Genomic DNA, 56,831 nt, shown 5'->3' on the forward strand with positions numbered 1-56,831 from the left:
CGATCGCCATCACCGGCAGGTCGGGGAAGTGCGGCTTCCAGTCCGCCCGGCGCTCGACCAGGATGCGGTGCTCAGGCATGCGCCACCCCTGGCGTCTTGCGTGGGCCGACGATCACCGCCGCCTGCAACCCCGCGCGTCCATAGCGCGCCATGCGCTCGAAGTCTGCGCGGGCGATCGGCATGTTGACCGAATCCAGCGCGCGCTCGCCCTGCTCGGTATCCACGAACGGGTCGTGCACGTAGACAAAACGCTCGTCGAACCCGGTGACCGTAACCCAGTGCGGGAAGCGCTCGGCGTACAGCCGCACGCTGCTGATCAACACCACCGGCACCCCGCCCTCGGCAGAGCGTGCCGCCAGCTGGGCCACGTTCACCGGACCATGCACCACGGGGACCCCGAGCTGCTCCAGCTCCTCGATCATCTCTTCCTGCACCAGCTGCATGACCTCCTTTTTCTCCACGCTGCGCACCGAATCGGCAAACGCCACGCCGCGATCGCGCACCAGCAGTTCCACCTCGAACCCGCGATGGGCGGCCGCCAGCGCCAGCCCGTAGGGACCGCAACCGCCGTGGCCGGAGGTCATGAATATGGTGGTGGCGTCACGCCACAGGCGCAGCTCCAGGCGCCGGTCCAGCTTCAGGTCCGGGTCGATGGCGCGCATCGCCATCATCAGCGCGGCCGGGCCGCAGGTGAACTCCAGCGTCTGCGCGTAGTACGGTGCGCGCACCAGCGCCGGATCGGGACCGGGCGCCAGCGACTTCTGCAGCCGCAGCGCATCCATGTGGTCCTCGTAGTAATCATCGATGGTGCCGAAATCGCGATACCCCAGCCCACGGAACAATGCCTGACTGGCCGCGTTGTCACGCCGCACCTCCAGGCGCAGATCGGTCCGGCCGTGCTCCCGCGCCACATCCTCCGCCGCCTCCACCAGGCGCCGCCCGAGCCCTTGCCCGCGTGCCCGCTCGCTGACCGCGATCGAGTACAGCCGCGCCAGCGACGTACCCCGGCTGAACAGCAGCATCACGTAGCCGAGCAGCCCCTCACCGCCGGGCCCCTCCGCCACCAGCGTGGCCGCATGCCCGCGCGTGAGGAGGTAGCGAAACTGCCGCCGCGAGATGCGATCGACCTCGAACGCCGCCTGTTCCAGCGCCACCAGCGCCTCCAGATCCTCGAGCGTGGCGGGACGGATCGGGGGCGATTCGACTGCGGGCGCGGCCCGTTGCTTGACGTGCTGGCTCACGCTCCTCTCCCGGCGGCTGCCCGATCTCCATCGTAGCGCAACCACCGCGTGCGAATAGCGCGTTGCAACGGGAATGCTTGCCGAGGTCGCGGCCGCTACAAACCCAGCGCGCCGGTCAGCTCGTCCAGGCCCCGGATGGTAGCGGTGGGTTCCCCGCCCCAGGGATCGAACAGCCCCTGCCCCGCCCGGTCGAGCCAGGCCGTGCGCATACCCGCGGCCTGCGCGCCGATCACGTCAAACGGGTTGCCCGAGATCAGCCAGGCAGCCATCGGCAATACATTCGCCCGCTGGAGGAAATGCCGGTACACCCGTGGATCGGGCTTGAAACAGCCGATCTCGTCCACGCTGACGACATCCTCGAAGCGATCGTCCAGACCGGCGTGGCGCAGCAGCTCGTCCACCGTCTCGGCCCTGCCGTTGCTGAATGCGAACAGGCGGTGGCCGTCCGCGCGCAGGCGATCCAGGGCCGGAGCCGCATCGGTAAAGGCGGGGAGCTGGCGATAGCGCAGCAACAACGCCACCTCCTGCTCAGGGTCGAGCTCGATATCCAACGCCTGGCAGCAATAGCGCAGCGCCTGCTCGGTACAGGTATCGAAGTCCGCATACGCCCCCATCAGCCCACGCCGGAAGGTGTATTCGAGCTGCTTCTCGCGCCAGGCACGCGCCAGCACAGGTGCCCGCTCGCCGATCCAGCCTTCGAGCGTCGCCACAATCCCCTGCGTATCGATCAGCGTCCCGTACACATCGAACGCCAGTGTCTGTCGCATCATCACCTCCCAGGAGCGGGAACCACCTGCTTCATGCCGGCCACAATGGCGCCCTCTCGCACTACCATGCCAGTATGAGCAGACACCTTGCTCCGGCCATCGCCCACAGCGATGTCACGAGGATGATGACATGAAGATCAAAGACCTCATCGACGAAGCCGAGTCCCTACCCGTGGAGGACCGCGCCCTGGTAGTCGATTCTCTCCTGCGCAGCCTGAACCCGCCCGATGCGGATGTAGACCGAAAATGGGCGGAAGTCTCCCGAAAACGCCTGGAAGAGATCCGGTCGGGCACGGTCGCGGCCATTCCGGGCGAGCAGGTCTTCGAGAAGATACGGCACCGGTTTCAACGACGCTGTTCTGATTCTCGCCATCATGCACCTGCATCGTGATCCGGACTATTGGAAGACCCGCGCACCGGGCGCGCAATCCCGGTCTTCCGGGCACGGCAGCCATGCGACCCACAGAGGATCTGGACATGCGTTGCCGACACGGCAGACTGGACACGTTGACCCACCATTCGAAGCACTGGAGTCGTCGATGACCATGCAGGAGACCATTAGCCGGAAACTGGAGGAACGCTTTGCGCCCGAGCATCTGGAGGTGGTGAACGAGAGCCACATGCACAACGTGCCGCCGGGTTCGGAGTCGCACTTCAAGGTGACCGTGGTATCCGAGGCCTTTCGCGATCAGAAACTGATCGCGCGGCATCGTCTGGTGAACCAGGCCCTGGCCGACGAGCTGGCCGGGGGCATCCACGCCCTGGCGCTGCACACCCTGGACCCGGACCAGTGGTTCGAGCGCGCCGGAAAGGTCGCGGATTCCCCGCCCTGCATGGGCGGCGACGGCGGCGCGAAGGCCTGAGGTCTTGTCGGTCACTGCCACCCCCACGGCCCACTCGGCCGTGGACGCCATTCTGCGCGCGCGGCTGGAATCCCCCGGGCTGATGGACCTGCTCGGCCAGATCGAGGCGAGCCTGAACGCGGCGGCCTCGCACCCGCCGCTCGCGGGTGTCTCCGAGCACCTGGGCCCGGACCGCCATATCGTACTCTGGCTCATCGACGGCTTTGCCGCCCGTTACCGCCGCCACACGCCGCTGTTGGGCGCGGACCACGTGACCGATCTGGAGACTGTGTTTCCCAGCACTACGGCCACCGCGATCACCAGCATCCTGACCGGCCGCCACCCCGCACGGCATGGCCTGCTCGGCTGGCATACCCGCCTGGCGGCCGCCGAACGCACCCTTACGGTACTGATGGGCCAGGAGCGCGGCGCCGACGACCACCCGGCCACGCTCGGCTACCGCGAGCTGACCGGCCGCGTGCAGCCCGACCGCCTGGGCGACCGGCTTGACTGCGGCATGACCTTCATCGGCCCGGAATGGATCGGCGGCACGCCCTACAACCGCATGATGAGCCGCGGCGCCGACTTCATTGGCTTCGAGGACCTCTCCGAGCTGCCGGCGCGGGTGGCCGCGCACGTGAACGCGACGCCAGGCCCCCACTTCACCTACGTCTACTGGTCGGAGCTGGACCATCTGGGCCACGAGTACGGCCCGGACAGCCCGGAGGTGGAGCGCCACCTGAAACAGCTGGACCTGGCCTACACCGCCACCTGCGCGCAGATCCAGCGCCCCGAGAGCGTGTTCCTGACCACCGCCGACCACGGCATGCGCACGGTCGAACGCCGCCTGGACCTCCGCGAGCATCCGGCGGTACAGGCCTGCCTGCGCCACCGTCTGACCGGCGAGCCACGCGCCGCCCTCGCCCACATCCGAACCGGACAGCACGCTGACTTCCTGCAGGCACTGGAGCGGGCGTTCGGTGACGATGTCCTGGCCATCCCGCAGGCCGAGTGGCTGGGCCACGGGACCCTCGGCCCCGAGCCGCAACACCCGGAACTGCGCGCGCGGGCCGGCGACTACCTGCTGCTGCCGGTCGAGGACGCCTACCTGGTGGACCCGCCGGCCGACGACGAAGGGCCGTTCTTCGTTGGCGCCCACGGCGGCCTGTCCCCGGAGGAACGGCATATTCCCCTGTTTCTTCGGAATATCGGCCAGTCGCGGTAAACTGCCGGGTTCTGTGTCAGTCAAACCGACTGGCGCTGGCTAAACAAGACTGTCCCGAGACCCCATGAACGACACCACCGACCAGACCTACAACAACGCCGCCCAGCACCTGATCGAGCTGGCCAACCGCCTGGCGGATGACGGCCAGGCCGACGAGACCGGTGATGTTGCCGACGGCCTGCTGGCCGGTGCGATCCACTTCTGGCTGTACAGCCGCCAACCCTGCGGCGACCCGTTGTGCGAGGACTGCGCCCCGTTCGCGGATGCTGAAAGCCGGCTGGCCATGCTGCACGAGCTGATCGACGAGCTGGCGCGCGACAGCGACTACTTCCACTCCACCACCGACAGCACCGTCGGCCACGCCTGACCCGCCAGCTCGGGGCCCCAGCCGATGCCGGTCACGCCCTTTCGTCCCGCGACCGACACCTGGTTTCGCGAGGCCTTCGAGCAGGCCACTCCCATCCAGTCCCGCGGCTGGCCCGCGATCCGCGCCAGCCACCACTGTCTGCTGATCGCTCCGACCGGTAGCGGCAAGACCCTTGCCGCGTTCCTGAGTGCAATCGACCGCCTGACCGGCGAGCCGGCCCCGGAACCCCGCACCGGCTACTCGGTACTCTACATCTCGCCACTGAAGGCACTGGCCACCGACATCGAGCGCAACCTGCGCGCCCCGCTGACCGGCATCACCCGGACCGCCGCGCGCCTGGGCGACGAGTCGGCCCGCGAACCCGTGGTGCACATCCGCACCGGCGACACCCCGCAGGCCGAGCGCCGTGCCCAGGCGCGCGAACCCGGCGACATCCTGGTGACCACGCCGGAGTCGCTCTACCTGCTGCTGGGCTCGAAGGCCGCGGAGAACCTCGAATCCGTCCATACGGTAATCATCGACGAGGTGCACGCCCTGGCCGGGAACAAGCGCGGCGCACACCTGGCCCTGTCGCTGGAACGCCTGGCCGAGCGCTGCGGCCACGACCCGCAACGCATCGGGCTCTCCGCGACCGTGCATCCGATGGAGGTCGCGCGAGGCTTCCTCGGCGGCAACCGCGAGGTGGAGGTGATCGACGCCGCCGAGGCCCCACGCCTGGATCTCGAGATCCTCGCCCCGGAGGAGCCGCCAGCGGCACACGCACCTCCCACCCTCGAAGCGTCCGAAGGCGCGGAAACCATCCCGTCCGGCTCCATCCTCGGCGCGGTCTACGGCCAGGGCACCGGACCACTCCCGGGCGGGGGCGGCGACCGCGCCGCGCGCCTGGAGCCGCGCCTGCTGGCGGCGATCCTGGAACACCGCTCGACCATCGTGTTCGTCAACAGCCGCGGGCTTTGCGAACGCCTGGTCCAGCGCATCAACGACGCCTGGCGCGAACAGCATCCCGAGGACGCCAAAAAGCCCGAAGACCTGGTCGCCGCTCACCACGGCAGCGTCTCCCACGAGCGCCGCGCGGAGATCGAGGGGCGACTGAAGACCGGACGCCTGCGCGGCATCGTCGCCACCAGCTCGCTGGAACTGGGCATCGACATGGGTGCGGTGGACCTGGTGATCATGGTCGAGTCGCCCGGCTCGGTTGCCCGCGGCCTGCAACGCGCCGGACGCGCCGGGCACGGGGTCGGCCAGGTCTCGCGCTCGCTGCTGCTGCCGCGCTTTCGCGGCGACCTGCTGGAATGCGCGGTGATTGGCGAGCGCATGCAGGTCGGCGCGCTGGAACCAATCCATGCCCCGCACAACCCGCTGGACGTGCTCGCCCAGCAGCTCGTCGCGATGGTCTGCGAACGCCCGCGCACGGTGGACGAGCTGCACGCGCTGATACGCCGCGCCGCACCCTGGCGCGAGCTGTCGCGCCCGCTGCTGGAGGCGACCCTGGACATGCTCTCCGGCCACTACCCCAGCACCGACTTCGCCGACCTGCGCCCGTGGCTCGCCTGGGACCGCGCGCGCGACGAGCTGACCCCGCGCCGGGGCGCGGCGCTGGCCGCGCGCCTGAACGCCGGCACCATCCCCGACCGCGGCCTGTACGGCGTGCATGTCGGCGAGGGCGGCCCGCGCATCGGCGAGCTGGACGAGGAGATGGTGTTCGAGCTGAAGACCGGCGAGAACGTGACCCTGGGCGCCAGCACCTGGCACGTGGAGGCGATCACCCGCGACCGCGTGCTGGTCTCCCCCGCCCCCGGCGAGGTCGGCAAGCTGCCCTTCTGGCATGGCGACGGCCCCGGCCGCCCAATCGAACTCGGGCGCGCAATCGGCGCCGCCACCGAACGCCTCGCGCGCATGGACCGCGCCGAACGCGCGACCTGGCTCAAGGAGCATGCCCCGCTGTCGGAGGCGGCGGTCGAGACCCTCGGCGACTACATCGACGAACAGCGCGAGGCCACCGGGCAGCTCCCGTCGGACAAGCGCATCGTGGTCGAGCGCTTCCGCGACGAGGTCGGCGACTGGCGCGTGTGCATCCTGACCCCGTTCGGCGCCCGCGTGCACGCCCCCTGGGCGCTGGCCCTGCAGGGGGCGCTGACCAGCACCTCCGGCTTCGAGGTGCAGGTGATGTACACCGACGACGGCATCGTGCTGCGCCTGGCGGACAGCGAGGACCTGCCCGAGCTGGACAGCCTGTTCCCCGACCCGGAGGAACTGGAGGAGACGGTCACCCGCGAGCTGGGACACTCCACCCTGTTCGCCAGCGCCTTCCGCGAGAATGCGGCCCGCGCCCTGCTTCTGGTGCGCAACCGCCCGGGCCAGCGCACGCCGCTGTGGGCCCAGCGCCTGAAGTCGCAGCAGCTGCTCGCGTCGGTGCGCGAGTACGCGAGCTTCCCGGTGGTGCTGGAGACCTACCGCCAGGTGCTGGCCGACGTGTTCGATCTGGACGCCCTCCGGGAGATCCTGCGCGGGGTGCAGGAGCGCCACATCCGCGTGCACGAGGTGGAAACGCCACGGGCCTCGCCGTTCGCGCGCAGCCTGGTATTCGCCTACGTCGCCGCCTACATCTACGAGCAGGACGCGCCGATGGCCGAGCGCAAGGCGCAGGCGCTCACACTCGATCGCGGGATGCTGGCCGAGCTGCTGGGCCAGGCCGAGCTGCGCGAGCTGATTGACCCCGATGCCCTGGCCGAGCTGGAGGCCGAGCTGGCGCACACCACCGAGGCGACACAGGTCCGCGACGCCGACGAGCTGCATGACCTGCTGCGCCGGGGGGGCGACCTGACGCGGGAGGAGATCGAAGCCGCAGCGGACGAAAACCCCGCACCCTGGCTACAGACCCTGGCCGACGGGCTGCGTGCGGTCGAGGTCCGAATCGCCGGCGAGCCGCGCTGGATCGCGGCCGAGGACGCTGCCCTCTTTCGCGACGCGCTCGGGGTCGTGCCACCACCCGGCCTGCCCGCCGGTTTCCTCGAGCCGCCGCAACGCCCGCTGGAACAGCTGCTGCGCCGCTACGCCCGCACCCATGGGCCATTCCGCGTCGAGGAGCTGGGCGTTCGCTACGGCCTCGCGCCCGGCGCGCTGCTTCCGGCGCTGGAGGCGCTAGAGAGTGCCGGCGTGCTGCTGCGCGGCGAGATCCGCCCGCAGGGCCAGGGCGAGGACTGGTGCGAGCTGGACATCCTGCGCCGGCTGAAGCGCCGCACCCTGGCCCGCCTGCGCGACGAGGCGGCGGCGGTGGACGCCCGCGCGCTGGGCCGCTTCCTGCCCGCCTGGCAGGGCCTGAGCGAGCCCGGGTCAGGCATCGGCACCCTGCGCGAAGTGCTCACGCAGCTCGAAGGCGTCGCCCTGCCCTGGTCGGCCTGGACCACCCATGTGCTGCCGATGCGGGTGCGCGACTTCTCGCTGGACGCGCTGGACCGCATCACCGCGTCCGGCGAGTTCGTCTGGGTGGGCAGTGGCGCGCTGGGCCAGAGTGACGGGCGCATCCGCTTCCTGCGCCGCGAACAGGCGATGGTGCTGCTGGAGCCGGACACACCCGAGGCGGAGACACCGGCCCGCGACGACCCACTGGCCGAAGCCATCCTGGAGACGCTGGACCGGCGCGGCGCCTGCTTCTACATGGAGCTGGAACGCGCAGCGCGCGAGGCGCAGCCCGCCGCCCGCCAGGACATGATCGAGGCCGCGATCTGGGATCGGGTCTGGGCCGGGCAGATCACCAACGACACCTTTGCCCCGCTGCGCAGCCTGGGCCAGCGTAAGCCCAGCTCGCGCGGCCGGCGGCGCCCGGGCCAGGGCCTGGCCGGCGGGCGCTGGTCCCGGGTGGCCGACCTGATCGATCCCGGCGTGTCGCTGACGGAACGCGCTCGCGAACAGGCCGAGAACCTGCTGGCACGCTACGGCGTGGTCAGCCGCGAGATGGCGCGCGCCGAGGGGCTGCCGGGCGGCTTCGGCCGCGTGTACCCCGTCTACCGTGCGATGGAGGACGCCGGCAAGCTGCGCCGCGGCCACTTCGTCGAGGGCCTGACCGGCGCCCAGTTCGCGCGCGCCGGCGCGGTGGACCGCCTGCGCGCGCTGGAACGCACGGCCGACGCCACCCCCGAGCCGCAGTGGCTGGCCAGCGTCGACCCGGCCAATCCCTGGGGCCAGCTCCTGCCCTGGCCGCAGCCGCCGGAGGCCGCCGAGGGCCGCCTGCGCCGCGTGGCCGGGGCCCTGGTCGCGCTGGCCGGCGGTCAGCCGCTGCTCTATCTCGCCGCCTCCGGCCGCCAGCTGTTCGTCTGGGAAGCGTTCCCCGGCATCGACACCGCGGAGGAACACGCCACCCTGGTGACCGACGCCATCCGCCAGCTCACCGGCAGCGGCAGCCGCTGGCTGCCCAAACGCCGCGGCATCACCATCGAGAGCATCAACGGCGAACCCGCCCGCCAGTCCCCGTTTACGGAGGCCCTGCGCGCTGGCGGTGCCATGGGCGAGGTCCGCGGTCTGCGTCTGGAACCGCCCGCCGGTCGCCGCTGAGACGCCGCACCGGGAAAGAGCCAGGAAAGGCTCTTCACCACAGAGGGCACGGGAGGAGACGGAGAAATGCGCAGGGCTGTCAGGGGGTACCGCCGCTCTTGCGCACCGGCCCGGCAGCGCCCCCTTGTCATCCCGGAAACTGCGCAGCGGTTATCCGGGAGCTCCGCGGTGTGATCCGGCCGAACGTGGAGGGCAGGATTTACGTCGGAGATCCCGGCTCTTCGCTGCGCTGCGGCCGGGATGACCTCCGGTTTTCCGAGTTCGGGACAGGGTGAGCGAAAACCGGACCTGGTGCCCCGCCTTCACCCGATCTCGCCGCGTCTTCCGCGAGGGCAAGACCCCTTTACGATGCGCTTAGGCCGTTCCGGAAACCACTCCGCGCATTTCTCCGTGCCCTCTGTGGTGCAACCAAAAGGCGTGGCGCCGGAAAAAACGTCAGGCGGCGAGGGCCTGCCCGAGCGCGGCGAGGAAGGCGTCGTTTTCGTCGGGGCGGCCGACCGTGACGCGCAGGCAGTCCACCAGCAGCGGATGCGCGCGGCCGACGTCCTTGATCAGGATCCCGGCGTCGCGCAGGGCCGCGAAGGTCGCATGCCCCGCCCCGGCGCGTACCCGGAACAGGATGAAGTTCGCCTGGCTGGGAAAGACCTGCTCGACCCCCGTCGCCCCGGTCAGACGCTCGCTCAGGCGGTCGCGTTCCTCGATGATCCCGCGCGCCTGCGTGTCCAGCGCCTCGCGGTGCTCCAGGGCGAAGGCCACCGAGCGCTGGGTCAGGGTATTGATGTTGTACGGCAGGCGCAGGCGATCCAGCGCATCGATCCAGGCCGGCGTGCCTGCCAGATAGCCAAGCCGTGCACCGGCCAGCCCCAGCTTGGAGACCGTGCGCATCACCATCAGGCCGTCATCCTCGCCGACGCATTTGAGGAAGCTGTGCGCGGCGAACGGGGCGTAGGCCTCGTCGACCACCGTGACCCCGGGGTTCTCGTCGACGATGGCCTGTACGGTCGCGGCATCGTCCAGCGTCCCGGTGGGATTGTTCGGGTAGGCGAGGAACACCAGCGCCGGGTTGTGCTCGGCCATCGCCGCGCGCATCGCGTCGAGGTCCAGGGTGAAGTCCGCGTTCAGGGGGGCACCGATGAACGGCACCCCCAGCGCTCGGGCCAGCACGCCATACATCACGAAGGTCGGCTCCGGCGCCAGCACCGGACGCCCGGAACCCGCCACCGCCGTGATCAGGATCTGGATGAGTTCGTCGGAGCCATTGCCGAACATCAATCCGGCGGCCTCGGGCACACCGTGGGCGGCGCGCACCTGTGCGGCCAGCCCCAGTGCCTGGGCGTCGGGATAGCGATTCAGCTGCGGATCACGCAGGGCCGCCAGCCAGGCGTCTTCCAGCTCCCCCGGCCAGGGATGCGGGTTTTCCATCGCGTCCAGCTTGATCAGGCCGGTCGCGTCGGCCACCTGGTAGGCCGGCTGCGCCAGCACCTCCGGGCGCATCAGGGCGTCCGGGGTCCGGGTCGCACGGGCGGTCATCGACTGCGCAGTTCGGCGGAGCGCGCGTGGGCGATCAGGCCCTCGCCGTGGGCCAGCGCCGCGGCGGTCTCGCCCAGCTTGGCCGCACCTTCGGCCGAGCAGTGGATGATGCTCGAACGCTTCTGGAAGTCGTACACGCCCAGCGGCGAGGAGAAGCGCGCGGTGCGCGAGGTCGGCAGTACGTGGTTGGGGCCGGCGCAGTAGTCGCCCAGGGCTTCGGAGGTATAGCGGCCCATGAAGATCGCGCCGGCGTGGCGCAGCCCGGCATCCAGCATCGCCTGCGGGTCGGCCACCGACAGCTCCAGGTGCTCCGGGGCGATGCGGTTGGCGACCGCGACGGCCTCGGCCGAGTCGCGCACCTTCACCAGCGCGCCGCGCTTGTCGAGGCTGGTGCGGATGATCTCGGCGCGCGGCATTTCTTCGAGCAGACGGTCCATGGCCTCGGCCACGCGATCCAGGAACGCGTCGTCCCAGGACAGCAGGATGGACTGGGCCTGCTCGTCGTGCTCGGCCTGGGAGAACAGGTCGGCCGCGATCCAGTCGGGGTCGGTCTCGCCGTCGCAGACCACCAGGATCTCGGACGGACCGGCGATCATGTCGATGCCGACCGTGCCGAACACCTCACGCTTGGCCGCGGCCACGAAGATGTTGCCGGGGCCAACGATCTTGTCCACCGCCGGGATCGTCTGGGTGCCATAGGCCAGCGCGGCCACGGCCTGGGCGCCCCCCACGGTAAACACGCGATCCACGCCGGCCACGGCGGCCGCGGCCAGCACCAGATCGTTCAGCTCACCGCCCGGGGCGGGCACGACCATGACCAGCAACTCGACGCCGGCGACCTTGGCCGGGATGGCGTTCATCAGCACGGAGGACGGATAGGCCGCCTTGCCCCCGGGGACGTACAGGCCCACCGAGTCCAGCGCGGTCACGCGCTGGCCGAGAACGGTGCCGTCCTCGTCGGTGAAATCCCAGTCCCGCATGAGCTGGTGCTCGGCATAGCGACGGATGCGTGCGCTGGCCATCTCCAGGGCCTTGCGCTGCTCCGCCGGGATCGACTCCAGGGCGGCCTGCAAGCGGTCGTGGGGGATCTCAAGATCGGAGACTGCGGCACGGTCGAGCCGGTCGAACTTGGCGGTGTAGCGCAACACCGCGGCATCGCCCTCGGTGCGCACCGCGCCGAGGATCTCGTCCACCGCGTCCCGCACGCCGGTGTCGGCAACGGATTCCCAGGACAGCAGGTTCTCCAGGGCCTGATCGAAATCGGGCTGCTGGGTATCGAGTCGGGCAATGGATGGCATGTCGGGCTCCTCGTTCAGGCGGGTACGGCAGCCTTGCGGCGCGCGCGCACGGCATCGGCCAGCAGGCGCAGGGTGGCCTCGCTGTCGTCCCAGCCCATGCAGGCATCGGTGATGCTCTGGCCATATTGCAGCGGCTTGCCGGGCAGGATGTCCTGGCGACCACCGGTCAGGTGGCTCTCCAGCATCACGCCCATAATGCGCCGATCGCCGCCGGCAATCTGTTCGCCCAGCACACGCGCGACCTCGATCTGCTGCTTCGGGTCCTTGCGGCTGTTGGCGTGACTGCAGTCCACCATCACCGACTCCGGCAGCTCGGCCATGCGCAGTTCCTTGCAGGCCTCTTCGATGCTCGCGGCGTCGTAGTTCGGCTGCTTCCCGCCGCGCAGGATGATGTGGCAGTCGTCGTTGCCGGTGGTGGAGAAGATTGCCGAGCGGCCCGACTTGGTCACCGACAGGAAGTGATGCGGGCGCGAGGCAGAACGGATCGCGTCGATCGCCACGCGCAGGCTGCCATCGGTGGAATTCTTGAAGCCCACCGGGCAGGACAGACCGGAGGCCAGCTCGCGGTGCACCTGGCTTTCGGTGGTGCGCGCACCAATCGCGCCCCAGGCGACCAGGTCCGCGATGTACTGCGGGCTGATCAGGTCGAGGTATTCGGTGGCCGCCGGCATGCCCTTCACCGCCAGATCGCGCAGCAGTCCGCGCGCCACACGCAGGCCCTTGTTGATATGGAAGCTGCCATCCAGATCGGGGTCATTGATCAGACCCTTCCAGCCAACCGTGGTACGCGGCTTCTCGAAGTACACCCGCATCACGATATGCAGCGCGTCGGAGAGTTCTTCGCGCAGGGTCTTCAGGTGATCGGCATAGTCCAGCGCGGCGTCCACGTCGTGGATCGAGCAGGGGCCGACGATCACCTGCAGGCGGTCATCCTCGCCGCGCAGGATGCGATGGCAGGCCTGGCGGGCCTCGAACACGGTGTTGGCCGCCGCATCGGTGATCGGCAGTTCATCGCGTACGGTGTCCGGAGCGGACACCTCCTGGATTTCGCGGATTCGCAGGTCGTCGGTATCGGCGGTCATGGTGTTCTCGATTACGTCGTCGCGGGGGTGACGGCCTCCCGCAGGCCCTCGATGAGATTTTGAATGGTTCTATGTCGCATCTTCATGGCTGCCTGGTTCACGATCAACCGGGAACTAATGGGGGTAATCAGTTCCAGCGGTTCCAGGCCGTTGGCCTTGAGGGTGTTGCCGGTATCCACCAGGTCGACGATGTAGTCGGCCAGGCCCACCAGCGGTGCCAGTTCCATCGAGCCGTAGAGCTTGATGATATCGACCTGGCGGCCCTGCTGGGCAAAGTAGTTCTGCGTGATGTTCACAAACTTGGTGGCGATGCGCAGGCGTTGCTGCGGGTCCGGTTGCTGGCCCGGGCGCCCCGCCAGCATCAGACGACACTCGGCGATATGCAGATCCAGCGGTTCGTACAGCCCGGCCGCGCCGTGCTCCATCAGCACGTCCTTGCCGGCCACGCCGATGGACGCCGCGCCGTGCTGCACGTAGGTGGGCACGTCGGTCGCGCGCACCACCACGATCTTCACGTCCTCGCGGTTGGTGTCGAGGATCAGCTTGCGCGTCTCGTCCGGATCCTCCAGCAGCTCGATCCCGGCGCTGGAAAGCAGCGGCAGGGTGTCCTTGAGGATGCGGCCCTTGGACAGGGCGATGGTCAGGGCGTTGGGATCCATCATGGGTCAGGCGTTCGTCCGGTTCCGTGTGAGTCGCAGCTTCAGACCGGCTCGCGACGAATGGTCGCGCCGATCTGGCTCAGTTTTTCCTCGATGCATTCGTAGCCGCGATCGATGTGGTAGATGCGGTCCACCTCGGTCTCGCCCTCGGCCACCAGGCCGGCGATGATCAGGCTCGCCGAGGCACGCAGGTCAGTCGCCATCACCGGCGCACCGACCAGTTTTTCCACGCCCTCGACGATCGCGGTATTGCCCTCGATGGTAATGTGCGCGCCCATGCGCTGCAGCTCCAGCGCATGCATGAAGCGATTCTCGAACACCGTCTCGACTACCGATCCGGTGCCCTCGGCCACGGTGTTCAGCACCATCATCTGCGCCTGCATGTCGGTCGGGAAGGCCGGGAACGGCGCGGTGCGCAGGTTCACCGCCTTCGGACGGCGGCCCTCCATATCCAGCTCGATCCAGTCCGGCCCGGTCTCGATGCGAGCGCCGGCCTCGACCAGCTTGGCCAGCACCGCGTCCAGCAGCTCCGGGCGGGTATTGCGGCAGCGCACGCGCCCACGGGTGACCGCGGCGGCGACCAGGAAGGTGCCGGTCTCGATACGGTCCGGCATCACGTCGTATTCGCAGCCGTGCAGGCGCTCCACGCCCTGCACCCGAATGGTGTCGGTGCCGGCACCCTGGATCTTCGCGCCCATCGCGGTCAGGCAGTCCGCCAGATCGATGACCTCTGGCTCGCGCGCGGCGTTCTCGATCAGGGTCTCGCCCTCGGCCAGGGTGGCGGCCATCAACAGGTTCTCGGTACCGGTTACCGTCACCTGGTCGAAGACCACGCGCGCGCCCTTAAGGCGGTCCGCGCGAGCGTGGATGTAGCCGCCTTCGACCTCGATCTCGGCCCCCAGGGCCTCAAGGCCCCGCAGGTGCAGGTTCACCGGGCGCGAACCGATGGCGCAGCCGCCCGGCAGGGAGACCTCGGCCTCGCCGAAGCGGGCCAGCAGCGGCCCCAGCACCAGGATGGAGGCGCGCATGGTCTTTACCAGATCGTACGGGGCGACGCACTGGGTCAGCGTGGTCGGGTCGACCTCGATGCGCATGCGCTCGTTAACCGTAAGGCTGACGCCCATGCGGCCGAGCAGCTCCATGGTGGTGGTCACGTCCTGCAGATGCGGGACGTTGCCAATGGTCATCGGCCCGTCCGCCAGCAAGGTGGCGGACAGGATCGGCAACACGGCGTTCTTGGCCCCGGAGATCCAGACCTGACCCTCGAGTCGGCGACCTCCGGTAATGATCAGTTTGTCCATGGGATGCCCGGATTGACCGCCGAACCGACCGTGGTTCGGCGAAACGCGCCATGATAACGAATCCGCGCCGGGCTCGCCCGTTCGCCCGCCGCCGGCACGACTCAGGCGACGGAACGGGCGGCGGAGTCGGTGATAATCGACTCCAGGTCGTACAACTCCAGTAACGGGCGCAACCCCTCGGGGAGGGGCTCGAAGACCAGGGTGCGGCCCTGCTCGCGGGCGCGACGCCAGAGGATGACCAGGAACGCCACGCCGGCGCTGTCGATACGACCCGCCTGCGTCAGGTCCACCCGAGCGTGTTCCGGGAGATGCGCCGTCAGCCCGCGGGCCCGTGCCTCCAGCCCGGCCACCGTCGCGAAGGTCAGTGGCCCGCTGACGACCAGACCGCCTTCATCCGCCCGGATCTGTGCATCGCTCACCGGTCCCCGGCCCCGTTGTCGGGGGTCACGTCGCCTACGGCATCCTCGATCAGCGCCTCGTCGCCATCTTCCAGGCGTTCGATCAGCGCCTCCAGGCCGTCGCGGTTGATCTCCTCGTTGAAGCGGGTACGAAAGTTGCCGACGAAGCTGAGCCCCTCGGCCTCGACGTCGAAGACCTTCCATTCGCCGTTCACCGGACGCAGACGGTAGTTGACCTGGATGTTCGACTGGCCGGAGCCCATCACCACCTCGGTGGCGACCACGGCCATGCGCTCGTCCTGGCGCGAGCGCCGCTCGATGACGCGCACGTCCTTGTCCAGATGATCGGCCAGTTGCACCCCGTAGGCCTGCAGCAGCGTGTTCTTGAAGGCCTTGGCGAAGCGGTTTTGCTGCTCGCTGCTGGCATCGCGCCAGTGACGTGCCAGGACCAGACGGGCCATCCCGTTGATATCCACGCCGGGCAGGATCTCCTCCTCGATCACGCCGATCACGAAGTCAGGATCTTCCTGCGCACGCGCCTCGTTTGCCCGCAGCTTCTCGTAGACCGCGTCGATCGACTGCTTGATGAGCTCGGCGGGGTTTTCTTCGGCCTGGGCGGGAGCCGCCAGGATCAGGACCAGCAGCGCCAGCGGCAGGATCAGGATTCGTTCATGCAACCATTTCATGTCTCTTGCTCCCGGTTTGGGTAGATCAGTCACTACCCATGTTGGTCATGAAGCGACCGATGAGGTTCTCCAGCACCAGTGCCGACTGGGTGAACATCAGCTCGTCGCCTTCCTGCAGGGTGTCGTAGTCACCACCCGGCTCCAGCGCGATGTACTGTTCACCGAGCAGCCCCGCGGTGTGGATGGCGGCCTGGGTGTCCATCGGCAGGTAGTCGTGCTCCGAGCGGATCGCCAGGGTCACCTCGGCGCGAAAGCGTTCCGGATCGTAACGGATATCCGCCACTCGCCCGATGCGCACACCCGACACCGTGACCGGGGCACGCGTCTTGAGACCCCCGATGTTGTCGAAGTATCCGCTCACCGTATAGGTGTCACGGTCGTGGTAGTCGGTCACGTTGCTCACCTGCACCGCCAGGTAGAACAGCGCCCCGATACCCAGGAGCACGAAGACACCGACCGCCAGTTCGAAGAAACGTACCTTCATTATTGCCACCTGTCCTGGGTAAACACTGTTTGGTCAGCCCGCGCCGAACATCAGCCCGGTCAGGATGAAATCGAGGCCCAGCACCGCGAGCGACGACACCACCACCGTCTGGGTCGTGGCGCGCGAGATGCCCTCGGACGTCGGCTGCGCATTGAAGCCCTGGAACACCGCGATCCAGGTCACCACGAAGCCGAACACGATGCTCTTGATCACGCCGGAGAGCACATCCTCGTTCCAGTCGGTCACCGACTGCATCTGCGAGAAATAGGCGCCGCTGTCCACGCCGAGCAGCCCCACCCCGACGAGGTAGCCGCCCATCACGCCCACGGCGCTGAAGATCGCGGCCAGCAGCGGCATGGAGAGAAACCCGGCCACAAAGCGTGGCGCGAAGATCCGGCGATAGGGGTTCACCGCCATCATCTCCATCGCCGAGAGCTGTTCGGTCGTCTTCATCAGCCCCAGTTCCGCGGTCAGCGCGGAGCCGGCGCGCCCGGCGAACAGCAGCGCGGTGACCACCGGCCCCAGTTCGCGTACCAGCGACAGCGCAACCACCCCGCCCAGGGCCTCGGCCGCGCCGAAGTTCACCAGCGTGATGTAGCCCTGGTACGCCAGCACCATGCCGACAAACAGCCCGGACACGACGATGATCAGCAGCGAGCGCACGCCCACCGAATACACCTGAACAAGTGTCAGGCCGAAGCGGCGAAAGACGATATCCAGGCTCGCCAGCATCCGGATCAGGAAGATGAACGCCCGACCGAACACCGTCAGGGCATTGATCGTGGTCCGACCCAGCGCGGCAATCGAATCAGTCATCGCGGCGCTCCCCCTGCCCCAGCAGGTCATCGCGGTAGGACGCGCCCGGGTAATGAAACGGCACCGGCCCGTCCGGGCGACCTTGCAGGAACTGCGCGCTCCAGTCGGAGGCGCGCGCCTCCAGTCCGTCCGGCGGCCCGGCATCCACTACCCGGCCATCGGCGATCAGCACCACTTGATCGGAGATCGCCATCGCTTCGGTCACGTCATGCGAGACCAGCACGCTGGTGAGCCCCAGGCTTTGATTGGTCCGGCGGATCAGACTGACGATCTGGCCCATGGTGATCGGATCGAGCCCGGTGAACGGCTCGTCGTACAGGATCAGGTCCGGGTCCAGCGCAATGGCCCGCGCCAGCGCGACGCGCCGCGCCATGCCACCGGACAGGGTGGCCGGGTCCAGGTCGCGCGCCGCGCGCAGGCCCACCGCCTCCAGCTTCAGCAGCACCAGCGCGTGCAGCACGTCCTCCGGCAGATCCGTGTGCTCGCGCAGCGGGAAGGCGACGTTCTCGAATACCGAGAGATCCGTCAGCAGCGCGCCACTCTGGAACAGCATGCCCATGCGCTTGCGCAGCGCGTACAGCCGCCGGGTGGAGAGCCTCGCCACCTCCTGGCCATCCACCCAGATGCGGCCCTTGTCCGGACGCAACTGACCGCCGACCAGGCGCAGCAGCGTGGTCTTGCCACTGCCGCTGGGGCCCATCACGGTCGTCACCTGCCCGCGCGGGATGCGCATCGACAGGTCATCGAAAATCATTTTGCGCCCGCGCCGGAAGCACAGGTTCTCGATCACGATATGCGGACTGTCTTCCACTGCCGGGTCAGCCACGCGCGCTCCTCGCCCTTAAGGAAACACGGATTAATGTACACGCTCGCGCTCGAGTCGCTTTTGCGTGCGAACAAGGCGCGGTGACCGCCGTGCAGTCATTCTGCACAAGGGAGCCGCAACGCCGTGCGCACGCCCGTTTTTGATGACAACGGGCGGCCGAGCCCCTTCGGGGTTGGCACCCCAGGTTCCCCGATCCTGCGTTGCGGCCCGAATCGGTCAAAAACGGGCCGGTAGAACCACTACCGGCTGCGCGCCGCGCCTGGGCTCGGAAAACCTGGGGTACCAACGCGAGGGTGTACATCAATCAGTGTTTCCTTAGGCCCACAGAACCCCGAAGTCTGGGCGCAGGCCGGGAGACCGTCAAACGGGCGGGTGCGGTGCTCATCCCAATCCCAGCAATGCGGCGATAGTGCGGAAATCCGACAGCCGCTCCGGACGCGCGCGCAGGAACACCGGGATCTCGCCGCTGCCACCGGCCTGCCCGAGGGCCTCCACCAGCGCGCGCCAGCCCGGCGCATCCAGCCCTGCCTCGGGGTTGACCTGCCAGGCCCCGCCCCCGGCGGCCGACGCTGACCTCGACACCGGGGCGGGGTAAAAGCACGCCGCCTCGGCGCGCGCGATCACCCGCTCCTCGCCGGCGCCGTACACCATCAGGCGCCCCAGTCCGGCCGCCTCCAGTGCCGCGCGGATCGCCTGCACCTGCGCCGGCCCCATCGGCCCCGGCGCCACCGCCTGCAGGCCGTCGCCGACAGCCTCGGCCAGCGCGCGCGCCCGCGTCGCACCCGTCTCGAGGCCCAGCTCCACCGGCCAGTCCAGTGTCAGCCGCAGCGCGGGGGGCACGGCCTCGGCCCAGTCACCAAAGGCCGGCGCCCCGGACTCGGTCCACACCGGGGCGGGCAGCAACAAACGGCTGTGGTAATGGGTGTAGTACTCCAGCTGCCAGTCCTGCGGCAGGTCCTCGGGGAAGAAGTCGTCCCACCAGTCCTCGCCCGGAGCCGCAACCCCGGCCGCCTGCAATACCAGTGCCTCGTAATCCTGCGACATGCCCCAACCTCCACGGCGTAACCGCATCTTTGCGCGGATTGCTTGTATCACCTGCGAGCGCGCGGCACAGTTGGCGCCATGCGTTTCGACCTGTTCCACGAGCTCTCGGTACCGGACTTCCTGCAGACCTCCGAAGCGGAGGTGCTGGAGAACACCCTGCGCCTGTGGGAGCGCGCCGATCGTCTCGGCTTCGGCACCGCCTGGCTGGTGGAGCACCACCTGATGCCGGAATTTTCCCACTCCACCGCGCCGGACCTGGTGCTGGCCGCGGCCAGCCAGCGCACCAAACGCCTGCGCCTGGGGCTGGGCGTGGTCCCCCTGCCCTACCACCACCCCCTGCGGGTGGCGCAACGCGTCGGCATGCTCGACCAGCTCTCCGGCGGACGCCTGGATCTGGGCATCGGACGCGGTTTCTCGCCGCGCGAATATGCCACATTCGGGGCCGAGATGAGCGAGTCCCGCGCGCGGGTCGATGCCGGGCTGGATGCGCTGCGCCAGGCCTTCGCCACCGGCCGCATCACCCAGGACGGGCCGTTCCATCACCTGGACGACGTGCCCGTGATGCCGCGCCCGGTGCAGGCCCCGCACCCGCCGATCTGGACCGCCGCGGTCAGCCCGGAGTCCTTCACCTGGGCGGCGGAGCAGGGCATCGGCGCGCTGGCCGGGCCATTCAAGCCCTGGCAGATGATCCGCGAGGACATCCGCCTGTACCACGAGGCCTGGGACGCGACACGCACGGACGTCGCCCACCCGCCCCGGGTCGGCATGACCCTGGGGGTTCTGTGCCTGCCGGACGGCAAGCGCGCGCGGCGCGACGCCAAGCCGGCCTTCGAGTGGTTCTATCGCCACATGTTCCAGCAGACCCTGCCGGTGCTGGAACGCCTGATCGAGGGCTACGACTATTACCGCTCGCTCGGCCGCTTCCGCCATCTGGTCAAGGCCGGGATCAACCTGAAGGTCCTCGACATGCTGGGCATGACGCTCGTCGGCACCCCCGCCGAGTGTCGTGAACGCATCGAGGGCCTGCGCGAAGCCGGGGTCGACCAGGTCCTGCTCGCCTTCGGCGCCGGGGCCGTTCCGCATGCGCTGGCCGAGGAGTCCATGGACTGCTTCGCGGAAGAGGTCATGCCCGCGTTTGCCGACCCCGCCCCGGCCACCGTCGCCCGCACCGCGACCTGAGCGAAACACGGATGCACGTCGCCGTGACCGGCGCCGCCGGGCGCCTGGGGCAAGTCCTGCTGCCCGCCCTGGCACGCGCGCCGACGATTGAACACATCCTCGCTCTGGACCGGGCCGCGCCGGCGCTGCCTCCCCCCGAAAACGGCACCGTTATCGAGGCCCGGGTACTCGACCTGGCGCAGCTCCAGCCGGACGACCTGGCCGGGGTGGACACCCTGGTGCACCTGGCCTTTCAGTTGATGGGCGGTCACGGGGGACGCCGCCGGCATGACCGAACCTGGGTCCGCCAGCAGAATGTCGCCCTGAGCCAGCGGGTGTTCCACGCGGCGGTGACCGCCGGTGTACGCCACATCGTGTTTCTGTCCAGCGCGGCGGTCTACGGCCCCTGGCCGGACAGCCCGCAGCCGCTCCGCGAGGACCATCCCACCCGGCCGCGCTTCCCCTATGCCGAAGACAAGGTCGCCGTGGAGCAGGCCCTGCTCGCGCTCGCCCGGGAATACCCCGAGTGCCAGGTGACCCTCCTGCGCCCGCCCGCGATCGTCGGCCCGAACGCCCACCCGCTGTTGCTGCAGATCGCCCGCGGGCGGCTGTATCCCGCCGGGGGCGAACAGCCAGTGCAGATCCTGTGGGAGGACGATGCCGCCGCCGCGATCGTGCGCAGCATCACAACTCGCACCGCGGGGATCTTCAACCTGGGGGCCGAACCTGCCTGGTCGCTACGGGCGATGGCGCGCTACCAGCGGCGCTGGGGGATCCCGGTGCCACTGCGGCTGATCCGCACCCTGCACCCGCTGGCCTGGCGGCTGACCGCCCGCGCCGGGGACCCCGGCTGGGTCCGCGGGCTGGACGGCCCGCTGGTACTGGACTGCACCCGCGCCCGCGAGCAGCTCGGCTGGACACCGCAGGTGGCGACCGCCGAGTGTCTGGAGCGCCTGCGCCGCTGAAACCGCAACCCGATCGGCTACAATCGCGGGCCTGACCCTCGCCGGACCTGACTGTCCATGGTGCTACCCGTTGTCGCCATCATCGGCGGGCTGATCCTGCTGACCTGGAGCGCCGACCGCTTCGTGTTCGGCGCCTCGGCCCTGGCCCGCGGTCTGGGCGTCAGCCCGCTGATCATCGGCCTGACCATCGTCGCCTTCGGGACCTCGGCCCCGGAGATCGTGGTCTCGATCCTCGCCAGCCTGCAGGGCAACCCGGGGCTGGCGGTGGGCAACGCCATCGGCTCCAACATCGCCAATATCGCGCTGGTGCTCGGCGCCGCGGCCCTGGTCGCGCCGCTGGCGATCGGGCGCGGCATGGTCCGGCGCGAACTGCCGATTCTCCTGCTGGTCAGCTTCGGCGTGCTGCTCCTGCTGGTGGACGGCGAACTGGGTCGACTGGAAGGCCTCGGGTTGCTGGCTGGACTGGTCGCATTCACCGTCTGGATGGCCGTCAGTGCGCGGCGCGCCCGGCCGGCCCCACATGACGACACCCCCGAGGTGGTGCGCGGCATGGTCGAGACGATCCCGGAGGGCAGCCGCCTCGCCCCCACCATCGCCTGGCTGGTCTTCGGACTGCTGTTCCTTCTGGCCAGCAGCCAGGCCCTGGTCTGGGGCGCGGTCGAGATCGCCGAGCAACTGGGGATCAGCGACCTGATCATCGGCCTGACCATCGTTGCGGTGGGCACCAGCTTGCCCGAGCTGGCCACCTCGGTGGTCGCCGCCTTCCGCCGCGAGGCCGGGCTGGCGATCGGGAACGTGGTCGGCTCCAATCTGTTCAACCTGCTCGCGGTACTGGCCGTTCCGGCCCTGATCGCGCCGCTGGCAATCGACGCCGATGCGCTGACGCGCGACTATCCGGTGATGCTGGCATTGACCGTGGCCCTGTTCCTGATCGCGCTGGGCCACCGCGGACAGATCCGGCGCTGGCAGGGCGCCCTTCTCCTCATCGCCTTCGCAAGCTACCTTGTCTATTTGGGAATCACGGCTACCGCATGAACTTCAACCCCGAAACCACCCGCAACCTCGCCCTGGCCGTCCTCAATGACGAGGCCGAGGCCGTACGCAACCTCGCCCAGCGCATCGACGACCGCTTCCTCGAAGCCTGTCGCTGCATCCTCGCGTGCAAGGGCCGCGTGATCGTCACCGGCATGGGCAAGTCCGGGCACATCGGCAGCAAGCTGGCCGCGACCCTGGCCTCCACCGGCACACCGGCCTTCTTCGTGCACCCGGGCGAGGCCAGTCACGGCGATCTCGGCATGATCACCCGCGAGGACGTGGTCATCGCGCTGTCGAACTCCGGCGAGACCGACGAGATCATCACCATCCTGCCGCTGATCCGGCGCCTGGGCGTACCGCTGATCGCGATGACCGGCAACCCCGGATCGCGCCTCGGCGCGGATGCCACCGTACACCTGGATGTCAGCGTCGAACGCGAGGCCTGCCCGCTGGGCCTGGCCCCCACCTCCAGCACCACCGCGGCGTTGGCGATGGGCGATGCCCTGGCCGTCGCGGTGCTGGACGCACGCGGCTTTACCGCCAACGACTTTGCCCGCTCGCACCCCGGCGGTCGCCTTGGCCGGCGCCTGCTGGTGCATGTCGCCGACATCATGCATACCGGAGGCGCGATCCCGCGCATCACCCCGGACGCCCCACTCAAGGACGCCCTGTTCGAGATCACCCGCAAGGGTCTAGGGCTGGTGATCATCACCGACGGTGACGATCGCATCCAGGGCGTGTTCACCGATGGCGACCTGCGCCGCACCCTGGACGCCGGGCACAGCCTGGACGGCCTGACCATCGGCGAGGCCATGACCACCGGCGGCCACACCGCGCAGCCCGACTGGCTGGCGGTGGAGGCCCTGGAGGCCATGGAGAGCCGGCGCATCAACGCCCTGCCCGTCACCGACGCCGAAAACCGCCTGGTGGGCGTGATCAACATGCACGACCTGCTGCGCGCCGGGGTGGCCTGATGAACCTGGATGCCACCACTCTGCGCACCCACCAGCAGGCCGTGCGCCTGCTGGTCCTGGACGTGGACGGCGTGCTGACCGACGGCAGCCTGTTCCTCGGCGACGGCGGCGAGCAGTACAAGGCGTTCAACAGCCGCGACGGCCACGGTATCCGTCTGGCCCTGGACGGCGGGATCGAGATCGCCATCCTGACCGGGCGCACCTCCGGGGTCGTCGAGCACCGCATGCGCGACCTGGGCGTGGAGCATCTGATCCAGGGCCGCCGCGACAAGGGCGAGGCCCTGCACGAACTGCTGCAGCGCACCGGTCACGACCCCGCCGAAGCGGCCTTCATGGGCGACGACATCGTGGATCTTCCAGCGATGCAGCGGGTCGGGCTCGGGATCGCGGTCGGTGACGCCCACCCGCTAGTGCGCCAGCATGCCCAGTGGGTGACCGAGGCCCATGGCGGGCGCGGGGCCGTGCGCGAGACCTGCGAAGGCCTGCTGGCCGCGCAGGGCCGGCTCGACGCGCTGTTCGAGACCTACCTGAACGGATGAGCCAAAGGACTCGCCGCCAAGTCGGATGGACCCTGGCCATGCTCGCATTCGCGACCGCGCCCCTGGCGCAGGCCGAGGTAAGCCCGCCCGAGGGCGAGGTCACGCTGCAGATTGACGGCTTCACCCTGCATGCCACCGGCGACGACGGCGAACTGAGCCATCGTCTGCGCGGCACCCGCCTGCGCGAGTTCGGCCGTGACGGCCCCCAATGGGTGGACGACCCGGACCTCGACCTGTTCGCCGAGGGCGGTATCGAATGGCGCTGGACCGCCCCGGCCGCGCTGCATCAACCGGCCGCCGCGACCCTGGACCTGGTGGGCCCCACCCACGGCGTACAGCCGCCCCGCGGCGAACGCGTAGAGACCCTCATCGATTCGCGGGATGTTCGCGTCGCCACCGACACCATGGTCGCCACTTCGGATGCCCTTTCCACCCTGAACCAGCCGGGCCTGTTCCAGCGCGGCACCGGTCTGCGCGTGGACTCGCGAGGGGATACCATAGAGTTGTTCCATGACGTGTACTCGCTCTACAGCGAGACGAGCGAGGAGGATCCCGCGCATGACCCCGAATCCCCATAGCCTTCGCCACCGTCCGGGCCAACCGGGTGCCCGCGTGGCGGCGCTCCTGCTGCTCGTGCTGCTGGCCACGCCCGCGTTCGCCCAGCAGGGCTCGGGCCCGGCGCTGCCGGTGGAGATCACTGCCGACCGCGCGGAGATGGACGAACGCCAGGGGCTGGGGACCTACACCGGCGACGTGATCGTGATCCGCGGCGACATGACCCTGGAGGCCGACAAGGTCTACGTGCGCACCCGCGATCGCCGCCCCTATGAAATGGAGGCCCACGGCGAGCCGGCACGCCTGGAATCACCCGATCCGGAAACCGGAGAGATGCGCATTGCCACCGCCCTGCGCATCGACTACCTGCTGAACGAGGACCGCATGATCCTCACCGACCAGGCCCATGTGATCACCACCAGCGAGGAGGCGCGCGGCAAGCGCATCACCTACGACCTGACGACCGACGTGATCGAGGCCGAACGCGGCGAAGGCGACAGCGAGCGCGTGCGCATCACCATCCAGCCGCGCGACGACGAATGAACGCCACCGCCCCCAGCCCATCCGCCACACCGGCACAAACCAACGACCGCCTGATCGGACGCGAGCTGACCAAGCGCTACGGCCAGCGCACGGTGCTGGACCAGGTGGACGTCGACCTCGCGCCCGGCGAGGTGGTCGGCCTGCTGGGCCCGAACGGGGCCGGCAAGACCACCTGCTTCTACAGCCTGGTCGGGCTGATCCGCCCCAATGCCGGGCGCATCACCCTGGGCGCGCGCGACATCACCCGCGCGCCCATCCACGTGCGCGCGCGCGCCGGCCTCGGCTACCTGCCGCAGGAGGCCTCGATCTTTCGCCGCCTGAGCGTGTGGGACAACCTGCAGGCCGTGCTCGAGCTGCGCCCCGGACTCGATCGCCACGAGCGCCGGCGCATTGGCGATGCGCTGATCGAGGAGTTCCAGCTCGAGACCGTGCGCCACAGCCCGGGCATCGCGCTGTCCGGCGGCGAACGCCGCCGCGCCGAGATCGCCCGCGCCCTGGCCGGGGATCCGCGCTTCATCTGTCTGGACGAGCCCTTCGCCGGGGTGGATCCGATCTCGGTCGGCGACATCCAGGACGTGATTCGGCATCTCGCCCAGCGCGGCATCGGCGTACTGATCTCCGATCACAACGTGCGCGAGACCCTCGGCATCTGCCACAGGGCCTATATTCTAAGCGAAGGCCGCCTGCTGGCCGCCGGGACACCGGACGAGCTGCTGGCCGATCCCCAGGTGCGCCGGGTCTATCTCGGCGAGAACTTCCGCCTGTGAAAGCGCCCCATATGCGGCCCGGTCGGTGCACAAACCACAAGGCAGGCTTTAAGATTCCATCAATGCCAACCCTCGCCCCGCATACCCGATGCTGAAACCCGGCCTGAATCTGCAGCTGGGTCAGACGCTGACCATGACCCCGCAACTGCAGCAGGCGATCCGCCTGTTGCAGCTGTCCACGCTCGAGCTCCAGGTGGAGATCCAGCAGGCGCTGGAGAGCAACCCCATGCTCGAACAGGTCGAGGACGAAGATGCCGAGGCCGACACCGAGCGCCTGAACCAGGACGGCGAGCTGGTGGAAGGCGATCGCATGGAGGCCACCACCACCAGCGACGACGTGATCCCCGAGGAACTGACGACCGACAGCCGCTGGGACGACATCTACGAGCCGGCCCCGACGCCCAACAAGGGCGTGGATGACCGCGACCCGCTGGAAAACACCAGCGACGACGACGGTGAGGGCCTGCAGGATCATCTGCTGTGGCAGCTGCATCTGAGCCATCTGACACCGCGCGACCAGCGCATCGGGGCGGCCCTGATCGACGCCATCAGCCCCGACGGCTATCTCGAGGGTGACCTGGAAACCCTGGCCGAGACCATCAGCCGAGGCGAGGATGAAACCGTCGGCGTCGACGAGGTCGAGGCAGTGCTCCACTGGATTCAGCAATGCGACCCGCTGGGGGTCGGCGCGCGCAACCTGCGGGAGTGCCTGGAGATCCAGCTACGCGAACTGGCCCCGGACGCCCCGGCCCGCGAGGCCGCACGGGCGATCCTGGAACACGGCATGGACAGCCTGGGCAAGCGCGACTACAAGGCCCTGCAGCGCCAGTCCGGCGTACGCGACCCGGACGAACTGGCCCGCGCACTGGACCTGATCCGCACCCTGAACCCGCGCCCCGGCGCACAGATCAGCTCCGCCACCTCGGAATACGTGGTCCCGGATGTCTACGTGCGCCACACCACCGAGGGCTGGCGCGTGGATCTAAACCCGGAGATCGCACCGCGTATCCGCATCAACGACCTCTACGCCGGCATGGTGCGCCAGGTCTCGGATGCCCGCGACAGCGCCTTTATGCGTGATCAGCTGCAGGAGGCACGCTGGTTCCTGAAGAGCCTGCACAGCCGCAACGACACCCTGCTGCGGGTCGCCGAGGCGATCGTCCACCGCCAGCAGGGCTTTCTCGAGCATGGCGACGTCGCGATGCAGCCATTGATCCTGCGCGACATTGCCGAGACCCTGGAGATGCACGAATCGACCATCTCGCGGGTTACCACGCAGAAATACATGCACACCCCGCGCGGGGTCTTCGAGTTCAAGTATTTCTTCTCCAGCCATGTCGGCACGAACGATGGCGGCGAGTGTTCCGCCACCGCCATCCGTGCCATGATTCGCGAATTGATTGGCGACGAACCCCCGAACAAGCCGCTCAGCGATGCCCGGCTCGCCCAGGTCCTGTCGGACCGGGGCATCAACGTAGCGCGCCGCACCGTGGCCAAGTACCGCGAGGCGATGCACATCCCTTCATCCAGCGAACGCCGGCAGATGGCCTCGATGCCCACCGGCAGCAAGTAACCAAGGAGTCCTGACCATGCAGATCAACCTGACCGGCCACCACGTGGACATCACCGACGCCCTGCGCGACTACGTCAACGAGAAGTTCGCGAAGCTGGAGCGCCACTTCGACAAGGTCATCGACGTCCACGTCGTGCTGACCCACGAGAAGACCCGGAATCAGCACAACCAGGCCGAAGCCAATCTCCAGGTCAGCGGCAATCACATCCACGCCGAGGCCTCTCACGAGGACATGTATGCCGCGATCGACGCGCTGATCGACAAAGTCGACCGTCAGCTGATCAAGCACAAGGAAAAGGTCAAGGACCACCACCGCGCCGAAGGTGCCCAGCGCAACCGCGAGCAGGCCTCCTGATCCATGACGATTGCCGAGTTGATCACCTCCGAGCGCATTGGCCTGCAACCCGAGTGCTCCAGCCAGAAACGGGCCCTGGAGGCCCTGGCGGACCTCCTCGCCGGCGGAGGTGACGGCACGGGACCGGGGAGCAACGCGATCTTCGAGGCCTTGTCCGCGCGCGAAAAACTCGGATCCACCGGTCTCGGCCATGGGGTTGCGATTCCCCATGGCCGCCTGGCCGATCTCGAGGCGCCGCGCGTGGCCGTGCTGCGCCTGGAAAAGGGCGTCGACTTCGACGCCATGGATCACGAGCCGGTCGATATCCTGATCGCACTGCTGGTCCCGGAGGCCGCCACCGGCGACCATCTCGACCTGCTGGCCCAGCTCGCCCGCGGCCTGTCTCAGCCAGACACCATCGGAGCGCTGCGCCGGGCCGGGGACGCGGCGGCCCTGGAACAGGAACTCGTGCGCCGCTTCAGCGAGGACTAAGCCCGTGGAACCCGCCTCCAGCCGCGATTCCGGCGCGCAGCGTCTGCCATGAACGAGGCGCTGGGAGAAGGCGGGATCGCCCGCGACATCAACGTGGAAAGCCTGATCCAGGCCATGGGAAACCGCCTGGATCTTCGCTTCGTACACGGCGAACATGCAGCACCCGACCGCAAGCTGGTCGGCGACGACGGGGACGACTTGCCGCTGGCCGGCCATCTCAACCTGATCCGGCCCAACCGCATCCAGATCATCGGCGACTTCGAGGCACGCTACATCTCCAGCCTCAGCGCCACCCAGTGCAACGACCTGATCCTGGAGATGGCCCGCACTGGGACCACCGCGGTGATCTTCGCCGAGGACACCTGTCCGTTCTCGGAGATGCCCGACGCCCCGCAGGAGGCGCTGCCGCTGATCCTGTGCTCCAGCACCAGCAGTCACGAGATCATCTCGCTTCTGCGCTATTTCCTGCAGCAGCGCCTGGCTCATTTCGAGGTGCGCCACGGCGTGTTCATGGAGATCCTCGGGATCGGGGTGCTGATCAGCGGCGCCTCCAGCGTCGGCAAGAGCGAGGTCGCACTGGAACTGATCTCGCGCGGGCATCGCCTGATCGCCGACGATGCCCCCGAGTTCGCGCGCATTGCGCCCGATATCGTGCGCGGCCACTGCCCGGCCCTGCTCCAGGACCTGCTCGAGGTGCGCGGTCTTGGGGTGCTCAACATCCGCGCCATGTACGGCGATTCCGCGATCAAGGGCGGCAAGTACCTGCGCCTGATCATCGACCTGCGCGATCATGGCGAACCCTCGCCGGTCCCCGATGACCGGCTGAACGGGCGCCGCGGCGAGATCGATATCCTCGGCCTGCGCGTCCCCTTGATCAGCCTGCCGATCGCGCCGGGGCGCAACATCGCGGTCATGATCGAGGCGGCCGTGCGCAACCACATGCTGCACATGCAGGGCTATATCGCTGGCGACGACCTGCGCGCACGCCAGCGCCGCCAGATGAGCGGCGAGACGGAGGAGCCGCCCTACCATCGCGCGGTGCCCGCCACTACGGTCCCCAACCCGGACCCGGAGGGCTGAATCGGCCATGCGCCTGCTAATCGTCAGTGGCCTGTCCGGGTCCGGCAAGACCGTGGCCCTGCACACCCTGGAGGATGCCGGCTACTTCTGCGTCGACAACCTCCCGCTGCCGCTGCTGCCGGACCTGATCGATCAGGTCCGGCAGGGCCACTACGACACCGAGACCGACCGCCACCTGGCCGTGGGCGTGGATGTGCGCAGCGGCCTGGAGGCCCTGGAAGGGTTCTCCGGTCTCCTGGCGCAACTACGGGCGGACGGGGTGCAGGTGGAGGTCCTGTTCCTGCAGGCGGCCAGCGAGGTGCTGCTGCGGCGCTACCATCTGACCCGCCGGCGCCACCCGCTGGCGCGCGACGGCGTGCCACTGGTCGAGGCCATCGACCGCGAGCGCGAGTGGCTGGGCCATGTGGCGGCGGAGGCCGACCTGACGGTCGACACCTCGCGCCTGTCGATGCACGATCTGGCCCGCACCCTGCGCGACCGCATAGGCGAGCGCGGAGAACACGAGCTATCCCTGCAATTCCAGTCTTTCGGCTTCAAACACGGCGCGCCTCTGGATTCCGACTTCGTGTTCGACGTGCGCTGCTTGCCCAATCCGCACTACGAAAGCGATCTGGCCGCCCTGACCGGTCGCGACCCGCCCGTGTGCGAGTTCCTTGAGCGGCACGCGGAGGTCGCGGCCATGTTCGACAGCATCCAGGGATTCCTGTCCCAGTGGCTGCCGCGCCTGCTAGACGATCACCGCAGCTACGTAACCGTCTCCATCGGCTGTACCGGCGGGCAACACCGCTCGGTGTATCTGGTGGAGCGGCTTGCGGAGGCGTGGCGGGATCGGGAACATGTTACTGTTAGCACCCGTCACCGCGAGCTGGGGAAACAGTAACCACTGGACGCGGGACGAGGGCCTTCTGGAACCCGCAATCGGAGCAGATCCATGGGCGTTGGTCTCATTCTGATCACGCATCAAAACCTGGGCGATACCCTGCTGCAGACCGCGCAGAGCATGCTCGGGGGCCTGCCCGAGGACTGCGAGTCCATGGCGATGTCCCAGAACGACGACCCCGACGAGGTCCTGGCCCGCGCCCGCGAGCGCCTGGCGACCCTCGACAGCGGCTCGGGGGTGCTCGTTCTGACCGACATGTTTGGCTCCACGCCTTCCAACGTGGCAATTCGCGTCGCCCGGGGTGCAAATGCCCGCGTGATCGCCGGCGCCAACCTGCCGATGCTGATCCGCGTGCTCAACTATCAACACCTCCCCCTGACCGAACTGGTCAACAAGGCCCTTTCGGGCGGCCATGACGGGATTCTCCTCTGCGATCAGGAGTGCAGCGATGCCGCAGCGCGTAGTCCCCATCGTTAATCGCCTGGGGATGCACGCGCGCGCCGCGGCCAAGTTCGTCAGCCTGGCCAGCAAGTTCGCCGCGGACGTCTCCGTCTCCCGCAACCAGCAGGAGGTGAATGGCAAGAGCATCATGGGCGTGATGATGCTGGCCGCCGCCCAGGGCAGCGAGATCACCATCGAGGCCGAAGGCAAGGATGCGCCGGAGGCGCTGGATGCACTCGCAGAGTTGGTTGCCGATCGTTTCGGCGAAGAGGCCTGAACCTCCGAGTCCCGCCCGCACCGGTCAACAACCACCATCCCCCTGCGGGGGCTATCCGGGCCACGCTCCCGGGTCGGAGGCCGCGTTACCCAGCCCGTCCAGGCCGACCTGCTCGAGCTTGCGCTCCGCCAGGCGCACAGCGGCCGTCAAAGCCTGCTCCGGGGGCTCCCCGGAGACCAGCGCGTGGATCAACCCGGCATTGAAGGTATCCCCTGCCCCCACGCTGTCGACCACCCGCAGTCCGGGCGTCGCTTCACAATGGTGGATCGCGCCCCGCACGGCCATCCAGGCCCCTTCGCCCCCGGCGGTCACGGTCAGGATGCGATCAGGAAAGCGCTCGGAAAGCTGCTGCAGCGCAGCCTCGGGAGTGCCCGCCACGCTCGCGGCCCAGTCGCGCGAGAGCATCAGGACATCGGCATAGTCCAGGCATGCGTCGAGCCCCGGCCGGGGCTTCTCCAGCTCCAGCGACACCGGCTGGTCAAAGATGCTCTCGCGCACCGCGCGCAGGATGGACGCAAGGGCCTCCGGGTTACGCCCCTCGAAGTGCAGCCAGTCATATTCCGGCCAGGGTACGCCCGCGAGATCCTCCACCCCGAGTTCGGGCAGGTCGCGATGATGGACGATGGTGCGACTGCCCGTCTCCCTGGAACGAAGAATATGGGAGGTCGGCGTCGCTCCGGGCCGGCGTACGCAGTGACGAATATCCAGTCCGCGCTCCTCCAGGGACTCGCTCAAGGCATCCCCGGCCGCACCCTCGGCGATGACCGCGGCCAGGCCCGGGCGGTGGCCGAACTGCGCCAGGATCGTTGCGGTGTTGGTCGCGTTGCCTCCGGGCTGGGTGGTGCTGGCGAGCGCCCGGACCTCGTCGTCCTCGGCCGGGAAGGCTGCAACATCGAGGGTGTGGTCGAGCGTGACAATGCCAGTCGCGAGGATACGTGCCATACGGGCTCCCGTGATGAAGGAGCGCCATTCTGGCGGGTCGCGCCCATTACGTCATCTCGCACATTCGTCATCCGCGGATGCTCCTGCGACAATACCCCCTCTGTCTCAGGAGGCCCCGACCGGTATGGCCACGTTCCCTTCTCCCGAATCCGCCGAAGCCGCCTTTTACGCGGCCTTTCAGGCAGGCGATGCACAAGGCATGCGCGAAATCTGGCACGACAGTGCCGAGTGTGTCTGCATCCACCCAGGGGGCGAGCGCCTGCAGGGAACGGACATCATCCTGGAAAGCTGGGACGACATCCTGCCGGGGATGCGCGGGGTGGTCGTACACCGGACCCAGGTGACCGCCATCCCGGGCGAAGACCTCGTCCTCCACGTATTGCGCGAAAACCTGTATGTCCAGGGTGAACGGCGCGGCGTCATGCTGGCGACCAATGGCTACCGCCACGATGGGGAAAGCTGGCGCATGGTGCTCCACCACGCCAGCCCGGACCCGGAACCCACGCCGGAATGGCCCACCGGGGGCGTGCACTGATGGCGACGGATGCCGATCGCTGCGTCGAGGCGTATTACGCCGCCTTTCGTGCCGCCGATATCGAACAGATGATGCGCCTGTGGGGCGAGCGTCCCGACATCGTCTGCATCCACCCGGGCAGCCCGCGCGCCCACCGGGGCGTGGCGGAGGTGATGGAGAGCTGGCTACTGGTCTTCGCGCGTGAACTGAATATCGGGATCGAACCGAAGATCGTGGGGCGCCACGAGACCGGGGAGATCATCAGCCTGGTCATCGAGGAGGCGATCACGCGACCGGGCGACGTCGCGCCCACCGGGACGATCCTGATCAGCCAGACCTGGCGCTGGCTGGACACGGGCTGGCGCCTGCTGTTTCACCATGCGTCGCACGGGCGCCGCTCACCGCCATCGCAGGACGGCATGTTTGTCCCCGATGGCGGCGGCAACACCCGCCACTGACGAGCAATGGGATCGACCACGAAGCGCGCGAAGGAAGAAGGTCCAAAGCGAAGGCACCACTGAGCACATCAGTCATGGGGAAGCGATTTAAGTGGCAAAAGGATCTTCGAACGCCGCGAATCCGGGCCGCCCCCTCAATAACCTGACGGTGCTCGCGATCCGGGTCCTCTACGGTTCAAGAAAACCTCATGACCACCGACACCGGGCGTTCGAAAAATTAGCGGGGCTCAGCTCCTCTCCCTGCCCGTTGACCCCATTAGAATCACGCATGGGGCCGCAACCAGCCACTGTGGATGACTCGCGCCCTTGCTTGGTGTCTTCGTGCGCTTAATGGTTACCAACTAGCCTTCGGAGCGCGGCTGGCAAAGATCCGGGCGCTGCACCTGCAGCGCCGCGCATACCCCCTTGACCGCATCGCGCACCCGCCGCCCCTTGCCCTCCAGCGTAAGGTCCGCGACCTCCTGATAGAGCGGATCGCGGACCGCGAACAACTCCTGAAGGCGGGCCTTCGGGTCCGCCGCCTCCGCGATCAGCGGGCGCTTGCGGTTGCGGCGAGTCCGCCGGAACTGCTCCTCTACCGGCACCCGCAGGTAGATCACGAACTGATCGCGCAGCTGTTCCCGGTTCTCCGGGCGTTCGACAATCCCCCCGCCGGTGGCAATCACCGCGCCCTCCTGTTGCAGGAGCGACTCCAGCATCGCCGTCTCGCGCTTGCGAAAACCACCCTCGCCCTCGAACTCGAAAATGGTCGGGATATCCACGCCGGTACGCCGCTGGATCTCCTGATCGGTATCGAAGAACGGCCGACGCAGCAGCCCCGCTAGGCCGCGCCCGATTGTGCTCTTGCCGGCCCCCATCGGGCCTACCAGTACGATGTTCTGCATGGGCGCCAAGGCTACTGGCTGGGCCCCCCAAAGAAAAGCCGGGGACAAGCCCCGGCTTTCGAGATCGAACCCATCGGGGGGCAATCCCCTACGCTACACCTTGCGCTCAGTCGAGTACGCGCGGCGTCACAAAGATCAACAATTCCGCTTTGGTATTCTCCGTGGAGCGATTGCGGAACAGGTTTCCGAGGAACGGAATATCCCCGAAGAACGGCACCTTCTCGAGGTTGGTGCGGCTGTCGATCTCGTACACACCGCCCAGGACCACGGTCTCGCCGTTGCCCACGAAGACCTGGGTCTCCACCTCGCGCTTGTTGATCCCCGGCACCCCAAGGATCACACGCTGGCTGGGCTCGTCCTTTGTCACCTTGATGTCGAGGATCACGTTGCCGTTCGGCGTGATCTGCGGCGTCACTTCCGTCGACAGTACGGCCTCGATGAACTGGGTCGAAGTCGCGCCGGATGCAGTGGCTTCCTGGAACGGGATCTCTTCACCCTGCTTGATCGTCGCCGTCTGGCCATTGGCGGTGATCACACGCGGGCTGGAGATGATCTCGCCGCGACCTTCCACCTGCAGCGCGGACAGTTCCAGGTCGAGCAACACGCCACTGCGCAGGATGCTCAGCCCTGCCTGCCCGGCATTGCCACCGGCCGGCAGCGAGCTGTTCAGCCGATCGCCAATGGCAAGGCCACCCATATCTCCGGGGCTGGTACCCAGTGCACTGTCGGAGCCCTCCAGCGATCCGGACAGGCCCGCTGAGGTACGTCGATCGCTCCCCCGGGTCGCACTAATGCCAAAACGCGCACCCAGCTCACGGTTGAAGGTATCTTCAGCGATCACAATGCGGGTCTCGATCAGGACCTGCTGCACCGGGACATCCAGTGTGGAGACCAGGCGACGGACGTCCTCGATCCGGCTCTGGGTATCCTGCACCAGGAGGGTGTTGGTGCGCGTGTCGATGGTGATGCTGCCACGCTCCGAGAGGAATTCGCCTCCATCACCGCCCCGAATCAGGGACGCGATCTGCTCGGCCTGGGCGAAATTGATCTGCACGAACTCCGTGCGCAGGGGCTCCAGCTCCTGGCGGTCACGCTCGGCTTCCATCTCCAGGCGTTCACGCGCCGCGATCTCCTCGCTGGGGGCGACGTACAGGACATTGCCGTCCATTCGCTTGTCGAGCCCGCGGGCACGCAGGATGATATCCAGCGCCTGGTCCCAGGGGACGTTGTTCAGGCGCAGGGTGATGTTGCCACCCACCGTGTCACTCACCACGATGTTCAGATCGGTGAAATCCGCCAGCAACTGCAGAACGGAGCGCACCTCGATGTCCTGGAAATTCAGGGACAGGCGCTCGCCGGCGTACTCCTCTTCCTCCCGTGCGCGCGCCTGGCGTTCGGCCTCGGAAATCGGGGCGACCTCGAGGACGAACTGGCGATCACTCTGGTAGGAAATGATCTCGTACTCGCCGCGCGCCTCGATCTCCATGCGTACACGATTGCGTTCGGCGACGGTGTCGATGGTATGCACCGGGGTGGCGAAATCGACCACGTCGAGGCGACGTTCCAGCGACTCGTCGACCATCGCGCGCGGGAAGGTCATCTCGATGCGGCCGGCCTGCTCGCGAACGTTAATCTCGGCACCAGAGCGGGAGAGATCCACCTCGACGCGACCTTCGCCCTCGCTGCCCCGCCGGAAATCGATACCCGTGATCTCCATGGGACGGGCGCTGCGGGTCGTGGCGGCGGGTTCACCCGCACGATCCACGACCTGCTGGGTGCGTGCATCCGCCTCGGAAACCCCGCGGCCCAGCGTAAGGATGAGATTATTGCCCTCGACTCGAGTCTGGTACTCGGAGGCCTGAGTCAGGTTCAGCACCACGCGGGTGCGGTTGCCCGCCTCGACCGTGCTCGCCCGCAGCACCGGGCCCACATTCAGGTCCGTCTCGCGCCGCGGCAATGCATTGCCGACATTGGGCAGATCCAACGCGATGCGCGGCGGTGAATCAATCGCAAAGGCGCGAATATCGGAGGGCGGCGTCTCCGAGAAGCGCAGGTTCACCTGCACCCGGTCACCGCTCAGACTGCCGGCCCGGATCTCTTCCAGTTCGGTGGCAGCCACCCCCTGGGACACCATGAACAGCAGGCCCGCAACGACCGTGCCTGCGAAAGCGCGCATGGAAGAACCCATGTTGAATCCCCTGTTGGTTGTGCCGACCTTGCGGCGAATGCTCGTCATCATTTTCTTCCCCCCCAACCGCTAGTCGGTCAGCGCCACCGAGTTTTCACGTTCCACATGACCGCCGAAGGCATCCGGCACGATCTCGACCAGCCGGATCTGGGTCGGCGTGATCTCGATGATCTCCCCGTGGTTCTGGCCCATATAGTTGCCCGCAGTGACGCGCTGAACCCCTCGATCCGGGGTCCGGACCAGGGCGTAGCGCACACCATGCTGCTCCAGCGACCCGACCATCCGCAGCGAATCCAGCGGAAAGCCCTCGAGGAACTCGCGCGGGCGGTCAGGATCAATCTCGGCGTCTCCTGGCTGCCCCTCGGCCGCGGCGAGCTCCGGCTGGGCGATCACCGACGAGTCGAAAGGCGACCGGGTATGCCCCGGATAGAGATAGGGCTCGTGCGGCTCCAGGGTGGGGATCGGCTCGATCCCGCTCCCCGGGCGCTCCTTGACCTCGGCGATGTACTGCTCGAGATCACGGTTGTCCTGAGTACAGCCCGACAGCAGGATCCCGCCCGTCAGGACCATGGCCAGTCCCGGCCATACCGATCGCATGGAAGAATGCCTCATCAGTTCTCCTCCAGGTAGCGATAGGTGCGGGCGACCGCATCCATCAGCAGGTCGTTGTCGGAAGCGCCCGGACGGATATGCATGTTGTGCATGGTGACCACGCGCGGCAGGGCCGAGACACCGCTGACGAACTCCGCGAGATCCTCGTAATCGCCCCGGACGCGCAGACGGATCGGGACCTCGGCGTAGAAGTCGCGGCGGTTCTCGCCGCGCGGCTCGAACAGCTCGATCTCGAGACCCGCCTGCAACCCTGTCTGCGAGACATCGACCAGCAGGCTGGGGATCTCGGCGCTGCTGGGCAACAACTCGAGCAGCGAGGCGAACATGCGCTCCATCTCCTCCAGCTGGTCCTCATAGGCCTGGAGGTTGGCAGCCCGCTGCTGCTTGTCCTCGAACTCGTCGCGCAGCTGCAGTTCGCGGCTCTCCGCGCGCTCCAGCTCTGTCCGCTGATCGCCGATGAAGAGGTAATAGGACAGGCCGAGGATGGCCAGGACAATCACGACCAGGATCAGGCCCTTCACGCCCCAGGAGGCTTCCCCGATGTTGTTGAAGTCGACCTGCTTGAGTTCATTGAGATCCATCAGGAATCCCCCTCTTCGGCATCCGGCCGGGTCTGCGTGGCATCCAGACGGAAGTCACGCACCTGGAGGCGACCCTCCTCGCGGGTCTCGATAATCTGCAGGTTGGAGCTACCCAGCCAGGGCGACCCATCGATCCGGCGCATCAGCGCGGAGATCCGGGTGTTGGACTCGGAGCGCCCGACCAGGCGCACATTCTCGCCTTCCTGGCGGACCTCGCTGAGGTAGGTACCATCGGGCAGGGTCTCGACCAGCTGATCGAAGAGATGCACGGCCTCGGGCCGCTGCGCCTGCAGGGTCTGGATGACTTCCATTCGGGCGATAAGGGCCTCGCGCTGTTCGTCGAGATCGCGAATCCGGGCGATCTGACGATCCAGTTCGCGGATCTCGCTTTCCAGCATCTGGTTGCGCGACTGCTGGTGGTCGATCAACGCGCCGATAAAACTGTAGCCAACGAAGGCAAGCAGGACGCCGACCACCGCGGCGCCACCAACCGCGGCGAAGAACTGCTTGCGCCGCTGTTCGCGTGCCTTCTCGCGCCAGGGAAGGAGGTTGATATAAATCATGACGCATACCCCCGCACGGCCAGGCCACAGGCCGTCATCAGCGCCGGGGCATCATTGGCAAAACGTTCCTGGTTGACCCTTTTGGCCAACGCCATCCCGCGGAACGGGTTCGCGATCGATACCGGCGTGCCGGCGGCCTCCTCGAGCAGTTCGTCCACGCCCGGGATGGCCGCACAGCCGCCCCCCAGGAGGATGTGATCGATGGTGTCCTGCGGGCGGGTCACGTAGAAGTACTGCAGAAGCCGCTGGATCTGGTCGACCATGGTCTGCTTGAAGGGCTCGAGGATGGAGCTTGCGTAGTCGGTCGGCAGGTCGCCACTCATCTTGGCGGAGCCGGCCTCCTGATAGTTCATGCTGTAGCGCCGCATGATCTCCTCGGTGAGCATGCGGCCGCCGAAATTCTGCTCGCGAGTGTACACCACGCCCTCGTCCTGACTGACGACATACACGGCGGTCACCGAAGAGCCGACATCCACGACCGCCACGATCGGCTTGCTCTCGCGGTCGGGGACCTGCTCCATCAGGCGCTCGGCGGTATGCTCGATCGCGTATGCCTCGACGTCGATCAGCTCGGGGGTCAACTTGGCGGCCTCGGCAATGGCCACGCGCGAGTCCACGTTCTCGCGGCGCGAAGCGACCACCAGGACATCGACCATCTCGGGGTTCTTCTCGTTCTTGCCGAGGACCTGGAAATCCAGGTTGACCTCTTCAAGCGTGTAGGGGATGTACTGATCCGCCTCCACGAAGACCTGGCCCTCGAGCTCCGCATCGCCCAGCGCGGCCGACATCTGGATGGTCTTGGTGATCACGGCGGAGGACGGCACAGCCATCGCGCAGTGCTTGAGGCGAGTGCCGGAGCGCTTGACCGCCCGGGCGAGGGCATTACCCACGGCCTCGGTGTCCTGACAGACCTTGTCGACCATCACCCCATCGGGCAGCGGTTCGACCGCGAAGGCCTCGACCCGAAAGCCCTTACCCTGTCGCGTCAGCTCCAGCACCTTGACGGCTGCCGAGCTGATATCCACGCCCAGGACCCCTTGTTTGGATTTTCCGAGACTCAGCACACATCCCCCTGTATACCCCGACGAAAGTAACTGGTAGCGTTACAATCACGTATGCTAGCTGGTTCACAATATACACCGCGACTTCAGGGTTGCAAGTCGCTTTGAAAGCGACTTCTCATCTTGGCCTCACTTTTTTTGCTGTCATGAATCCGCTCCTTAAGATTATTACGGCGCTGCTGGCCCTGATGCTGGCAGCCGGAATCGGCCTGTCCATCGCGGCGGCCGCTCTCTATGTTTACTACGCGCCGAGCCTCCCGGAGGCCGACGCCGTGCGCGATGTGCGTCTGCAGACTCCACTGCAGGTCCGCAGTGCGGATGGCCGCCTTATGGGTGAGTTCGCGGAAGAACGACGCATTCCCGTGCCGATTGACGCGATCCCGCAGCAAGTCCGCGATGCCTTTATTGCGGCGGAAGACGAGCGCTTCTATGACCATCCGGGTGTGGATGTCATGGGTCTTGCCCGCGCCGGACTGAATGTGATCTCCACCGGCGGCGAGCGCAGCCAGGGCGGCAGCACCATCACCATGCAGCTCGCGCGCAATATCTTCCTGACGCGCGAGCGGACCTACGAACGCAAGCTGCGCGAGATCTTCCTGGCCATCCGCCTGGAACAGGAACTCGAGAAGGACGAGATCCTCGAGCTATATTTGAACAAGATCTATCTGGGACAGCGCGCCTACGGGATCGAGGCCGCCTCGCGGGTATATTTCGGCCGCTCGCTGGATGCGCTGGAACTGGACGAGATCGCCACGCTCGCCGCCCTGCCCAAGGCGCCATCGACCACCAACCCGGTAAGTAACCCGCAACGGGCCGAGATCCGCCGTAACTACGTACTGCGGCGGATGCTGGAGACCGGGGTGATCGACGAGGATGCCTATGCCTCCGCCATCGAGCGCCCGGTGCTGTCGGAACGCCACACCACAGCCACCGAGATTGATGCCCACTGGGTCGCCGAAATGGCGCGCCAGATGGTGGTGAACCTGTGGGGTGACGACGCCTACCGTCGCGGCCTGCAGGTGCACACGACGATCGACTCCCGCCAGCAGGAAGCGGCCAACCAGGCGCTGCGCGAAGGATTGCTGGAATATGACGAGCGTCACGGTTTTCGGGGTCCCGAAATGCGGCTTCCCGACAATACCCTGGAGGACGCCGAGGCACGCGAGCGCGCGCTGATGGCCATTGGGGTGCACGGAAGGCTGCTGTTCCCGGCCGTCGTCCTGGGGCAGGGCGAAGCCGGGGTACTGCGCGTCGACGGCGGCCGCATTGGCGAACTGGAAGTCCTGCGGGAAGACCGCGAATGGGCCGGATCTCCGGCGCTCGAACGCGGCGACGTGATCCGTATACGTCCCTATACCGACGGCCGCTGGCGCCTGGCGCAAAAGCCGGAAGTCACCGGCGCCGTGATCGCCCAGGCCCCTCAGGACGGCGCCATCCTGGCACTGGCCGGCGGGTTCGACTTCTTTGAAAACCGCTACGACCGCACGACCCAGGCACAACGCCAGCCCGGATCCGCGTTCAAGCCGCTGGTCTATGCCCTGGCCCTGCGCGAGGGCCACCGGCCCGAAGGGACCGTGATCGACGCGCCGATGGTCTTCAACGACCCCGCCCTGGGGGCCGAATGGCGCCCGCAGAACTACTCGCGGCGCTTCCACGGCGAGACCACCCTGCGCGAGGCACTCGCGAATTCCCGCAACCTGGCCTCCATTCGCCTACTCGACCGCCTGGGCACCGGAAACGTGCACCAGGAACTGACGCGCTTCGGTCTGGACCTCGAAAGGCAGCCGAACAACCTGTCCATGGTCCTGGGTACCGGCTCCCTCACCCCGCTGCAGCTGAACAATGCCTATGGCGTGTTCGCCAGCGGCGGCCGCCTGAACAGCCCCTGGATCATCGCGCGCATCGAGACGGCGGATGGCGAGACCCTGTACGAGGCACCGACCGAACGAGCGTGCCCCGCACCCTGCACAAACCCGAAGGGCCAGGATCTGCCGCTGGTCGCCAGCAGTGGCCCGCTGCAGTACACCGATCCGGTACCGGTCCTGGATCCCGGTGTCGCCTGGCAGATGAGCGACATGCTGCGCAGCGTCATCACATCCGGCACCGGCCGGCGGGCCATGGAACTGGGCCGGTCCGACCTGGCCGGCAAGACCGGCACCACCAATGACTACCGCGATGCCTGGTTCGCCGGGTTCAACGCGGAGCTGGTCGCAACGGCCTGGATCGGCTTCGACGACAACCGCGAGCTGGGCCGACGCGAAAGCGGCGGTCGCGCGGCCCTGCCAATCTGGACCCGATTCATGGGCAGCGTGCTGGCCGACCAGCCGGAACGGCCGGTGGAGCGCCCCAACGACCTGGTGCGAGTCGCCATCCTGCCGAACGGCCAGCGGGCCCCCAGCGACGACGCCCCGGGTGCGCGCAACCAGTGGCTGCTACCCCACCAGGTCCCGGAACGCGGACACGTCATTCCGGGGAACGGCGAGAACGGCAGCAGCGGAAACCAGCAACCCGAACTGGTCTTTTAAATGGCCAGCCCCTCGCGCGCGCGCCAGGAGCTGGCCCAGGAAGCCGCTCGCATCATGCTCGACGACGGCATCCGGGACTTCGGCCTGGCCAAGCGGAAAGCCGCGGAACACCTGGGCGTGGACGCCCGACACGACATGCCCGGCAACCTGGAGATCCAGGACGCCGCCATCGAACGCAGCCGGCTGTTTGCCAGCCCCGCCAGCCGCGCCGCCTACCGCGGCCGCCTGGAAGCGGCGCTGGTCGTGATGGAACGCCTGGGGCACCTGGAACCGCGGCTGGTCGGCCCGCTCCTGCAAGGGCTAGTGGAATCGCAACCGCTGATCAATCTGCATGCCTTCGCCGAGACAGTGGAAGAGGTCATCCTGGAGATGGGGGATCGGGGGATTCACTGCGAGACCGGCGAGCGCCGTTACCGCAGCCGGCAGGGGCGCGAACAGCGCATCCCCTTCCTCGCCTTCCGCGGACCGGACGACACCGATGTTGAGCTCACGGTCTTCCCGCTGGACGGCCTGCGCCAGGCGCCACCGTCGCCGGTGGACGGGCGCCCGATGCAACGCGCAGCCCGCGCGGACGTGGAGAGGATGCTGGCGGAGGCCGGCGCCGAAGAGGCGGCGGCCACGGCGGAATAATAACCGGGCCGTGCGCTCGCGCCGGGCGGACTAGCGTCGGTAGTTGGTGACGGTGTCCACCATCGCGGCGACCCGCTCCGGATCGATCCCCGGATGAATGCCGTGGCCAAGATTGAAGACATGACCCGTGTCGCGGTCGAAACCATCCAGCACCCGCCGGGTCTCTTCGCGGACTACCGCCTCGGGTGCGTAGAGCACCGACGGATCGAGGTTGCCCTGCAGCGCAACGCGATCGCCGACCCGCCGGCTGGCCTCGGCGATCTCGATGGTCCAGTCCAGCCCCAGGGCATCCGCCCCGGTATCCGCCATCATTTCCAGCCAGGCCCCGCCACCCTTGGTGAACAGCGTCACCGGGACGCGGCGGCCATCGTTTTCACGGATCAGCCCGTCGACGATGCGCTGCATGTAGGCCAGCGAGAACTCGCGATAGGCCCGCGGAGTAAGCGAACCACCCCAGGTGTCGAAGATCATCACCGACTGGGCGCCGGCGCGGATCTGCGCGTTCAGATAATCGGTCACCGCAGTGGCGACCTTTTGCAGCAGGGCGTGCATCGCCTGCGGCTCGCCGTACATCAGACGCTTGGTCTCGGCGAAGTCGCGCGAGCCCTGGCCCTCGACCATGTAGGTCGCCAGGGTCCATGGGCTGCCGGCAAAACCAATCAGCGGGACCTGGCCGTCCAACTCGCGGCGGATCAGGCGCACCGCGTCCATCACGTAGCGTAGCTCCTGCTCCGGGTCCGGCACCGGCAGGTTCTCGATCGCCTCCAGCGTACGCACCGGCTCGCGGAAACGTGGGCCCTCGCCCGTCTCGAAATACAGACCCAGCCCCATCGCGTCGGGGATGGTGAGGATGTCGGAGAACAGGATCGCCGCATCGAGAGGAAATCGGCGCAGTGGCTGCATGGTGACTTCGCAGGCCAGCTCCGGGTTCTGGCACAGGCTCATGAAGCTGCCGGCCTGGGCGCGGGTCTCGCGATACTCCGGCAGGTAGCGCCCGGCCTGGCGCATGATCCAGATCGGCGGACGCTCCACCGGTTCGCGCAGCTGGGCTCGCAGCAGGAGGTCGTTCTTCAGGTTCTGGGACATCGAAAGGCTCAAACGCCGAGGTATTCAAGGATGCCTTCGGCGGCCTCGCGGCCCTCGAAGACGGCGGTGACCACCAGATCGGAGCCGCGCACCATGTCGCCGCCCGCAAAGACCTTCGGGTTGCCGGTCTGGAAGGCATGCTCGCCCGCGGTCTGCACGCGGCCGCCCTCGTCGATGCCGATCTTGTAGTCGGCAAACCAGTCGGAGGGAGACGGACGGAAGCCAAAGGCGATCAGCACCCGGTCGGCCGGGATTACGTGTTCGGAGCCGGGGACCGGCTCGGGACGGCGGCGGCCCCGTTCGTCCGGGGCGCCCATCTGGGTACGCACGACCTTCACGCCCTCGACCTTGCCGTCGCCGACGATCTCCACCGGCTGCACGTTGAACTCGAAATGCACGCCCTCTTCGCGCGCATGCACCACTTCCTTGCGCGAACCGGGCATGTTGTCTTCGTCGCGGCGGTAGGCGCAGGTCACCGATGCCGCGCCCTGGCGGATCGAGGTGCGGTTGCAGTCCATCGCGGTGTCGCCGCCACCCAGCACGACCACCCGCTGGTCGGCCATGTCGATGAACTCGTGGCCTTCTTCCTGCGGCCAGTTCATCACCTGGCGGATATTGGAGATCAGGAACGGCAGGGCGGGATAAACGCCCGGCAGGTCCTCACCGGGGAAGCCGCCCTGCATCGCGGTGTAGGTGCCCATGCCGAGGAACACGGCGTCGTATTCCTCCAGCAGCGCATCCATCGCGATGTCGCGGCCGATCTCGATATTCAGACGGAATTCGACGCCCATGCCCTCGAGGATCTCGCGGCGAGTGCGGATCACGTGCTTTTCCAGCTTGAACGGCGGGATGCCGAAGGTCAGCAGGCCGCCGATCTCCGGATAGCGGTCATACACCACCGCCTGCACGCCATTGCGCGCCAGGATGTCCGCGCAGCCCAATCCCGCGGGCCCGGCGCCGATCACCGCGACACGCTTGCCGGTCGGGGTGACATCCGACAGATCCGGGCGCCAGCCGGCCTTCAGGGCCTCGTCGGTGATGTACTTCTCGACCGAGCCGATGGTGACCGCGCCGAAGCCGTCGTTCAGGGTGCAGGCCCCCTCGCACAGACGATCCTGCGGGCATACGCGGCCACAGACTTCGGGCAACGAGTTGGTCTTGTGCGAAAGCTCGGCGGCCGCGAACAGATTGCCTTCCTCCACCAGCTTCAACCAATTGGGGATGAAGTTGTGGACCGGGCACTTCCATTCGCAATAGGGATTGCCACAGGCCAGGCAACGGCCGGCCTGCTGACCGGCCGTGGCGGGATCGAACTGACCAATGATCTCGCCGAATTCGTGGATCCGGATCTCGGCGGGAGTCTTCTGGGGGTCCTGGCGCGGGAGGTCCAGGAACTGCATCGGATTGGAAGCCATGGAACACTCGCTCCGACGAAATCGGGATAGGGGCCGCGATGGGCCCGGGGAGTTCGGCCGGGATCCGGCCCGTAGTCAGCCCTGCAGGGCGGCGCGGACCTTCTGGCTCACCTGGCCCATGTCCGCACGCCCGAAGACCCGGGGTTTCAGCACCCCCATGACGCGGCCCATGTCACCCGGGGCACTGGCTCCGGTCTCGGCAATCGCCTCGCTCACCAACTGGTCCAGCGCGGCGGCGTCCAGCGGCTCGGGCATGTATTCCTCGATGATGACGACCTCGGCGGCCTCGCGCTCGGCGAGGTCTTCGCGACCGCCCTTCTGATACTGATCGATGGAATCACGCCGCTGCTTGAGCATGCGATTGAGGATCGCCAGCACGGTGTCGTCGTCGGCCTCGCGCCGCTCGTCCACCTCGAACTGCGATACCTCGGCCTGAATCATGCGCAATGCAGCCAGGCGGTCCTTGGCCCGGGCCCGCATGGCCTGCTTGACGTCATCCTGCAACCGGGCCTTGAGCGACATCTTTGGGTCCTCGGGTCCGGGCAGCCACCCGGACGGGGTTCAGTACAAACGCACCCGACGAGTCATGTCGCGGGAATTCTTCTTCAGCTGACGCTTCACCGCGGCAGCGGCCTTGCGCTTGCGCTCGGTGGTCGGCTTCTCGTAGTACTCACGGCGGCGGACTTCCGCGACCACGCCGGCTTTCTCGCAGGTGCGCTTGAAACGGCGCAGGGCGACCTCGAAGGGCTCGTTCTCACGAATTCGTACGTGCGGCATACAATCTCCGAAACGGATGCAGGATCATCTCGATCAAAAATAACAAAACCGGCCGCCAAACACTCCGGGCGACCATGCAGAACTCCCTATGGTAATCCAACCGGCGCCAATTGCAAAAGTCCGTGAAGCGATCCGCACCATGCGGAATGCCCGGCTTACGCCGCCGTCGGCCCGCACGCTATGATGACGGGCATGGAAAGTCTCAACGTAGAACTGGGCGAACGCGGCTACCCGATCCACATCGGGCCGGGCATGCTGGGCGAACCGGAGCGGCTCCGGCCGGCGCTGCACGGCCGGCGCGTCGCCGTGGTGACCAACACCACGGTCGGGCCGCTGTATGGCGACGCCCTGCGCCGGAACCTCGCCGCCTGCGACATCAGCAGCGACCCGCTATGGATCGAACTGCCCGACGGCGAACAGCACAAGACCCTCGCGACGGTAGAGACCATCCTGACCCGGCTGCTGGAGGCGCGCCTGGATCGCGGCAGCCGCATCGTCGCCCTGGGCGGCGGGGTGGTCGGGGATATCGCCGGGTTTGCCGCCGCGATCTACCAGCGCGGTATCGACTTCGTTCAGGTCCCAACCACCCTGCTCGCCCAGGTCGACTCCTCGGTTGGCGGCAAGACCGGTGTCAATCACCCGCTGGGCAAGAACATGATCGGCGCCTTCCATCAACCACGCGCCGTCGTCATCGACACCGACACGCTGAAGACCCTGCCCCAGCGCGAGCTACAGGCGGGCCTGGCCGAGGTGATCAAGTACGGCCTGATCCGCGACGCCGAGTTCTTCGCCTGGCTGGAGGAACACATCGACGCCCTGCGCGCACTGGAACCCGAGCCACTGGCCTTCGCGATCCGTCGCTCCTGCGCCTGCAAGGCCGAGATCGTCGCCGCCGACGAGCGCGAGGGCGGCATTCGCGCCCTGCTCAACCTGGGCCACACCTTCGGCCACGCGATCGAGGCCGGCATGGGCTACGGCGCCTGGCTGCATGGCGAGGCCGTGGGCACCGGGATGGCCATGGCCGCACGCATGTCCGAACGCATGGGCTGGCTGGATACCGCTGGTCGTGAACGCGCCGAGGCCCTGATCCAGCGCGCCGGCCTGGCCCTGGAACCGCCGGGGGCGGTGACCCCGGACCGCTTCCGCGAGCTGATGGCGATCGACAAGAAGGTGGCCAGCGGCCGCCTGCGCCTGGTACTGCTGCGCGGCATTGGCGAAGCCGTCCTCACCGACGCGTTCGATCAGGACGCCCTGGACAACACCCTGCACGAGCATGCCCGTGTCGCCTGAAACCATGGCCACCCCCAGCGCGGCCGCACCGGGCCTGGCGCCCTACGCCTGCGACCCCGCACGTTCGCGCGGCCGCGCCCAGGCCGAGGCCGCGCCGCGTCACCGCAGCGATTTCCAGCGCGACCGCGACCGCATCGTGCATTCCAGCGCCTTTCGCCGGCTGGAGTACAAGACCCAGGTCTTCATCAGCCACGAGGGCGACCTGTTCCGCAACCGCCTGACCCACTCGCTGGAGGTCGCGCAGATCGGGCGCTCCATCGCGCGCGCCCTGCAGCTGAACGAGGACCTGACCGAGGCCGTCGCGCTGGCGCACGATCTCGGCCACACCCCCTTCGGGCATGCCGGACAGCACGCGCTGAATGCCTGCATGCGCGAGCATGGCGGCTTCGAGCACAATCTGCAGTCGCTGCGCATCGTCGACCTGCTGGAGCGCCACTACGCCGACTTCGACGGCCTCAACCTCACCTACGAGACCCGCGAGGGCATCCTCAAGCACTGCGCACCCGAGAAGGCGCGCCAACTGGGCGAGATCGGGGTGCGCTTCCTGCAGAAGGAACAGCCGAGCCTCGAGGCCCAGCTCGCGAACGTCGCCGACGAGATCGCCTACAACAATCACGACGTCGATGACGGCCTGCGCTCCGGGCTGCTCACCATGGACCGCCTCGCCGAGGTCACCCTGTTCCGCGACTGCCGCGAGACGGTCCAGGCCCGGTACCCGAACCTGGACCCCCGTCGCATCCAGCACGAGACCGTCCGGCGCATGATCGACGCCCTGGTCGGCGACCTGATCGAGACCAGCAAGGCCGCGATCGACCACCAGCGCCCGCAAACCCCCGACGACGTGCGCCGCGCCGGCGAGTCACTGATCCGCTTCAGCCCGCAGATGGCGGAACAGGCGCGCGAGCTCAAGGGCTTCCTGCGCGAAAACCTCTACCATCACCACCAGGTCCACGGGGTAATGCACAAGGCCCGCCAGCTGATCCACGATCTGTTTGCCGCGTTCGAGTCGGAGCCACGCCTGATGCCCGAGCACTACCAGCGGCATGCCGACGAGATGGCCACCCACGACGCGCACGGGCCGCAACGCGCCATCGCCGACTACATCGCCGGCATGACCGACCGCCACGCCATCCGCGAACACCACCGCCTGTTCGACCTGGGCACGCTGACCTGAAAAGGAATTCGATGGCGCTTTCCGAACAATGCCTGGAACACCTCGGCCTGCACGCGCCGCCGTTTGACGACGCGCCCGACGAGACCTTCATCTACAGCGACCCGCTGCTAGATGGCCTGCTCGAGTCCGCGCGGGCTGCCCTGAACGGCCCCGGCGCAGTCGTGCTGATGACCGGCGAGAACGGTTCCGGCCGCAGCCTCCAGCTGATGCGGCTGCTGGCGATGCTGCCCGACCCGTTCGAACTGATCGCCTTCCGTGCGCGCATCAACACCCAGTTCGAGTCGGTGGACAACACCATCCGCAATTACCTGCGCTCGCAGAACGCGGACGATCCCGACCGCCCACTGACCGAACTCCTCGGCGACCGCGTCGCCGAAGGCGTCGACCCGGTTATCGCGATGGATGACGCGCACCTGGTCGGCACCGACATCGTCAACAACCTGATGCGCATGCGCAGCGAGATCCTTGCCAGGCAGGGCCGCGCCCCGCGCATCATCCTGGTCGGTTCCAGTGGGCTACTGCGCCGCCGCCTTTACCTGCCCGACCCCTCCGACGAGGATCAGGTCACTCGCGTCAGCCTGCGCGCGTTCAACCTGGAGCAGACCGCGGCCTACCTGCGCCACCGCCTGCAGGCCGCCGGCCTGGCCGACCCCGATCGCCTGCTGGATGCAGACGCCATCCATCATCTGCAGACCACCAGTCAGGGCCTGCCCGGCAACCTCAACCGCGAAGCCAACAGCCTCCTCGAACGCCAGTGCCGCAGCGAGCGCCGGACCGTCGCCGCAGCCACAGCCGCCGGCAGCACTGCCCCGGGGGTGGCCGCGGGCGAGGCGGCCGAGACAGACACCGACATCGAACCGCAAGACGGGGAGCCCGCGATCACCCCCTCCACCCGCGAGGCCGAGCCGGCGAGCGAAACGCCCCCGGAGACGACGATCCGCGCCAGCCGCGACCCGGACGACGACCGCTTCACCCCGGCGGCCGAGGCTCTTGCCGCGTCCACTCCGCGACCCGACCCGCCGCGCGAGACAGCTCCCGAGGCGCCGCCGGGCGAGCCGGCCGAGCCGGGCGGCATCGACGCCGATCACCGCATCCCGGAGCCGCCGGCGGCGGAGAACGTCGCCTTCTGGAACCAGCGCTGGTTCGTCCCGGCGGTAGCCATCACCGTGGCCCTGGGCATCGCCGCCCCGGTCGCCTGGCAACTGCTGGAGACGGAATCCGCGCCGACCGATAGCGAGATCATCGAACTACCCCTGCCCGAGCCGCGCATCACCGAGGCCGAGCCGGAACCCGCGCCCGAGGGGCCGGCAGCCACCACCGACGACGAGGTCGTCGTGGCCGACCCCCTGGACCTGCCCCCTCCGGCCGAAGCCGAACCGACCGAGCGGGAGACCGCCCCCCAGGACCCGGCCGCGGACGAGCCCGAACCCGAGACGGCGGCGGAACCCGCGGAGACGGCGCCCGCATCCGAACCGCCGGCCGAGCCAGAAACCACTCCGGAGCCGGAGCCTGAACCGGCACCCGAGCCCACGCCCGAGCCGGAACCCGCCACCGAAGAGCCGGCCGCTGAGGATGCCGACGCCGAGCGCCTGCGCAACGACCGCGCCTGGCTGAACGACCAGGACGGAGGCGCCACGACCATCCAGCTGCTGGCCGCGCCGAACATGGGGGCCGCACGGGCCTATGCCGATCAGCACGACCTGGGCGGAATCCGCTATATCCCGACGCGCGTCAACAACCGCGAATTCGTGGTCATCCTGGCCGGGGTCTTCCCCGACCGGGCCGCCGCCCAGCGCGCCGCGGAGGACCTGCCCGCCGCCGTGCGCCGCGACGAACCCTGGATCCGCTCCATCGGCTCGGTCCAGAACGCCGTGCGCGACTGATCCCCACGCTGCTTGGTCACCACGACTTAACCTGCGTCGATGTCGTGCCTTCTTGACCGGCCCCGGTTTGCCGGGAGAATGACGGTTCGGCTATATTCCTGCGCCTTTTTCCGTGTTCTTTTTCCAGGGACGGCCCTGACCAACGTACCGCGCCCGCGTACGGCCCCGCGCGCTGCGACCGGAGTTGACCAATGCGACAGAACCAACTGAACGGCACCCTCTACCGCCCCGAATTCGAGCGCGACAACTGCGGCTTCGGCCTCATTGCGCACATGGACGGCGTAGCCAGCCACTGGGTGGTCGACACCGCGATCAAGGCCCTGGAACGCATGACCCACCGCGGCGCGATCGCCGCCGACGGCAAGACCGGTGACGGCTGCGGGCTCTTGATGAAGACCCCCGAGGCCTTCCTGCGCACCCTCGCCTCCGAGTCGAAGATTGAACTGGCCGAGCGCTTCGCCGCCGGCATCGTGTTCATCAACCCGGCAAAGATCGCCGAAACCCGCGCCGCCGTGGAGAGCGCCATCGAGCGCGGCCCGCTCCGTCTTGCCGGCTGGCGCGAAGTGCCGGTCAATCCGGAAGAGGCCTGCGGCGCCGAGGCAATGAAGAGCCAGCCGCACATCCTGCAGGTGTTCATCAATGCCCCGGCGGAGATGGACGCGGCCGACTTCGAGCGCGCGCTGTTCGTGGTGCGCCGCCGCGCCGAGATCGCGATGGGCGACGACCCGGTGTTCTACGTGCCCAGCCTGTCGGCGCACGTGCTCTCCTACAAGGGCCTGGTGATGCCGGCCAACCTGCCGGTGTTCTACCCGGACCTGAAGCGCCCGGAACTGGAGACCGCGATCTGCGTGTTCCACCAGCGTTTCTCCACCAACACCTTCCCGCAGTGGGGCCTGGCGCAGCCGTTCCGCTTCCTCGCCCACAACGGCGAGATCAACACGGTGCAGGGCAACCGCAACTGGGCGGTCGCGCGCCAGCACAAGTTCGCCACCGAGAAGTTGCCGGAGCTGGCCGAGCTGGAACCGCTGGTGAACCTGGAGGGCTCCGACTCGCAGAGTCTGGACAACATGCTGGAGGTCCTGCTGGCCGGCGGCATGGACCTGTTCCGCGCGATGCGCCTGCTGGTCCCGCCGGCGTGGCAGAACGTCGCGCACATGGACTCCGACCTGCGTGCGTTCTACGAATACAACTCCATGCACATGGAACCCTGGGACGGCCCGGCCGGCATCGTGCTGACCGACGGCCGCTACGCCGCCTGCACCCTGGACCGCAACGGCCTGCGCCCGGCGCGCTACGTGATCACCAAGGATCGCCACATCACCCTGGCCTCGGAGATCGGCGTGTATGACTACGCCCCCGAGGACGTAGTCGCCAAGGGGCGCCTGAAGCCCGGCCAGATGCTCGCCGTGGACACCGAGTCCGGCGAGCTGCTGCAGCCCGAGGACGTCGACCGCATCAACCGCACCCGCCAGCCCTACCGCCAGTGGCTGCGCGCGCACGTGAAGCACCTGAAGAGCCAGCTGGACGACAACCAGCTGTTCTCCGGCGAACCGATGCCGCCCGAGCGCCTGGAGACCTACGAGAAGCTGTTCGACGTGACCTTCGAGGAACGCGACCAGATCCTGCGCGTGCTGGCCGAGGCCGGGCAGGAGGCCGTGGGCTCCATGGGCGACGACACCCCGTTCGCAGTGCTCTCCAGCCACACCCGTTCGCTGTTCGACTACTTCCGCCAGCAGTTCGCCCAGGTGACCAACCCGGCGATCGATCCGCTGCGCGAAAGCATCGTGATGTCACTGGAGACCTGCTTCGGCCGCGAACAGAACCTGTTCGAGGAGACCCCGGACCACGCCCACCGCCTGGTGTCCGACTCCCCAGTGCTGTCTGAGGCCAAGTTCCGCGAGCTGTGCAACCAGACCGAGGACGCCTTCCGCGTCGAGCGCATGGACCTCAACTACGACGTCCATTCCGGCTCGCTGGAGGACGCCGTGAAGGCCCTGACCGAGCACGCGGTCGAGGCCGTGCGCGACGACGGTGCCGTGGTGCTGGTCCTGTCGGATCGCGGCATCGACCCGGAACGCCGCCCGATCCCGGCCGCGCTGGCCGTGGGCGCGGTTCACCATGCCCTGATCGGCGCCAAGCTGCGCACCGACGCCAACATCGTCGCCGAAACCGCCACCGTGCGCGACCCGCACCACTTTGCGGTGCTGCTGGGCTACGGCGCCACCGCGATCTATCCGTACCTGGCCTACTCCGCGCTGCACGGCATGTGCCAGTCCGGCGAGATCCCGAACGCGGACCCGCTGACCCTGGCGCAGAACTATCGCCGCGGCATCAACAAGGGCCTGTTCAAGATCCTGTCCAAGATGGGCATCTCCACCATCGCCAGCTACCGCGGCGCGCAGCTGTTCGAGATCGTCGGCCTGTCCGACGAAATCGTGGAGACCTGCTTCAAGGGCACCACCAGCCGCATCCAGGGCACCCGCTTCGCCGACATTCAGGCGGATCTGGAGACGCTGTCGAAGCGGGCCTGGAACCCGCGCAAGAGCGCCGGCCAGGGCGGTCTGCTGAAATACGTCCACGGCGGCGAGTACCACGCCTACAACCCGGACGTCATCCAGACCCTTCACCGCGCGGTGCAGTCCGGCGACTACGGGATCTACAAGGAATACGCGGACCTGGTGAACGAACGCCCGGTGACCGTGCTGCGCGACCTGCTCAAGGTGCGCGACGACATCGAGCCGATCGAGCTTGACGCGGTCGAGCCCGAGGCCGACATCCTGCCGCGCTTCGATTCCGCCGGCATGAGCCTGGGCGCGCTGTCGCCGGAGGCCCACGAGGCCCTGGCCACCGCGATGAACCGCCTCGGTGGACGCTCCAACTCCGGCGAAGGCGGCGAGGCCGTCTCGCGCTACGGTACCGAGCGCATGTCCAAGATCAAGCAGGTGGCCTCCGGCCGCTTCGGCGTGACCCCGCACTATCTGGTCAACGCCGAAGTCCTGCAGATCAAGGTCGCCCAGGGCGCCAAACCCGGCGAGGGCGGCCAGCTGCCGGGACACAAGGTCAACAAGATGATCGCGGAGCTGCGCTTCTCGAATGCCGGCGTGGCCCTGATCTCGCCGCCGCCGCACCACGACATCTACTCCATCGAGGACCTGGCGCAGCTGATCTTCGACCTCAAGCAGGTCAACCCGGATGCGCTGGTCTCGGTGAAGCTGGTCTCCGAGGCCGGGGTCGGCACCATCGCCGCCGGCGTGGCCAAGGCCTACGCCGACCTGATCACCATCTCTGGCTATGACGGCGGCACTGGCGCCAGCCCGCTGACCTCGGTGAAGTACGCCGGCACCCCGTGGGAGCTGGGCCTGTCCGAGACCCACGCGACCCTGCGCGGCAACGACCTGCGGGACAAGGTACGCCTGCAGACCGACGGTGGCCTGAAGACCGGCCTGGACGTGATCAAGGCGGCCATCCTGGGCGCCGAGAGCTTCGGCTTCGGCACCGGCCCGATGGTCGCGCTGGGCTGCAAGTACCTGCGCATCTGCCACCTGAACAACTGCGCAACGGGTGTGGCCACGCAGGACAAGGTGCTGCGCATGAACCACTTCATCGGGCTACCCGAGATGGTCATGCACTACTTCCAGTTCGTCGCCCGCGAGACCCGCGAATGGATGGCGAAGCTGGGTGTGCGCAGCCTGACCGACCTGATCGGCCGCACCGACCTGCTGGAGATCCTGCCGGGCGAGACGCCCAAGCAGCAGCACCTGGACCTGAACGGCCTGTTGGCCAGCGGCGACCTGGCCGACAAGCCGCGTTTCTGCAAGGCGCCGAAGAACGAACCGTTCGACAAGGGCGAGCTCGCCGAGAAGATGGTCGCGGAGATGCTCGAGGCGATCGAGAGCAAGGCCGGAGGCGAATACCACTTCGACGTGGCCAACACCGACCGCTCGATCGGCGCGCGGCTGTCCGGAGAGATTGCCAAGCGTCACGGCAATCAGGGCATGGCGGACGCCGCGATCACCGTGCGCATGAAGGGCACGGCCGGGCAGAGCTTCGGCGTGTGGAACGCCGGCGGTCTGCACCTGTACCTGGAAGGCGATGCCAATGACTACGTCGGCAAGGGCATGACCGGCGGCAAGCTGGTGATCCGGCCGCCGGAGGGCTCCAGCTTCGCCAGCCAGGACACCACCATCATGGGCAACACCTGCCTGTATGGGGCGACCGGCGGCAAGCTGTTCGCGGCCGGCCAGTGTGGCGAGCGCTTCGGCGTGCGCAACTCCGGCGCGATCGCCGTGGTGGAAGGCATCGGCGACCACGGCTGCGAGTACATGACCGGCGGCGTGATGGTGGTGCTGGGCAATACCGGCATCAACTTCGGCGCGGGCATGACCGGCGGCTTCGCATTCGTGCTGGATCGGGAGAACGACTTCCCGGACCGCATCAACAACGAGCTGATCGACCTGCACCGCCTCGACACCGAGGAGATGGAAGCGCACCGGAACTACCTGGAGGAACTCGTCACGGAATTCGTGCACGAGACCGACAGCGCCTGGGGCCGCGAAATCCTGGAACGCTTCGACGACTACCAGGGCTCGTTCTGGCTGGTGAAACCCAAGGCCTCGGAACTCCGGGGCCTGCTGGCCAACCTGCGCCAGGCCGCCTGACCCGCCGCCATCCGGCAGCACCGCGATTCGGGCCCCTCACGGGGCCCGTTTTGTTTGCCCGCGTAAAAGTCCGTCATTACAGGACCCAACAGGGACCGTGGCAAAGGAGCAGCGCGTAATATCCAGTCCCGCGTCCCGCACCGGAATCGGGGGCCACAGATAACGATTGCTTCGTCGCCTCCGGCTCCTCGCAATGACGCGAGAGCGAAACACCGTCATCGCGAGGAGCGAAGCGACGTGGCGATCTCCACGGGCAACCCCGGCGTCCGCCTTGGAAACCGCCGGGTCTTGCCCCGTCGGCCAAGGCGTGCCGCAATGACGTGTTGCGGCCCGACGCTGGGCTATCATGCGAACCCAACCACCGGCACGACCCCGAGGAACACGCAGCGACCCCATGGCAGGCCTCATCCCACAGGCGTTCATCGACGATCTGCTCGAACGCAGTGACATCGTCGAGATCATTCAGCGCCGCGTCAGCCTGAAGAAGGCCGGGCGCGAGTTCGCGGCCTGCTGCCCGTTCCACGGCGAGAAGACGCCATCGTTCTACGTCTCCCCGCAAAAGCAGTTCTATCACTGCTTCGGCTGCGGGGCGCACGGCACGGCCATCAGCTTCCTGATGGAGTACGAGAACCTGAGCTTTCCCGAGGCGATCGAGCAGCTGGCCGAACAGGCCGGGCTCGAGGTTCCGCGCGAGGCCGGGGATGACGACCGCCGCGAGGCCCATGCCCCGCTGTATGACGCGCTGGACGCGGCCGCCGAATGGTACGTGCAGCAACTGCGCCAGACCCCCAAGGCGGTCGAGTACCTGAAAAACCGTGGCATCGACGGCGCCACCGCGCGCAACTACCAGATCGGCTGGGCCCCGCCTTCGGGGCTGATCGAGGCGCTCAAACCACGTTTCACTCCGCAGCAACTGGTCGATGCCGGCCTGGCCGCGCGCCGCGACGACGGCGGCATCCGCGAGCGCTTCCGCGCGCGCATCATGTTCCCGATCCGCGACCGGCGCGGGCGCATCACCGGCTTCGGCGGGCGCCTGATCGAGGACGGCGAACCGAAATACCTGAACAGTCCGGAGAGCGAGGTCTTCCACAAGGGCCAGGTGATCTATGGCCTGTTCGAGGCGCGCAAGGCCGGCACCCGGCTGGACGACATCGTGGTGGTCGAGGGCTACATGGACGTGGTCGGCCTGGCCCGCGCCGGGTTCCACCGCGCAGTGGCCTGCATGGGTACCGCGCTCACCCGTGCCCACCTGGACAGCCTGTTCCGTCAGGTCTCGCGCATCACATTGTGCTTCGATGGCGATGCCGCCGGCCGCCGCGCCGCCTGGCGCTCCCTGGGCGAGGCGCTGCCCGCGATCCAGGGCCTGCGCGAGGTGCGCGTGCTGTTCCTGCCGGAGGGCGACGACCCGGACAGCCTGGTCCTGCGCGACGGCCTGGCCGGCTGGGAGGAGCGCCTCGCCGGCGCCCTGCCCTTGTCCGAGACCCTGATGCGCCTGCAGCGCGAGGAGCACCCCACCGACACCGCCGAAGGCCGCACCCGCTTCGCCCACGCGGCGATGAAGCTGGTCGCCACCGCCCGCGATCCGCTGTTTCGTGACCAGCTGGTCGAACGCATCGGACAGGAGACGGGGCTCAGCCAGGAGCGACTGGAACAGGTCCTGTCGGAACAGCCACCCCAGCCTGCCCGCAACCCTGAACCGGGCCCGGGTCACGAGCTCCCCGCCACCCCCGGCGGCCGTGCGCCCGCGCGCGGCGAGAGCGCCCCGGCCTTGTGGGGTGCCCTGCTCGCCCGCGTCCTGCAACACCCGGAACTGGACTGGTCACAGCCCGAGTTCCGCCAGGTCGTCGAGCTGCCCGGAGCGGCCGCCGAGACCCTGCGTAATGTCCTCGCGGCCCTGGACGAGAGCCCTGGACGCCACACGGCCGGCCTGCTGGAGCGCTTTCGCGACCAGCGCCACTTTCAGCGACTCATGGCCCTGGCCCACCAGGAGCTCAACGACGGCGAGCCAGCGGTCACCCGCCAGACGGCGCTGGACTGCGCCCGCCAGCTCCTGCGTCAGCACTATCGATTGCGAATTCGTGAACTGACTCGCCCCGGTTCCGAACTCGGAACGGAACAACGCGCCGAGCTCGCCCGTCTTACCCAGCAGTTGCAGCGGTTCGACCTGCCCAAATAGCGCGCCGGGGCTTGAAGCGCCCGGATTCGCCCTCAACATAGCGGTCAAGGATGTCGCCCTAGACCCGGGTCGCGACCCAGCCTTGACCCGAGAATCCATCAGGCCACCGGCAATATAAGAATCTTCTGCTACAATGTAGGATTGATTTTTCTGCGTCCCACTTTCCTTGAGCCGTCTTGCGACGGCTCAAACAAGCACCTCGGAGTACGACCGCAATGAATCGTGAAGAGCAGCAATCCCAGCTCAAGGAACTGATTGCCAAGGGCAAGGAGCAGGGATACCTCACGTATACCGAGGTAAACGATCACCTGCCCGACTCGATCATCGACTCCGACCAGGTCGAGGACATCATTGCGATGATCAACGACATGGGCATCGCGGTGCATGAGCAGGCCCCGGACGCCGACAGCCTTCTGCTGTCCGACGGTTCGGTCTCTGCCGACGACGACGCCGAGGACGCCGTGGCGGCGCTCGCCTCCGCCGACAGCGACTTCGGCCGCACCACCGACCCCGTGCGCATGTACATGCGCGAGATGGGCACGGTCGAACTGTTGACCCGCGAAGGCGAGATACGCATCGCCAAGCGCATCGAAGAGGGCCTGATGCAGGTCCTGTTCGCGCTCGCCCACCATCCGGGCGCGATCGAACGGCTGATCCGTGAATACGACCGGATCGTCGAGAACA

Annotated in this window: 55 protein-coding genes (2 of these 55 cut by a window edge); 30 read left to right on the forward strand and 25 right to left on the reverse strand. The window is 67.8% G+C overall.

The features are described from left to right. The 3 genes from F618_RS0107200 to F618_RS0107210 form a co-directional block, all read right to left on the reverse strand. Positions 1-79, reverse strand: the 5' portion of a protein-coding gene (locus F618_RS0107200) for a RimK family protein (protein ID WP_019568170.1). Its footprint begins 1,406 nt before the window's first position; the window shows 79 of its 1,485 coding nt (coding positions 1-79); it begins with the start codon at positions 77-79; the stop codon falls past the left edge of the window. Continuing rightward, positions 72-1,241: a GNAT family N-acetyltransferase/peptidase C39 family protein gene (locus tag F618_RS0107205; protein WP_019568171.1), complete on the reverse strand. Its 1,170-nt coding sequence runs from the start codon at positions 1,239-1,241 to the stop codon at positions 72-74. The genes F618_RS0107200 and F618_RS0107205 overlap by 8 nt, the downstream gene beginning before the upstream one ends. Positions 1,242-1,336: 95 nt before the next feature. Continuing rightward, the gene (locus F618_RS0107210; protein ID WP_026331183.1) at positions 1,337-2,008 is read right to left on the reverse strand and encodes a haloacid dehalogenase type II; all 672 of its coding nucleotides are present in this window, start codon (positions 2,006-2,008) and stop codon (positions 1,337-1,339) included. Positions 2,009-2,138: 130 nt separating this feature from the next. Between F618_RS0107210 and F618_RS15455 the strand changes: the two genes are divergently transcribed. The 5 genes from F618_RS15455 to F618_RS0107235 all read left to right on the forward strand — a co-directional run bounded on the left by F618_RS15455 (position 2,139) and on the right by F618_RS0107235 (position 8,993). After that, positions 2,139-2,399: an addiction module protein gene (locus tag F618_RS15455; RefSeq protein WP_081620867.1), complete on the forward strand. Its 261-nt coding sequence runs from the start codon at positions 2,139-2,141 to the stop codon at positions 2,397-2,399. A 148-nt stretch (positions 2,400-2,547) separates the two neighbouring features. Then, positions 2,548-2,871 (forward strand): BolA family transcriptional regulator, encoded by a 324-nt coding sequence (locus F618_RS0107220; protein ID WP_018176172.1) that lies wholly within the window; start codon positions 2,548-2,550, stop codon positions 2,869-2,871. A 4-nt stretch (positions 2,872-2,875) separates the two neighbouring features. Further along, positions 2,876-4,075, forward strand: a complete 1,200-nt coding sequence (locus F618_RS0107225; RefSeq protein WP_019568173.1) for an alkaline phosphatase family protein — start codon at positions 2,876-2,878, stop codon at positions 4,073-4,075. A gap of 64 nt (positions 4,076-4,139) precedes the next feature. Then, positions 4,140-4,442, forward strand: coding sequence for a hypothetical protein (locus F618_RS0107230; protein ID WP_018144508.1), 303 nt, complete (start codon positions 4,140-4,142; stop codon positions 4,440-4,442). Positions 4,443-4,466: 24 nt separating this feature from the next. Beyond that, positions 4,467-8,993, forward strand: coding sequence for a DEAD/DEAH box helicase (locus F618_RS0107235; protein ID WP_019568174.1), 4,527 nt, complete (start codon positions 4,467-4,469; stop codon positions 8,991-8,993). 435 nt (positions 8,994-9,428) lie between these two features. Here the strand turns inward: F618_RS0107235 and hisC are convergent, their stop codons facing one another. The 11 genes from hisC to F618_RS0107290 form a co-directional block, all read right to left on the reverse strand. Beyond that, a complete protein-coding gene (gene hisC, locus F618_RS0107240) occupies positions 9,429-10,523 on the reverse strand; it encodes a histidinol-phosphate transaminase (RefSeq protein WP_019568175.1) in 1,095 nt (364 codons plus the stop codon). After that, positions 10,520-11,821: a histidinol dehydrogenase gene (gene hisD / locus F618_RS0107245; protein WP_019568176.1), complete on the reverse strand. Its 1,302-nt coding sequence runs from the start codon at positions 11,819-11,821 to the stop codon at positions 10,520-10,522. The genes hisC and hisD overlap by 4 nt, the downstream gene beginning before the upstream one ends. A 14-nt stretch (positions 11,822-11,835) precedes the next feature. After that, positions 11,836-12,903, reverse strand: a complete 1,068-nt coding sequence (locus F618_RS0107250) for a 3-deoxy-7-phosphoheptulonate synthase (RefSeq protein WP_018168264.1) — start codon at positions 12,901-12,903, stop codon at positions 11,836-11,838. 11 nt (positions 12,904-12,914) lie between these two features. Then, positions 12,915-13,565: an ATP phosphoribosyltransferase gene (hisG, locus tag F618_RS0107255; protein ID WP_018144513.1), complete on the reverse strand. Its 651-nt coding sequence runs from the start codon at positions 13,563-13,565 to the stop codon at positions 12,915-12,917. Between the two features lie 38 nt (positions 13,566-13,603). Then, a complete protein-coding gene (gene murA / locus F618_RS0107260; RefSeq protein ID WP_018144514.1) occupies positions 13,604-14,863 on the reverse strand; it encodes a UDP-N-acetylglucosamine 1-carboxyvinyltransferase in 1,260 nt (419 codons plus the stop codon). A 101-nt stretch (positions 14,864-14,964) separates the two neighbouring features. After that, positions 14,965-15,282 (reverse strand): lipid asymmetry maintenance protein MlaB, encoded by a 318-nt coding sequence (locus F618_RS0107265; RefSeq protein ID WP_019563233.1) that lies wholly within the window; start codon positions 15,280-15,282, stop codon positions 14,965-14,967. Further along, positions 15,279-15,947, reverse strand: coding sequence for a phospholipid-binding protein MlaC (locus F618_RS0107270; RefSeq protein WP_019563234.1), 669 nt, complete (start codon positions 15,945-15,947; stop codon positions 15,279-15,281). Before F618_RS0107270 ends, F618_RS0107265 begins: the two co-directional genes overlap by 4 nt. Positions 15,948-15,972: 25 nt before the next feature. Continuing rightward, positions 15,973-16,431 carry an outer membrane lipid asymmetry maintenance protein MlaD gene (gene mlaD / locus F618_RS0107275; protein WP_018144517.1) on the reverse strand — a complete coding sequence of 153 codons (459 nt, stop codon included), beginning with the start codon at positions 16,429-16,431 and terminating at the stop codon, positions 15,973-15,975. Positions 16,432-16,464: 33 nt separating this feature from the next. Continuing rightward, positions 16,465-17,247, reverse strand: a complete 783-nt coding sequence (gene mlaE, locus F618_RS0107280) for a lipid asymmetry maintenance ABC transporter permease subunit MlaE (protein ID WP_018144518.1) — start codon at positions 17,245-17,247, stop codon at positions 16,465-16,467. Then, a complete protein-coding gene (locus F618_RS0107285; protein WP_038071376.1) occupies positions 17,240-18,073 on the reverse strand; it encodes an ABC transporter ATP-binding protein in 834 nt (277 codons plus the stop codon). The genes mlaE and F618_RS0107285 overlap by 8 nt, the downstream gene beginning before the upstream one ends. Positions 18,074-18,454: 381 nt before the next feature. Then, a complete protein-coding gene (locus F618_RS0107290) occupies positions 18,455-19,117 on the reverse strand; it encodes a hypothetical protein (protein ID WP_019568178.1) in 663 nt (220 codons plus the stop codon). A 78-nt stretch (positions 19,118-19,195) separates the two neighbouring features. Between F618_RS0107290 and F618_RS0107295 the strand changes: the two genes are divergently transcribed. The 15 genes from F618_RS0107295 to F618_RS0107365 all read left to right on the forward strand — a co-directional run bounded on the left by F618_RS0107295 (position 19,196) and on the right by F618_RS0107365 (position 30,730). Then, the gene (locus F618_RS0107295) at positions 19,196-20,296 is read left to right on the forward strand and encodes an LLM class flavin-dependent oxidoreductase (protein ID WP_019568179.1); all 1,101 of its coding nucleotides are present in this window, start codon (positions 19,196-19,198) and stop codon (positions 20,294-20,296) included. An 11-nt stretch (positions 20,297-20,307) separates the two neighbouring features. Then, on the forward strand, positions 20,308-21,240 hold the full coding sequence (locus F618_RS0107300) for an NAD-dependent epimerase/dehydratase family protein (protein WP_019568180.1): 933 nt from the start codon (positions 20,308-20,310) through the stop codon (positions 21,238-21,240). Between the two features lie 57 nt (positions 21,241-21,297). Beyond that, a complete protein-coding gene (locus F618_RS0107305) occupies positions 21,298-22,275 on the forward strand; it encodes a calcium/sodium antiporter (protein WP_019568181.1) in 978 nt (325 codons plus the stop codon). After that, a complete protein-coding gene (locus tag F618_RS0107310; protein ID WP_019568182.1) occupies positions 22,272-23,249 on the forward strand; it encodes a KpsF/GutQ family sugar-phosphate isomerase in 978 nt (325 codons plus the stop codon). Before F618_RS0107305 ends, F618_RS0107310 begins: the two co-directional genes overlap by 4 nt. Beyond that, a complete protein-coding gene (locus tag F618_RS0107315) occupies positions 23,249-23,788 on the forward strand; it encodes an HAD family hydrolase (RefSeq protein ID WP_019568183.1) in 540 nt (179 codons plus the stop codon). The genes F618_RS0107310 and F618_RS0107315 overlap by 1 nt, the downstream gene beginning before the upstream one ends. Then, positions 23,785-24,366, forward strand: coding sequence for an LPS export ABC transporter periplasmic protein LptC (gene lptC, locus F618_RS0107320; protein WP_081620868.1), 582 nt, complete (start codon positions 23,785-23,787; stop codon positions 24,364-24,366). The genes F618_RS0107315 and lptC overlap by 4 nt, the downstream gene beginning before the upstream one ends. Beyond that, entirely contained in the window at positions 24,347-24,886 is a 540-nt protein-coding gene (gene lptA, locus F618_RS0107325; protein ID WP_018168275.1) for a lipopolysaccharide transport periplasmic protein LptA, read from the forward strand. The genes lptC and lptA overlap by 20 nt, the downstream gene beginning before the upstream one ends. Beyond that, positions 24,883-25,653, forward strand: a complete 771-nt coding sequence (lptB, locus tag F618_RS0107330) for an LPS export ABC transporter ATP-binding protein (protein WP_019568185.1) — start codon at positions 24,883-24,885, stop codon at positions 25,651-25,653. The genes lptA and lptB overlap by 4 nt, the downstream gene beginning before the upstream one ends. An 88-nt stretch (positions 25,654-25,741) precedes the next feature. Next, a complete protein-coding gene (locus tag F618_RS0107335; protein ID WP_019563243.1) occupies positions 25,742-27,226 on the forward strand; it encodes an RNA polymerase factor sigma-54 in 1,485 nt (494 codons plus the stop codon). Positions 27,227-27,242: 16 nt separating this feature from the next. Next, entirely contained in the window at positions 27,243-27,581 is a 339-nt protein-coding gene (hpf, locus tag F618_RS0107340; protein WP_018144530.1) for a ribosome hibernation-promoting factor, HPF/YfiA family, read from the forward strand. A gap of 3 nt (positions 27,582-27,584) precedes the next feature. Further along, a complete protein-coding gene (locus F618_RS0107345) occupies positions 27,585-28,052 on the forward strand; it encodes a PTS sugar transporter subunit IIA (RefSeq protein ID WP_018168278.1) in 468 nt (155 codons plus the stop codon). A gap of 48 nt (positions 28,053-28,100) precedes the next feature. Further along, positions 28,101-29,132, forward strand: a complete 1,032-nt coding sequence (gene hprK / locus F618_RS0107350; protein WP_018144532.1) for an HPr(Ser) kinase/phosphatase — start codon at positions 28,101-28,103, stop codon at positions 29,130-29,132. 7 nt (positions 29,133-29,139) lie between these two features. Beyond that, positions 29,140-30,012 carry an RNase adapter RapZ gene (gene rapZ, locus F618_RS0107355; RefSeq protein ID WP_019568186.1) on the forward strand — a complete coding sequence of 291 codons (873 nt, stop codon included), beginning with the start codon at positions 29,140-29,142 and terminating at the stop codon, positions 30,010-30,012. Between the two features lie 51 nt (positions 30,013-30,063). Further along, entirely contained in the window at positions 30,064-30,489 is a 426-nt protein-coding gene (locus F618_RS0107360; RefSeq protein ID WP_018168280.1) for a PTS sugar transporter subunit IIA, read from the forward strand. After that, positions 30,461-30,730 carry an HPr family phosphocarrier protein gene (locus tag F618_RS0107365; protein ID WP_018144535.1) on the forward strand — a complete coding sequence of 90 codons (270 nt, stop codon included), beginning with the start codon at positions 30,461-30,463 and terminating at the stop codon, positions 30,728-30,730. Before F618_RS0107360 ends, F618_RS0107365 begins: the two co-directional genes overlap by 29 nt. A gap of 51 nt (positions 30,731-30,781) precedes the next feature. On the opposite strand, the gene F618_RS0107370 is transcribed toward F618_RS0107365, so the two are convergent. Beyond that, the gene (locus tag F618_RS0107370; RefSeq protein ID WP_019568187.1) at positions 30,782-31,672 is read right to left on the reverse strand and encodes a PfkB family carbohydrate kinase; all 891 of its coding nucleotides are present in this window, start codon (positions 31,670-31,672) and stop codon (positions 30,782-30,784) included. A 124-nt stretch (positions 31,673-31,796) separates the two neighbouring features. Between F618_RS0107370 and F618_RS0107375 the strand changes: the two genes are divergently transcribed. After that, positions 31,797-32,207 (forward strand): nuclear transport factor 2 family protein, encoded by a 411-nt coding sequence (locus tag F618_RS0107375; protein ID WP_018144537.1) that lies wholly within the window; start codon positions 31,797-31,799, stop codon positions 32,205-32,207. Then, positions 32,183-32,644: a nuclear transport factor 2 family protein gene (locus tag F618_RS0107380; protein WP_018168283.1), complete on the forward strand. Its 462-nt coding sequence runs from the start codon at positions 32,183-32,185 to the stop codon at positions 32,642-32,644. Before F618_RS0107375 ends, F618_RS0107380 begins: the two co-directional genes overlap by 25 nt. Before the next feature lie 341 nt (positions 32,645-32,985). Here the strand turns inward: F618_RS0107380 and F618_RS0107385 are convergent, their stop codons facing one another. From F618_RS0107385 to F618_RS0107410, 6 genes are all read right to left on the reverse strand, one after another. Next, positions 32,986-33,528 (reverse strand): shikimate kinase, encoded by a 543-nt coding sequence (locus tag F618_RS0107385; protein WP_018144539.1) that lies wholly within the window; start codon positions 33,526-33,528, stop codon positions 32,986-32,988. A 106-nt stretch (positions 33,529-33,634) separates the two neighbouring features. After that, positions 33,635-35,767 carry a type IV pilus secretin PilQ gene (gene pilQ, locus F618_RS0107390; protein WP_026331184.1) on the reverse strand — a complete coding sequence of 711 codons (2,133 nt, stop codon included), beginning with the start codon at positions 35,765-35,767 and terminating at the stop codon, positions 33,635-33,637. An 18-nt stretch (positions 35,768-35,785) separates the two neighbouring features. Next, positions 35,786-36,313, reverse strand: a complete 528-nt coding sequence (locus F618_RS0107395) for a pilus assembly protein PilP (protein ID WP_019568189.1) — start codon at positions 36,311-36,313, stop codon at positions 35,786-35,788. Between the two features lie 14 nt (positions 36,314-36,327). Then, entirely contained in the window at positions 36,328-36,909 is a 582-nt protein-coding gene (locus tag F618_RS0107400; RefSeq protein WP_018650535.1) for a type 4a pilus biogenesis protein PilO, read from the reverse strand. Next, positions 36,909-37,472 carry a PilN domain-containing protein gene (locus tag F618_RS0107405; protein ID WP_019568190.1) on the reverse strand — a complete coding sequence of 188 codons (564 nt, stop codon included), beginning with the start codon at positions 37,470-37,472 and terminating at the stop codon, positions 36,909-36,911. Before F618_RS0107405 ends, F618_RS0107400 begins: the two co-directional genes overlap by 1 nt. Beyond that, on the reverse strand, positions 37,469-38,536 hold the full coding sequence (locus tag F618_RS0107410; RefSeq protein WP_026313095.1) for a pilus assembly protein PilM: 1,068 nt from the start codon (positions 38,534-38,536) through the stop codon (positions 37,469-37,471). Before F618_RS0107410 ends, F618_RS0107405 begins: the two co-directional genes overlap by 4 nt. A 143-nt stretch (positions 38,537-38,679) precedes the next feature. Here F618_RS0107410 and F618_RS0107415 point away from each other — a divergent pair, with 143 nt between their 5' ends. Together F618_RS0107415 and F618_RS0107420 are read left to right on the forward strand one after the other, a co-directional pair. After that, positions 38,680-41,058, forward strand: a complete 2,379-nt coding sequence (locus F618_RS0107415; protein WP_019568191.1) for a penicillin-binding protein 1A — start codon at positions 38,680-38,682, stop codon at positions 41,056-41,058. Beyond that, the gene (locus F618_RS0107420; protein WP_019568192.1) at positions 41,059-41,688 is read left to right on the forward strand and encodes a hypothetical protein; all 630 of its coding nucleotides are present in this window, start codon (positions 41,059-41,061) and stop codon (positions 41,686-41,688) included. A gap of 30 nt (positions 41,689-41,718) precedes the next feature. Here F618_RS0107420 and hemE read toward each other — a convergent pair whose 3' ends face one another. The 4 genes from hemE to rpsU all read right to left on the reverse strand — a co-directional run bounded on the left by hemE (position 41,719) and on the right by rpsU (position 44,966). Continuing rightward, positions 41,719-42,774 (reverse strand): uroporphyrinogen decarboxylase, encoded by a 1,056-nt coding sequence (hemE, locus tag F618_RS0107425; RefSeq protein WP_019568193.1) that lies wholly within the window; start codon positions 42,772-42,774, stop codon positions 41,719-41,721. Positions 42,775-42,782: 8 nt separating this feature from the next. Next, positions 42,783-44,189, reverse strand: a complete 1,407-nt coding sequence (locus tag F618_RS0107430; RefSeq protein ID WP_018176190.1) for an FAD-dependent oxidoreductase — start codon at positions 44,187-44,189, stop codon at positions 42,783-42,785. A 75-nt stretch (positions 44,190-44,264) separates the two neighbouring features. Further along, a complete protein-coding gene (locus F618_RS0107435; protein ID WP_018176191.1) occupies positions 44,265-44,711 on the reverse strand; it encodes a GatB/YqeY domain-containing protein in 447 nt (148 codons plus the stop codon). Between the two features lie 39 nt (positions 44,712-44,750). Further along, complete coding sequence (gene rpsU / locus F618_RS0107440; protein WP_018144550.1) at positions 44,751-44,966, reverse strand: 30S ribosomal protein S21; 216 nt, start codon at positions 44,964-44,966, stop codon at positions 44,751-44,753. A gap of 180 nt (positions 44,967-45,146) precedes the next feature. Between rpsU and aroB the strand changes: the two genes are divergently transcribed. The 6 genes from aroB to rpoD all read left to right on the forward strand — a co-directional run. After that, complete coding sequence (gene aroB, locus F618_RS0107445; RefSeq protein WP_019568194.1) at positions 45,147-46,256, forward strand: 3-dehydroquinate synthase; 1,110 nt, start codon at positions 45,147-45,149, stop codon at positions 46,254-46,256. Between the two features lie 4 nt (positions 46,257-46,260). Then, positions 46,261-47,430: a deoxyguanosinetriphosphate triphosphohydrolase gene (locus tag F618_RS0107450; protein WP_019568195.1), complete on the forward strand. Its 1,170-nt coding sequence runs from the start codon at positions 46,261-46,263 to the stop codon at positions 47,428-47,430. Positions 47,431-47,441: 11 nt separating this feature from the next. Beyond that, positions 47,442-49,313, forward strand: coding sequence for an SPOR domain-containing protein (locus F618_RS0107455; RefSeq protein WP_019568196.1), 1,872 nt, complete (start codon positions 47,442-47,444; stop codon positions 49,311-49,313). Positions 49,314-49,504: 191 nt separating this feature from the next. Continuing rightward, entirely contained in the window at positions 49,505-53,971 is a 4,467-nt protein-coding gene (gene gltB, locus F618_RS0107460) for a glutamate synthase large subunit (protein WP_019568197.1), read from the forward strand. A gap of 394 nt (positions 53,972-54,365) precedes the next feature. Continuing rightward, positions 54,366-56,147, forward strand: coding sequence for a DNA primase (dnaG, locus tag F618_RS0107465; protein ID WP_019568198.1), 1,782 nt, complete (start codon positions 54,366-54,368; stop codon positions 56,145-56,147). Between the two features lie 176 nt (positions 56,148-56,323). After that, a protein-coding gene (gene rpoD, locus F618_RS0107470) for an RNA polymerase sigma factor RpoD (RefSeq protein ID WP_255349372.1) crosses the window boundary here: on the forward strand, positions 56,324-56,831 show its start. Its footprint extends 1,442 nt past the window's final position; 508 of the gene's 1,950 nt are visible here — the first part of the coding sequence; it begins with the start codon at positions 56,324-56,326; its stop codon lies off the right edge, out of view.

The organism is Thioalkalivibrio sp. ALMg13-2 (assembly GCF_000381185.1).
GTDB classification, from domain to species: Bacteria; Pseudomonadota; Gammaproteobacteria; order Ectothiorhodospirales; family Ectothiorhodospiraceae; genus Thioalkalivibrio; species Thioalkalivibrio versutus.

Bases quoted from the DNA above. Each gene is read 5' to 3' on its own strand.
- F618_RS0107375 (WP_018144537.1), top strand. From the start codon at position 31,797: ATGGCCACGTTCCCTTCTCCCGAATCCGCCGAAGCCGCCTTTTACGCG.
- F618_RS0107315 (WP_019568183.1), top strand. From the start codon at position 23,249: ATGAACCTGGATGCCACCACTCTGCGCACCCACCAGCAGGCCGTGCGC.
- F618_RS0107345 (WP_018168278.1), top strand. From the start codon at position 27,585: ATGACGATTGCCGAGTTGATCACCTCCGAGCGCATTGGCCTGCAACCC.
- hemE (WP_019568193.1), bottom strand. From the start codon at position 42,774: ATGTCCCAGAACCTGAAGAACGACCTCCTGCTGCGAGCCCAGCTGCGC.
- hisC (WP_019568175.1), bottom strand. From the start codon at position 10,523: ATGACCGCCCGTGCGACCCGGACCCCGGACGCCCTGATGCGCCCGGAG.
- F618_RS0107270 (WP_019563234.1), bottom strand. From the start codon at position 15,947: ATGAAATGGTTGCATGAACGAATCCTGATCCTGCCGCTGGCGCTGCTG.
- F618_RS0107370 (WP_019568187.1), bottom strand. From the start codon at position 31,672: ATGGCACGTATCCTCGCGACTGGCATTGTCACGCTCGACCACACCCTC.
- F618_RS0107290 (WP_019568178.1), bottom strand. From the start codon at position 19,117: ATGTCGCAGGATTACGAGGCACTGGTATTGCAGGCGGCCGGGGTTGCG.
- F618_RS0107250 (WP_018168264.1), bottom strand. From the start codon at position 12,903: ATGACCGCCGATACCGACGACCTGCGAATCCGCGAAATCCAGGAGGTG.
- F618_RS0107380 (WP_018168283.1), top strand. From the start codon at position 32,183: ATGGCCCACCGGGGGCGTGCACTGATGGCGACGGATGCCGATCGCTGC.
- rapZ (WP_019568186.1), top strand. From the start codon at position 29,140: ATGCGCCTGCTAATCGTCAGTGGCCTGTCCGGGTCCGGCAAGACCGTG.
- F618_RS0107455 (WP_019568196.1), top strand. From the start codon at position 47,442: ATGGCGCTTTCCGAACAATGCCTGGAACACCTCGGCCTGCACGCGCCG.
- F618_RS0107365 (WP_018144535.1), top strand. From the start codon at position 30,461: ATGCCGCAGCGCGTAGTCCCCATCGTTAATCGCCTGGGGATGCACGCG.
- F618_RS0107210 (WP_026331183.1), bottom strand. From the start codon at position 2,008: ATGCGACAGACACTGGCGTTCGATGTGTACGGGACGCTGATCGATACG.
- F618_RS0107420 (WP_019568192.1), top strand. From the start codon at position 41,059: ATGGCCAGCCCCTCGCGCGCGCGCCAGGAGCTGGCCCAGGAAGCCGCT.
- mlaD (WP_018144517.1), bottom strand. From the start codon at position 16,431: ATGAAGGTACGTTTCTTCGAACTGGCGGTCGGTGTCTTCGTGCTCCTG.
- dnaG (WP_019568198.1), top strand. From the start codon at position 54,366: ATGGCAGGCCTCATCCCACAGGCGTTCATCGACGATCTGCTCGAACGC.
- mlaE (WP_018144518.1), bottom strand. From the start codon at position 17,247: ATGACTGATTCGATTGCCGCGCTGGGTCGGACCACGATCAATGCCCTG.
- F618_RS0107415 (WP_019568191.1), top strand. From the start codon at position 38,680: ATGAATCCGCTCCTTAAGATTATTACGGCGCTGCTGGCCCTGATGCTG.
- F618_RS0107430 (WP_018176190.1), bottom strand. From the start codon at position 44,189: ATGGCTTCCAATCCGATGCAGTTCCTGGACCTCCCGCGCCAGGACCCC.
- F618_RS0107400 (WP_018650535.1), bottom strand. From the start codon at position 36,909: ATGGATCTCAATGAACTCAAGCAGGTCGACTTCAACAACATCGGGGAA.
- lptB (WP_019568185.1), top strand. From the start codon at position 24,883: ATGAACGCCACCGCCCCCAGCCCATCCGCCACACCGGCACAAACCAAC.
- hprK (WP_018144532.1), top strand. From the start codon at position 28,101: ATGAACGAGGCGCTGGGAGAAGGCGGGATCGCCCGCGACATCAACGTG.
- F618_RS0107300 (WP_019568180.1), top strand. From the start codon at position 20,308: ATGCACGTCGCCGTGACCGGCGCCGCCGGGCGCCTGGGGCAAGTCCTG.
- F618_RS0107220 (WP_018176172.1), top strand. From the start codon at position 2,548: ATGACCATGCAGGAGACCATTAGCCGGAAACTGGAGGAACGCTTTGCG.
- aroB (WP_019568194.1), top strand. From the start codon at position 45,147: ATGATGACGGGCATGGAAAGTCTCAACGTAGAACTGGGCGAACGCGGC.
- F618_RS0107305 (WP_019568181.1), top strand. From the start codon at position 21,298: ATGGTGCTACCCGTTGTCGCCATCATCGGCGGGCTGATCCTGCTGACC.
- F618_RS0107360 (WP_018168280.1), top strand. From the start codon at position 30,064: ATGGGCGTTGGTCTCATTCTGATCACGCATCAAAACCTGGGCGATACC.
- F618_RS0107235 (WP_019568174.1), top strand. From the start codon at position 4,467: ATGCCGGTCACGCCCTTTCGTCCCGCGACCGACACCTGGTTTCGCGAG.
- lptC (WP_081620868.1), top strand. From the start codon at position 23,785: ATGAGCCAAAGGACTCGCCGCCAAGTCGGATGGACCCTGGCCATGCTC.
- pilQ (WP_026331184.1), bottom strand. From the start codon at position 35,767: ATGATGACGAGCATTCGCCGCAAGGTCGGCACAACCAACAGGGGATTC.
- murA (WP_018144514.1), bottom strand. From the start codon at position 14,863: ATGGACAAACTGATCATTACCGGAGGTCGCCGACTCGAGGGTCAGGTC.
- F618_RS0107310 (WP_019568182.1), top strand. From the start codon at position 22,272: ATGAACTTCAACCCCGAAACCACCCGCAACCTCGCCCTGGCCGTCCTC.
- F618_RS0107435 (WP_018176191.1), bottom strand. From the start codon at position 44,711: ATGTCGCTCAAGGCCCGGTTGCAGGATGACGTCAAGCAGGCCATGCGG.
- F618_RS0107405 (WP_019568190.1), bottom strand. From the start codon at position 37,472: ATGATTTATATCAACCTCCTTCCCTGGCGCGAGAAGGCACGCGAACAG.
- F618_RS0107335 (WP_019563243.1), top strand. From the start codon at position 25,742: ATGCTGAAACCCGGCCTGAATCTGCAGCTGGGTCAGACGCTGACCATG.
- F618_RS0107385 (WP_018144539.1), bottom strand. From the start codon at position 33,528: ATGCAGAACATCGTACTGGTAGGCCCGATGGGGGCCGGCAAGAGCACA.
- F618_RS15455 (WP_081620867.1), top strand. From the start codon at position 2,139: ATGAAGATCAAAGACCTCATCGACGAAGCCGAGTCCCTACCCGTGGAG.
- rpsU (WP_018144550.1), bottom strand. From the start codon at position 44,966: ATGCCGCACGTACGAATTCGTGAGAACGAGCCCTTCGAGGTCGCCCTG.
- F618_RS0107450 (WP_019568195.1), top strand. From the start codon at position 46,261: ATGGCCACCCCCAGCGCGGCCGCACCGGGCCTGGCGCCCTACGCCTGC.
- F618_RS0107295 (WP_019568179.1), top strand. From the start codon at position 19,196: ATGCGTTTCGACCTGTTCCACGAGCTCTCGGTACCGGACTTCCTGCAG.
- lptA (WP_018168275.1), top strand. From the start codon at position 24,347: ATGACCCCGAATCCCCATAGCCTTCGCCACCGTCCGGGCCAACCGGGT.
- hisG (WP_018144513.1), bottom strand. From the start codon at position 13,565: ATGATGGATCCCAACGCCCTGACCATCGCCCTGTCCAAGGGCCGCATC.
- gltB (WP_019568197.1), top strand. From the start codon at position 49,505: ATGCGACAGAACCAACTGAACGGCACCCTCTACCGCCCCGAATTCGAG.
- hpf (WP_018144530.1), top strand. From the start codon at position 27,243: ATGCAGATCAACCTGACCGGCCACCACGTGGACATCACCGACGCCCTG.
- F618_RS0107230 (WP_018144508.1), top strand. From the start codon at position 4,140: ATGAACGACACCACCGACCAGACCTACAACAACGCCGCCCAGCACCTG.
- hisD (WP_019568176.1), bottom strand. From the start codon at position 11,821: ATGCCATCCATTGCCCGACTCGATACCCAGCAGCCCGATTTCGATCAG.
- F618_RS0107395 (WP_019568189.1), bottom strand. From the start codon at position 36,313: ATGCGATCGGTATGGCCGGGACTGGCCATGGTCCTGACGGGCGGGATC.